At 73.1% G+C, this 50,097-nt stretch carries 45 protein-coding genes and 2 pseudogenes; 23 read left to right on the top strand and 24 right to left on the bottom strand.

From position 1 onward, the window contains the following. Window positions 1-143: 143 nt before the first annotated feature. Both ACFV1L_RS30970 and ACFV1L_RS30965 read left to right on the top strand, forming a co-directional pair. Entirely contained in the window at window positions 144-1,013 is an 870-nt protein-coding gene (locus ACFV1L_RS30970) for a nucleotidyltransferase domain-containing protein (protein ID WP_380372144.1), read from the top strand. A 1-nt stretch (window position 1,014) separates the two neighbouring features. Continuing rightward, window positions 1,015-1,566: a GNAT family N-acetyltransferase gene (locus ACFV1L_RS30965; protein ID WP_380372141.1), complete on the top strand. Its 552-nt coding sequence runs from the start codon at window positions 1,015-1,017 to the stop codon at window positions 1,564-1,566. On the opposite strand, the gene ACFV1L_RS30960 is transcribed toward ACFV1L_RS30965, so the two are convergent. After that, the gene (locus ACFV1L_RS30960; RefSeq protein ID WP_380372139.1) at window positions 1,556-2,062 is read right to left on the bottom strand and encodes an SRPBCC family protein; all 507 of its coding nucleotides are present in this window, start codon (window positions 2,060-2,062) and stop codon (window positions 1,556-1,558) included. The genes ACFV1L_RS30965 and ACFV1L_RS30960 overlap by 11 nt on opposite strands. Before the next feature lie 217 nt (window positions 2,063-2,279). Here ACFV1L_RS30960 and ACFV1L_RS30955 point away from each other — a divergent pair, with 217 nt between their 5' ends. Beyond that, window positions 2,280-3,134: an alpha/beta fold hydrolase gene (locus tag ACFV1L_RS30955; protein ID WP_380372138.1), complete on the top strand. Its 855-nt coding sequence runs from the start codon at window positions 2,280-2,282 to the stop codon at window positions 3,132-3,134. Between the two features lie 25 nt (window positions 3,135-3,159). Further along, window positions 3,160-3,771 (top strand): TetR/AcrR family transcriptional regulator, encoded by a 612-nt coding sequence (locus tag ACFV1L_RS30950; protein WP_380372135.1) that lies wholly within the window; start codon window positions 3,160-3,162, stop codon window positions 3,769-3,771. Window positions 3,772-3,927: 156 nt separating this feature from the next. Here the strand turns inward: ACFV1L_RS30950 and ACFV1L_RS30945 are convergent, their stop codons facing one another. Genes ACFV1L_RS30945 through ACFV1L_RS30935 form a run of 3 tightly spaced genes read right to left on the bottom strand, consistent with a single transcriptional unit; the run spans window position 3,928 to window position 6,098 of the window. Beyond that, on the bottom strand, window positions 3,928-4,260 hold the full coding sequence (locus tag ACFV1L_RS30945; protein WP_380372134.1) for a hypothetical protein: 333 nt from the start codon (window positions 4,258-4,260) through the stop codon (window positions 3,928-3,930). Between the two features lie 9 nt (window positions 4,261-4,269). After that, window positions 4,270-5,511 carry an FAD-dependent monooxygenase gene (locus ACFV1L_RS30940; RefSeq protein ID WP_380372131.1) on the bottom strand — a complete coding sequence of 414 codons (1,242 nt, stop codon included), beginning with the start codon at window positions 5,509-5,511 and terminating at the stop codon, window positions 4,270-4,272. Beyond that, the gene (locus ACFV1L_RS30935) at window positions 5,508-6,098 is read right to left on the bottom strand and encodes a hypothetical protein (RefSeq protein WP_380372130.1); all 591 of its coding nucleotides are present in this window, start codon (window positions 6,096-6,098) and stop codon (window positions 5,508-5,510) included. Before ACFV1L_RS30935 ends, ACFV1L_RS30940 begins: the two co-directional genes overlap by 4 nt. A 138-nt stretch (window positions 6,099-6,236) precedes the next feature. On the opposite strand from ACFV1L_RS30935, the gene ACFV1L_RS30930 reads away from it, so the two are divergent. Further along, a complete protein-coding gene (locus ACFV1L_RS30930) occupies window positions 6,237-6,881 on the top strand; it encodes a DUF2461 domain-containing protein (protein ID WP_380372127.1) in 645 nt (214 codons plus the stop codon). A 26-nt stretch (window positions 6,882-6,907) separates the two neighbouring features. Here ACFV1L_RS30930 and ACFV1L_RS30925 read toward each other — a convergent pair whose 3' ends face one another. Continuing rightward, window positions 6,908-7,849 carry a heme o synthase gene (locus ACFV1L_RS30925; protein ID WP_035873795.1) on the bottom strand — a complete coding sequence of 314 codons (942 nt, stop codon included), beginning with the start codon at window positions 7,847-7,849 and terminating at the stop codon, window positions 6,908-6,910. 402 nt (window positions 7,850-8,251) lie between these two features. On the opposite strand from ACFV1L_RS30925, the gene tkt reads away from it, so the two are divergent. The 5 genes from tkt (at window position 8,252) to pgl (ending at window position 14,980) form a co-directional block, all read left to right on the top strand. Then, window positions 8,252-10,348 (top strand): transketolase, encoded by a 2,097-nt coding sequence (gene tkt / locus ACFV1L_RS30920; protein WP_380372124.1) that lies wholly within the window; start codon window positions 8,252-8,254, stop codon window positions 10,346-10,348. 98 nt (window positions 10,349-10,446) lie between these two features. Continuing rightward, entirely contained in the window at window positions 10,447-11,580 is a 1,134-nt protein-coding gene (tal, locus tag ACFV1L_RS30915; protein ID WP_380372122.1) for a transaldolase, read from the top strand. 69 nt (window positions 11,581-11,649) lie between these two features. After that, a complete protein-coding gene (gene zwf / locus ACFV1L_RS30910; RefSeq protein ID WP_380372150.1) occupies window positions 11,650-13,209 on the top strand; it encodes a glucose-6-phosphate dehydrogenase in 1,560 nt (519 codons plus the stop codon). Further along, window positions 13,206-14,264, top strand: a complete 1,059-nt coding sequence (gene opcA, locus ACFV1L_RS30905) for a glucose-6-phosphate dehydrogenase assembly protein OpcA (RefSeq protein WP_380372120.1) — start codon at window positions 13,206-13,208, stop codon at window positions 14,262-14,264. The genes zwf and opcA overlap by 4 nt, the downstream gene beginning before the upstream one ends. After that, on the top strand, window positions 14,261-14,980 hold the full coding sequence (gene pgl, locus ACFV1L_RS30900) for a 6-phosphogluconolactonase (RefSeq protein ID WP_380372117.1): 720 nt from the start codon (window positions 14,261-14,263) through the stop codon (window positions 14,978-14,980). Before opcA ends, pgl begins: the two co-directional genes overlap by 4 nt. Before the next feature lie 182 nt (window positions 14,981-15,162). Here pgl and ACFV1L_RS30895 read toward each other — a convergent pair whose 3' ends face one another. The 11 genes from ACFV1L_RS30895 to uvrA all read right to left on the bottom strand — a co-directional run bounded on the left by ACFV1L_RS30895 (window position 15,163) and on the right by uvrA (window position 27,820). Continuing rightward, window positions 15,163-15,498 (bottom strand): RNA polymerase-binding protein RbpA, encoded by a 336-nt coding sequence (locus ACFV1L_RS30895; protein WP_073814874.1) that lies wholly within the window; start codon window positions 15,496-15,498, stop codon window positions 15,163-15,165. A gap of 129 nt (window positions 15,499-15,627) precedes the next feature. Beyond that, window positions 15,628-15,861, bottom strand: coding sequence for a preprotein translocase subunit SecG (gene secG, locus ACFV1L_RS30890; RefSeq protein ID WP_035867047.1), 234 nt, complete (start codon window positions 15,859-15,861; stop codon window positions 15,628-15,630). Window positions 15,862-15,949: 88 nt separating this feature from the next. Beyond that, window positions 15,950-16,735 carry a triose-phosphate isomerase gene (gene tpiA, locus ACFV1L_RS30885; RefSeq protein ID WP_380372113.1) on the bottom strand — a complete coding sequence of 262 codons (786 nt, stop codon included), beginning with the start codon at window positions 16,733-16,735 and terminating at the stop codon, window positions 15,950-15,952. A 6-nt stretch (window positions 16,736-16,741) separates the two neighbouring features. Continuing rightward, window positions 16,742-17,947, bottom strand: coding sequence for a phosphoglycerate kinase (locus tag ACFV1L_RS30880; RefSeq protein WP_380372111.1), 1,206 nt, complete (start codon window positions 17,945-17,947; stop codon window positions 16,742-16,744). 163 nt (window positions 17,948-18,110) lie between these two features. Then, window positions 18,111-19,118 carry a type I glyceraldehyde-3-phosphate dehydrogenase gene (gene gap, locus ACFV1L_RS30875; protein WP_380372108.1) on the bottom strand — a complete coding sequence of 336 codons (1,008 nt, stop codon included), beginning with the start codon at window positions 19,116-19,118 and terminating at the stop codon, window positions 18,111-18,113. A gap of 232 nt (window positions 19,119-19,350) precedes the next feature. Then, window positions 19,351-20,331: a DNA-binding protein WhiA gene (gene whiA / locus ACFV1L_RS30870; RefSeq protein WP_030910402.1), complete on the bottom strand. Its 981-nt coding sequence runs from the start codon at window positions 20,329-20,331 to the stop codon at window positions 19,351-19,353. Beyond that, window positions 20,322-21,365 (bottom strand): uridine diphosphate-N-acetylglucosamine-binding protein YvcK, encoded by a 1,044-nt coding sequence (gene yvcK / locus ACFV1L_RS30865; RefSeq protein ID WP_380372148.1) that lies wholly within the window; start codon window positions 21,363-21,365, stop codon window positions 20,322-20,324. Before yvcK ends, whiA begins: the two co-directional genes overlap by 10 nt. Window positions 21,366-21,438: 73 nt before the next feature. Then, window positions 21,439-22,323 (bottom strand): RNase adapter RapZ, encoded by an 885-nt coding sequence (gene rapZ, locus ACFV1L_RS30860; protein WP_380372105.1) that lies wholly within the window; start codon window positions 22,321-22,323, stop codon window positions 21,439-21,441. Then, entirely contained in the window at window positions 22,320-24,323 is a 2,004-nt protein-coding gene (uvrC, locus tag ACFV1L_RS30855) for an excinuclease ABC subunit UvrC (protein WP_380372103.1), read from the bottom strand. Before uvrC ends, rapZ begins: the two co-directional genes overlap by 4 nt. 98 nt (window positions 24,324-24,421) lie before the next feature. Next, on the bottom strand, window positions 24,422-24,838 hold the full coding sequence (locus tag ACFV1L_RS30850) for a Rieske (2Fe-2S) protein (protein WP_380372100.1): 417 nt from the start codon (window positions 24,836-24,838) through the stop codon (window positions 24,422-24,424). A 105-nt stretch (window positions 24,839-24,943) separates the two neighbouring features. Next, window positions 24,944-27,820: an excinuclease ABC subunit UvrA gene (uvrA, locus tag ACFV1L_RS30845; protein ID WP_380372098.1), complete on the bottom strand. Its 2,877-nt coding sequence runs from the start codon at window positions 27,818-27,820 to the stop codon at window positions 24,944-24,946. Window positions 27,821-28,058: 238 nt separating this feature from the next. Here uvrA and ACFV1L_RS30840 point away from each other — a divergent pair, with 238 nt between their 5' ends. Further along, window positions 28,059-28,811, top strand: a complete 753-nt coding sequence (locus ACFV1L_RS30840) for a maleylpyruvate isomerase family mycothiol-dependent enzyme (RefSeq protein WP_380372096.1) — start codon at window positions 28,059-28,061, stop codon at window positions 28,809-28,811. Between the two features lie 47 nt (window positions 28,812-28,858). Beyond that, on the top strand, window positions 28,859-29,512 hold the full coding sequence (locus ACFV1L_RS30835) for an MBL fold metallo-hydrolase (RefSeq protein ID WP_380372094.1): 654 nt from the start codon (window positions 28,859-28,861) through the stop codon (window positions 29,510-29,512). Window positions 29,513-29,567: 55 nt separating this feature from the next. Here the strand turns inward: ACFV1L_RS30835 and ACFV1L_RS30830 are convergent, their stop codons facing one another. From ACFV1L_RS30830 to uvrB, 3 genes are all read right to left on the bottom strand, one after another. Further along, window positions 29,568-30,554, bottom strand: coding sequence for a TerC family protein (locus ACFV1L_RS30830; protein WP_380372091.1), 987 nt, complete (start codon window positions 30,552-30,554; stop codon window positions 29,568-29,570). Between the two features lie 234 nt (window positions 30,555-30,788). Next, on the bottom strand, window positions 30,789-31,367 hold the full coding sequence (locus tag ACFV1L_RS30825; protein ID WP_380372088.1) for a TerD family protein: 579 nt from the start codon (window positions 31,365-31,367) through the stop codon (window positions 30,789-30,791). A 175-nt stretch (window positions 31,368-31,542) separates the two neighbouring features. Continuing rightward, complete coding sequence (uvrB, locus tag ACFV1L_RS30820) at window positions 31,543-33,633, bottom strand: excinuclease ABC subunit UvrB (RefSeq protein ID WP_380372086.1); 2,091 nt, start codon at window positions 33,631-33,633, stop codon at window positions 31,543-31,545. A 76-nt stretch (window positions 33,634-33,709) separates the two neighbouring features. Between uvrB and ACFV1L_RS30815 the strand changes: the two genes are divergently transcribed. Then, complete coding sequence (locus tag ACFV1L_RS30815; RefSeq protein WP_380372083.1) at window positions 33,710-34,273, top strand: hypothetical protein; 564 nt, start codon at window positions 33,710-33,712, stop codon at window positions 34,271-34,273. A gap of 10 nt (window positions 34,274-34,283) precedes the next feature. Here the strand turns inward: ACFV1L_RS30815 and zapE are convergent, their stop codons facing one another. Then, window positions 34,284-35,333, bottom strand: a complete 1,050-nt coding sequence (gene zapE / locus ACFV1L_RS30810; protein WP_380372081.1) for a cell division protein ZapE — start codon at window positions 35,331-35,333, stop codon at window positions 34,284-34,286. A gap of 171 nt (window positions 35,334-35,504) precedes the next feature. Here zapE and ACFV1L_RS30805 point away from each other — a divergent pair, with 171 nt between their 5' ends. From ACFV1L_RS30805 to ACFV1L_RS30785, 5 genes are all read left to right on the top strand, one after another. Further along, entirely contained in the window at window positions 35,505-36,281 is a 777-nt protein-coding gene (locus ACFV1L_RS30805; RefSeq protein ID WP_380372078.1) for a pyrimidine reductase family protein, read from the top strand. 133 nt (window positions 36,282-36,414) lie between these two features. After that, window positions 36,415-36,879, top strand: a complete 465-nt coding sequence (locus ACFV1L_RS30800) for an indole-3-glycerol phosphate synthase (RefSeq protein WP_380372075.1) — start codon at window positions 36,415-36,417, stop codon at window positions 36,877-36,879. Window positions 36,880-37,003: 124 nt separating this feature from the next. Further along, complete coding sequence (gene murC, locus ACFV1L_RS30795) at window positions 37,004-38,389, top strand: UDP-N-acetylmuramate--L-alanine ligase (protein WP_380372146.1); 1,386 nt, start codon at window positions 37,004-37,006, stop codon at window positions 38,387-38,389. Window positions 38,390-38,416: 27 nt separating this feature from the next. Beyond that, complete coding sequence (gene msrB / locus ACFV1L_RS30790; protein WP_380372073.1) at window positions 38,417-38,821, top strand: peptide-methionine (R)-S-oxide reductase MsrB; 405 nt, start codon at window positions 38,417-38,419, stop codon at window positions 38,819-38,821. A gap of 192 nt (window positions 38,822-39,013) precedes the next feature. Next, a complete protein-coding gene (locus ACFV1L_RS30785; protein ID WP_380372070.1) occupies window positions 39,014-40,993 on the top strand; it encodes a restriction endonuclease in 1,980 nt (659 codons plus the stop codon). Between the two features lie 4 nt (window positions 40,994-40,997). Here the strand turns inward: ACFV1L_RS30785 and ACFV1L_RS30780 are convergent, their stop codons facing one another. Continuing rightward, window positions 40,998-41,906, bottom strand: coding sequence for a GNAT family N-acetyltransferase (locus tag ACFV1L_RS30780; RefSeq protein WP_380372068.1), 909 nt, complete (start codon window positions 41,904-41,906; stop codon window positions 40,998-41,000). A gap of 198 nt (window positions 41,907-42,104) precedes the next feature. Here ACFV1L_RS30780 and ACFV1L_RS30775 point away from each other — a divergent pair. The 3 genes and pseudogenes from ACFV1L_RS30775 to ACFV1L_RS30765 all read left to right on the top strand — a co-directional run bounded on the left by ACFV1L_RS30775 (window position 42,105) and on the right by ACFV1L_RS30765 (window position 45,304). After that, window positions 42,105-43,383 (top strand): annotated as a pseudogene (locus ACFV1L_RS30775) (DUF692 domain-containing protein). 44 nt (window positions 43,384-43,427) lie between these two features. Next, the gene (locus ACFV1L_RS30770) at window positions 43,428-44,459 is read left to right on the top strand and encodes a TIGR04222 domain-containing membrane protein (protein WP_380372065.1); all 1,032 of its coding nucleotides are present in this window, start codon (window positions 43,428-43,430) and stop codon (window positions 44,457-44,459) included. Between the two features lie 80 nt (window positions 44,460-44,539). After that, the gene (locus ACFV1L_RS30765) at window positions 44,540-45,304 is read left to right on the top strand and encodes a TIGR04222 domain-containing membrane protein (protein ID WP_380372062.1); all 765 of its coding nucleotides are present in this window, start codon (window positions 44,540-44,542) and stop codon (window positions 45,302-45,304) included. A gap of 67 nt (window positions 45,305-45,371) precedes the next feature. Here ACFV1L_RS30765 and ACFV1L_RS30760 read toward each other — a convergent pair whose 3' ends face one another. Further along, window positions 45,372-46,763, bottom strand: a complete 1,392-nt coding sequence (locus ACFV1L_RS30760) for an IPT/TIG domain-containing protein (RefSeq protein WP_380372060.1) — start codon at window positions 46,761-46,763, stop codon at window positions 45,372-45,374. A gap of 311 nt (window positions 46,764-47,074) precedes the next feature. Here ACFV1L_RS30760 and ACFV1L_RS30755 point away from each other — a divergent pair, with 311 nt between their 5' ends. Continuing rightward, window positions 47,075-47,539: a hypothetical protein gene (locus ACFV1L_RS30755; RefSeq protein ID WP_380372058.1), complete on the top strand. Its 465-nt coding sequence runs from the start codon at window positions 47,075-47,077 to the stop codon at window positions 47,537-47,539. A 76-nt stretch (window positions 47,540-47,615) separates the two neighbouring features. On the opposite strand, the gene hemQ is transcribed toward ACFV1L_RS30755, so the two are convergent. Both hemQ and hemG read right to left on the bottom strand, forming a co-directional pair. After that, window positions 47,616-48,326: a hydrogen peroxide-dependent heme synthase gene (gene hemQ / locus ACFV1L_RS30750; protein WP_380372056.1), complete on the bottom strand. Its 711-nt coding sequence runs from the start codon at window positions 48,324-48,326 to the stop codon at window positions 47,616-47,618. Beyond that, window positions 48,323-49,726 (bottom strand): protoporphyrinogen oxidase, encoded by a 1,404-nt coding sequence (gene hemG, locus ACFV1L_RS30745; protein WP_380372053.1) that lies wholly within the window; start codon window positions 49,724-49,726, stop codon window positions 48,323-48,325. The genes hemQ and hemG overlap by 4 nt, the downstream gene beginning before the upstream one ends. Window positions 49,727-49,910: 184 nt before the next feature. Here hemG and ACFV1L_RS30740 point away from each other — a divergent pair. Further along, a pseudogene (locus tag ACFV1L_RS30740) lies at window positions 49,911-50,097 on the top strand (hypothetical protein); the annotation flags it as partial.

Below are 50,097 nucleotides of genomic sequence, written 5' to 3'. Positions count from 1 at the left end.
GTCCGCCGCACGCGGGGCCCGGCCCCCGGCGCGGCCGGCGGCCCCCCGGCGCGGGGGGGGTGGAGCGGCACCCCCGCCGCGCCCTCCCCGGTCCGGCGAAAACGCCTGGCGGCGGGCGGGCCCGTGCGGCATCGTGGCGGACGATGAACGAGAACAGCGGAAGCGACGCCGAGTCGAGCGACGCCGAGCTGAGCGACGCCGAACTCGGGCGGATGGCCCGGCGACTGGCGGGGGTCGGCGGCATCGTCGGCGTCTGCCTCGGCGGCAGCCGGGCCCGCGGTGCGCACGCGCCCGGCTCCGACTACGACCTCGGCCTGTACTACCGGGCCGGCGAACTGGACACCGCCGCGCTGCGCAGCCTCGCCGCCGAACTCTGCGGCCGCCCGGTCGACGTCACCGAACCCGGCGGCTGGGGCCCCTGGGTGGACGGCGGGGCCTGGCTCGACCTCGGGCCGGTCCGCGTCGACTGGATCTACCGGGACGTCGCCCGCGTCCGCGACCACGCCGCCGAGGCCCGGGCCGGCCGCTACCTCTTCGGCCAGCAGCCCGGCCACCCGTACGGCGTCCCCTCCTACGCGTACCCGGGGGAGCTGGCGCTCGGGCGGGTGCTCGCCGACGCGTCCGGCGAGTTGGCCGCGCTGCGGGCCGAAGTGCTGGAGTTCCCACCCGAGTTGGCGCGCCGACTGGAGGCGGACGCGGCGTGGGAGGTGCCGTTCACGCTGGCCAACGCGCGGAAGGGGGCGCGGCGGGGCGACGCCGGCTACGTGCAGGGCTGCCTGTTCCGGGCCGTCGGCCTGCTGGCGCACGCGCTGCACGCGCGGGCCGGCCGGTGGCTGGTCAACGAGAAGGGCGCGATCGCCGCGGCCGGTCGACTGGCCTGTGCGCCCCGGGACTTCTCGATCCGCGCGCAGCGGCTGTTCGCTCCGGGTTCGACCGACCCGGCGGCGCTCGGGGCGGTGCTGGACGCGGCGGAGGAACTGGCGGGCGAGGTCCTCGCCGGAGCGGAGGCCTGAGATGGGTGCTGCTGTCGAACTCACCACTCCCCGGCTGCTGTTGCGCCAGTGGGAGGACGGCGATCTGGACCGCTGGGCCGAACTCAACGCCGACCCGGAGGTCCGCCGGCACCTCGGCCCGGTGATGACCCGGGAGCAGTCCGCCGGCTCGCTCGCCGCCTTCCGCGAGGAGCTCGCCGACCGCGGCTGGGGCTGGTGGGCCGTCCGACTCCGCGCCGAGGGCACCTTCCTGGGCTTCGCCGGGCTGGACCCGGTGGACGAGGAGACCCCCTTCGACGGCGTCGAGGCGGGCTGGCGCCTGCACCCCGACTCCTGGGGCCGCGGCTACGCCACCGAGGCGGCCCGGGCCGTACTCCGGTACGGATTCGAGGAGTTGGCCCTCCCGGAGATCCTCGCCCTGATCGCCGCCGCCAACGCCCCGTCCCGCGCCGTCGCCGAACGCCTCGGCATGACCCGCGACCCGTCCCGGGACTTCGACGACCCGGCCCTTCCCCCGGGCCCGTCCCGCCGGACGGTGGTGTACCGCCTCGCCGCGGGGGCGCTCAGCGGGTGAGGGGGCCGGCCGGGGCTTCGACGGTGGAGCGGAGGCGGTCCAGGGTGGCGCGCATGCCGGTGCGGTTGAGGGCGGCGCGGTCGGTGGGGCGGGTGCCGGTGAAGACGCGGCCGAGGAGTTCGGTGACCCGGGAGCCGGGGCCGGTGCGGAGGTCCTCCCAGTACTCGGTGACGCGGACGGCGTCCGGGGTGTCGGCCGGTTCGACCAGGTAGCCCCAACGGGCCACGGGGAGGCCGAAGATGGCGACCCGGAAGGCGAACTCGTGCGGTTCGCGGGCGGTGGCGACCCGGCAGTCGGTGAACCACAGGAACGGGCCCTTGCGGTTGAAGCCGAGGAAGCGGGTGCCCTCGCCGACCGGTCCGCGGCCCAGCCGGCGTATCCCGATGCACTCGGGGCTCCAGCGGGCCAGGTTCCGCAGGTCGCGGAGCGCGGCGTACACCGACTCGGCGGAGGCGTGCACCGTCACGCTCTCCCGAAGGGTCCACTGGCGTTCCACGAGGTGCCTCTTTTCGACGGTCCGGGGTCTGGGCGTCCGGACTGTAGCCGGGGCGCGGAGCGCGGCGCAAGGGGGTTCGGGAGCGGCAAAAGTGCTTGTCAGAGCGGTACTTGACGGTCCGTGAGGACCCTCGCTAGCGTGGAACGAGACGACTCGTTCCGTCCTGCCGGGCTGCTGCCGGGCTGCGGCCGGCACGGCGACGGAACCGGAGGGGCGGATGGCGACCGAGGTGGAGAAGGTGCGGATCCCGGTGCCGGGGGCGGAGGCGTTGGCCGCGGTGGTGACGGCGCCGGACGGCGAGCCGGGGGCGGTCGTGGTGCTGTGGCCCGCTCTCGGCGTGCCGGCGGGCTACTACGCGCCGTTCTGCGGGGAGCTGGCGGCGCGCGGGGTGGCCGCGGTGGCGGTGGACCTGCGCGGCCAGGGGGAGAGCGGGCCGCGTTCGGGGCGGGGCTCGACGCACGGCTACCACGCGCTGGCGGCCCGGGACGTCCCGGCGGTGACGGCCGCGGTGCGGGAGCGGTTCGGGGCGGGAACGCCGCTGGTCCTGCTGGGGCACAGCATCGGCGGGCAGGCCGCGGTGCTGGCCGCCGCGCGGGAGCCGAAGGCGGTGGACGGGCTGGTGCTGGTCGCGTCCGGGTCGGTGGACTTCCGGGGCTTTCCCGGCGCGGCCCGCTGGCGGGTCCTGGCGAGCAGTCAACTCCTGGCGCTGGTCGCCACCGTGTGGGGCTACTGGCCCGGCCACCGGCTCGGCTTCGGCGGCCGCCAGCCGGCCCGGCTGATGCGCGACTGGGCCCGCCTCGGCCGGACCGGCCGCTTCGCGCCGGCCGGCGCCGACCTCGACTACGAGCAGGCCCTCGCCGCACTCGAACTCCCGGTCCTCGCCGTCTCGTTGCCCGGCGACCGGCTGGCCCCGCCCGGAGCCGTCGACCGCCTGGTGGCCAAACTCCCGGCCGCCGCGGTGGAACGCCGCCACCACACCCCGGCCGACGGCGAGTCCGCCGACCACGTCCGCTGGGCCCGCGCCGGCGGCGGGATCGCCGACCTGGTCGCCGGCTGGCTGCCGGGCCGCTGACACCCGCACACGGAGGAGGAACAGCATGGGGGAGAAGCGGACCCTGACCCCGGTCACGGCCGAACAGGGCGCCCCGGTACGAGACTTGGCGGCACGCGAGCGGATCCTCGGCACCACGCTGCGGGTGCTGGCCCGGGTCGGCTACGCGAAGGCGACGGTCGGCGGCATCGCGCAGGAGGCGGGCGTCGGCAAGGCCACCGTCTACCGGTCCTGGCCGCACAAGGCCGCGCTGACGCTGGACGCGGTGCGCACCCGGCTGCCGGACGTCCCGGTGGACGACCTCGGCGACAGCCCGCGCGAGATCCTGGCCGTCGCCCGGGCGCTGGCGGGCCTGTACGGCGCCCCGCAGGTGCGGGCGATCCTGCCCGCGCTGATCTCGGACGCCGCCACCGACCCCGAGCTCGCCCTCCGGCTGCGCACCGACCTGGTCGAGCCCCGCCGGGACCGCTCCGCGACCGTCCTGCGCCGGGCCGTCGCCCGCGGGGTCCTCCCGCCCGACACCGACGTCCTCACGCTGCTCGACACGTGGGCCGGCCTGATGCTGTTCCGCGGCGTGGTCCTGGCCGGCGACGTGGACGACACCACGGTCCGCGCCCTGGTGGCGGCCGCCCTGGACTCCCCGCCGCGCCTGCCCTGAAACGCCGTCGGGGGCCGCCCGCACCCCCCGGCCCGCCCCCCCCCCCCGCCCGCCCTTCGGGCGCGGCGGGGGGGGCGCCGCCCCCCGTAACGTAGCTACAGGTGGTCGGCGCGGGTAGCGCCGCCCCTCCTCTTCGCCGTGTCCGCCGGCGGGCGGTCAGATCTGGATGCCCGCCATGCGCTTCCACTCGTACGGGCCGGTCTTCACCTTCGCGCCCAGCTCGCCCTCGAAGTCGTCGTGCAGGGTGAGCCCGGCGAGTTCGGCGGCCCGGCGGCCGATCGCGTAGGTCGGGGCGACCTGGTCGCCCCAGGTGCCGTCGGCGCCGACCACGACGATCCGGGTGGCGGTGCGTCCGACGTACTCGACGACCCCGTCCGCGCTGCCGCCGTGCTGCGCGGCGAAGCTGGTGAGGTGCTTGGCAATGCGCTTGGCGCGGCGCTCGACGCGGGCGTCCGGCGCGGCGGTGGTGGCGGTCTCTGCGCTGGTCATGCCCGCATGCTACCGACCGGTAGCGCCGGTGGCGACGGCGGCGCCCTGTGCCGACGGCCACATGGCGGGCAGCGGCAGCTCACCGGCCCCGGCGTAGGCCAGCGCGAAGGCGGCGCCCTCCGGTCCGGGGGCGGCGATCCGCCGGATCCGCTCCAGGCGCAGCCGCAGGGCGAACTCCCGCTGCGCGGGCGGCAGCCCGGTGGGCAGGTGGAGCAGGTCGAGCAGCTGGTCGGAGAACTCCTGGGTCCGCCAGGCGGCGTCCAGCCGGCGCCGCTGGTAGCCGTCCAGGCCGGCGGGGTCGCCGTCCAGCAGTTCGGCGAGCAGGCCGGCCGCCAGGTCGGCGGCGTCGGCGACCGCCGAGTTGAGGCCCTTGGCACCGGACGGGGTGACGGTGTGCGCGGCGTCGCCGGCCAGCAGCAGCCGGCCGGCCCGCATCCGGCGGGCGACCCGGCCGCGCATCCGCAGCATGCCGGTCTCCAGCAGTGCGCCGAGCGCCGGGTCGTCGCCGCCGAGCTCCAGCCGGCGTTCGAGTTCGGCGCGGATCCGCCGCTCGTCCCAGCCGGCCGGGTCCTCGTCGGCGGGCACCTCCAGGTAGAACCGTCCGACGTCGGCGGTGCGCGGCATCATCCCGGCGAAGCCGTCGGCGTGCACCGCGTAGCGGATCTGCTCGACCGGCCGGGAGATCCGGGCCAGCACCGTCAGCCAGTCGTACGGGTAGCGCCGCCCGGGCCCGGCGCCGCCGTCGGGGAAAGCGGCGGCGACCACGCCGTGCGCGCCGTCGCAGCCGATCGCGTACTCGGCGCGCAGCGGGCCGTCGGCGGTGTCCAGCACGGGCCGGCCGTCGGCGTCCGCCGTGACGGACCGCACCGGCCGCTCGAAGGCGATCGCGCCGCCGTCCCGCTCGTACCCGGCGATCAGGTCGCGCAGCAGCAGCTGCTGCGGGTACACCCAGTGCCGGACGCCGCCGGACAGCGCGCCGTAGTCGACCAGCACGTTCTCGCCGAGGCAGGTGATCTCGCACCGGCCGTGCCGCTCGCCCTCGGCGGTCAGCCGGTCGGCCAGGCCGAGCGCCCGCAGGTACTCGACCACCCGGTGCTCCAGCACCCCGGCGCGGGCGGCGCTCTCGACGGCGGCCCGGGACTGCCGCTCGTGGACGGTGACGGCGACCCCGGCGCGGTGCAGCACGTGGGCGAGGACCAGACCGGCCGGCCCGGCGCCGACGATCGCGACGGTGGTGGTGCGGGCGGTCATCGGCGGCCTCCGGCGGCGAGGAGTGCGGCGGCGGGCGCGGCGGGCACCACGGCCGGGTCGAAGGTCTCGGTGACGGCGGCCAGCGGCTGCTGCCCGTGCCACATCAGGTAGGTCTTGTACGCGGCGTCCGCGCCGTCCCAGTCGCGCACGCCGGCGTCCAGCACGGTGCGCCGGTGGGCGGTGCCGGTGGCCTGCAGGGCGGCGCCGATCGGTGCGCCGGGGTCGGTCAGGCACTCCTCGGCGGCGGCGGACAGCCCGGCCCGGGCGACCACCACGTTGCGCGACAGTTCGCCGCCGTCGGGCCCGGCGAGCACCGAGCGGCGGACGATCAGCTCCTCGTCCGCGCCGGCCCGCAGCAGCGCGGCGGCCCCGGTGGGCGCCCCGGCGGCGGCCACCCGCCGGTGGTCGGCGCCCGCGACCCGCACCGGCCCGCCGGTCCAGGCGGACAGCAGGGTGGTGGTGAGCCCGTCCGAGGCGAGCAGGAGCCGGGTGGGCGCGGCGGCGAAGGCGCCGACCCGCCGGGCGAGCTCGGCGGGTTCCCGGGCCCGGAACAGGTGTCCGGACACGGCGACGGACGGCAGCGGCATCGGTTCCCCCGAAAAGATGACGACAGGATCGTGGCGGTGGCCGACCCTACTGGAGAACTGTTTCCGCTGACGAAACGTCACCCCATGCGCGGGCAAAGCCGCGCGGCGCACGCCCCCGCGGCGTGAATACTGACCCTCGTGAACGATTTCCGTGGCTGGCCGGCCGAGGCCCTGGAGTTCTACGAGCACCTGGAGGCCGACAACTCGAGGACCTTCTGGACGGCGCACCGCGCCCGGTACGAGGAGCAGGTGCGCGCCCCCATGGAGGCGCTGCTGGCCCGGCTGGAACCCGAGTTCGGGCCGGGGAAGATCTTCCGGCCCAACCGGGACGTCCGGTTCTCGGCCGACAAGTCCCCGTACAAGACGCACATCGGAGCTGTTCTGGAGTCCGGCGGCTACGTGCAGCTGTCCGCCGACGGACTGGCCTGCGGGCTGGGCTACTACCACCTGGCGAGCGACCAGCTGGCGGCCTACCGCACGGCCGTCGCCGAGGACGTGACGGGCGCCGAGCTGGAGCGGGTGGTGGCGGCCGTGCGCCGGGCCGGGCCCGAGGTGGTCGGCCGGGACAGCCTGAAGACCGCGCCGCGCGGCTACCCCAGGGACCACCCGCGGATCGAACTGCTGCGCCACAAGGGCCTGATCGCCTGGCAGCGGTGGGAGCCCGCCCCGTGGCTGGGCACCCCGAAGGCGTACGACCGCGTCACCCGGTTCCTGCACGCGGCCGCCCCGCTGCACGCCTGGCTGGAGAACCACGTCGGCCCCAGCGGGCTTGCGCCGCGCTGAGGCCGAGGGAGGGTCGAGGAGTCGGGTCAGCCGATGAACGGGTCGATCGCGACTTCGAGGAACAGCAGCGTCAGGTAGGTGATCGACCAGTGGAACAGCCGCATCTCCTTGAGCTTGGCGCCCACGATGCCGGCCTTGGCGCGCGACTGGAGCGCGTACGCCTCCTTCATCCACAGCGCGCCCAGCACGACCGCGGTGGCCGGGTACAGCCAGCTGGTGTGCGCGACCGGCCACAGCAGCAGCGAGGTCGCCACCATCACCCAGGAGTAGGCGACGACCTGCTTGGCCACGCCGATGTTGCCGCGGATCACCGGCAGCATCGGCACGCCGGCCCGGGTGTAGTCGTCGCGGACCTTCATCGACAGCACCCAGGTGTGCGGCGGCGTCCAGAAGAACACCACCAGGAACAGCAGCACCGCCGACCAGGACAGCGAGTTGGTGACGGACGCCCAGCCGACGAACACCGGCATGCAGCCGGCGATGCCGCCCCAGACGACGTTCTGCGCGGTGCGCCGCTTCAGGCCCAGCGTGTACACGAAGACGTAGAACAGCAGGGCGGCCAGCGCGAGCGCCGAGGACAGCCAGTTGACGAGGACGCCGAGCCAGACGGTGGAGACCACGGCCAGCGTGATGCCGAAGACCACCGCTTCGCGCGGGGAGACCATGCCGGTGACGATCGGGCGCCGCTCGGTGCGGGACATCACCGCGTCGATGTCGCGGTCGATGTACATGTTGAGCGCGTTGGCGCCGCCCGCCGACAGGTAGCCGCCGACCACCACCGCGAGGACCCGCCACAGGTTCGGCACGCCGTCCTGCGCCAGGAACATCACCGGCACCGTCGAGATCAGCAGCAGCTCGATGATCCGGGGTTTGGTGAGGGCGACGAAGGCCCCGACGCGGGCCCCGAGCGGCCGGGGCGCGGTCCTCGTCCCCACCACCCCGGCGGGGCGGGATTCGACGGCGGTCACGGACACCTCAACAGTCGATGAACTTCCACAGGCGTCCCGGAGACCCGCAGGGTGCCCACCGTCCGCGCTGCGCGTACCACGCAACCATAGACGTTCCATATCTCCCGATCCGCCCCGGGGTCCCCCGGCGAGCCGCACGTGCTCGCGTCTTGCCCCTCGGACGCGCGAACCCTCCCTGGACGGGTGAGGGTAGGACAGGGCAGTTGACGCCACGCCAGGGGAATGCGACGCCGCCGGTCCACGTTGCCCGGCACGCAGGGTGAGGGCCCCCGCAAACGGTAGGCTCGCACAGAGAAGCGGGATCAACCCTCCGTGATCGGCGCACCAACCCACAACGGCGTGGCCGACCGGTCCCCTTCACGGGGTCACACTTCACAAAATCGGAAGGAGCCCTGAGTCAGGGTGAGCACGACGCCGAACGTATTCGAGTGGAGCGAGTTGGACCAGCGGGCCGTGGACACGGCCAGGGTCCTGGCCATGGACGCCGTGCAGAAGGTGGGGAACGGGCACCCGGGCACCGCCATGTCGCTGGCCCCCGCCGCGTACCTCATCTTCCAGCGCTTCCTGCGCCACGACCCGACCGACCCGACCTGGGTCGGCCGCGACCGCTTCGTGCTCTCGCCGGGGCACACCTCTCTCACGCTGTACACCCAGCTGTTCCTGTCCGGTTACGGACTGTCGCTGGACGACCTGAAGGCCTTCCGGGTCGCGGGCAGCCGCACCCCCGGCCACCCGGAGCACGGCCACACCGCCGGCGTCGAGACCACCACCGGCCCGCTCGGCCAGGGTGTCGGCAACGCGATCGGCATGGCCATGGCGGCCCGCTACGAGCGCGGCCTGTTCGACCCGGACGCGCCGGCCGGCACCTCGCCGTTCGACCACACCATCTGGGCGATCGTCTCCGACGGCGACCTGCAGGAGGGCATCTCCGCCGAGGCGTCCTCGCTGGCCGGCCACCAGAAGCTCGGCAACCTGGTCGCGCTGTACGACGACAACCACATCTCCATCGAGGGCGACACCGCCACCGCGTTCTCCGAGGACGTGCTGGCCCGCTACGAGGCGTACGGCTGGCACGTCCAGCGGGTCGCCCCGAAGTCCGACGGCGACATCGACGTCCCGGCGCTGGCCGCCGCGCTCGCGGCCGCCAAGGCCGAGACCGGCAAGCCGTCGATCATCGCGATGCGCACCATCATCGCCTGGCCCGCGCCGAACGCCCAGGACACCGCCAAGGCCCACGGCTCCGCCCTCGGCGACGCCGAGATCGCCGCCACCAAGAAGGTGCTGGGCTTCGACCCGCAGAAGACCTTCGAGGTCACCGACGAGGTCGTCGCGCACGCCCGCGAGGTCGTGCAGCGCGGCCAGGCCGCCCGCACCGCCTGGGAGGAGCAGCTGCGCGACTGGCGCGCCGCCAACCCGCAGCGCGCCGCCGAGTACGACCGGATCCAGATCGGCGAGCTGCCCGACGGCTGGGAGAAGGCCCTGCCGGTCTTCCCGGCCGGCAAGGACGTCGCCACCCGCAAGGCCTCCGGCGACACGCTGAAGGCCGTCGGCAAGCTGATCCCCGAACTGTGGGGCGGCTCCGCGGACCTCGCCGAGTCCAACCTCACCACCATCGACGAGGAGTCCTCCTTCCTTCCGGAGGGCAACCCGCTCAAGAGCGCCTCGCCGTACGGCCGCACCATCCACTACGGCATCCGCGAGCACGCCATGGGCTCCGTGATGAACGGCATCGCCCTGCACGGCCGCACCCGCATCTACGGCGGCACCTTCCTGGTGTTCTCCGACTACATGCGCCCCGCGGTCCGGCTCGCCGCGCTGATGAAGCTGCCGGTCGTCTACGTGTGGACGCACGACTCGATCGGCCTCGGCGAGGACGGCCCGACCCACCAGCCGGTCGAGCACCTGGCCGCCCTGCGCGCCATCCCCGGCCTCGCCGTGGTCCGCCCGGCGGACGCCAACGAGACCGCCGTGGTGTGGCGCACCGTGCTGGAGCGGCAGACCAGCCACCCCGGCCCGGTCGGCCTGGTGCTGACCCGCCAGGGCGTGCCGACCTTCGACCGCGACGTGTTCGGTTCGGCCGAGGGCGCGGCCAAGGGCGGCTACGTGCTGGCCGAGGCCGAGGCCGGCGAGCCCAAGGTGATCCTGATCGGCACCGGCTCCGAGGTGCAGCTGGCGATGCAGGCCCGCGAGGCGCTGCAGGCCGAGGGCGTCCCCACCCGCGTGGTGTCGATGCCGTCGGTGGAGTGGTTCCACGAGCAGGACCAGGCGTACCGCGACAGCGTGCTGCCGCCGAACGTCCGGGCCCGGGTCTCGGTCGAGGCGGGCATCGCCCAGGGCTGGCGCGAGCTGGTCGGCGACGCCGGCCGGATCATCAGCCTGGAGCACTTCGGCGCCTCCGCCGACTACAAGGTGCTGTACCAGGAGTTCGGCATCACCGCCGATGCGGTCGCCAACGCCGCCCGCGCCTCGCTGCGCACGGTCGAGGCCGTCTCCCGCTGACGCGCTGACCCGCCCGGCCCGGGGTATCCGCACTGCCCCGGGCCGGGCCCCGGACTCCCCCGCAGACGTACGAAAAGAAGAAGAGGGACTGAAGCACCATGACCGACGCATTGAACCGCCTCAGCGAAGAAGGCGTGGCCATCTGGCTGGACGACCTCAGCCGGGAGCGCCTGAACTCCGGCAACCTGGCCGAGCTGGTGCAGGAGAAGCACGTCGTCGGCGTCACCACCAACCCGACCATCTTCCAGAAGGCCATCGCGGGCAACGGGGCGTACAACACCCAGCTCGAGGACCTCGCGGTGCGCAAGGTCACCACCGAAGAGGCCGTCCGCATGATCACCACCTCGGACGTCCGCGACGCCGCCGACGTGCTGCGCCCGGTGTACGACGCCTCCAACGGCCGCGACGGGCGGGTCTCCATCGAGGTCGACCCGCGGCTGGCCCACAACAGCGACGCGACCATCGCCGAGGCCAAGCAGCTGTGGTGGCTGGTCGACCGCCCGAACGTGCTGATCAAGATCCCCGCCACCATGGGCGGCCTGCCCGCGATCAGCGCGGTGCTCGCCAAGGGCATCAGCGTCAACGTCACGCTGATCTTCTCGCTGGAGCGCTACAAGGCCGTCATCGACGCCCACCTGACCGGCCTGGAGCAGGCCAAGGCCGCCGGCCTGGACCTCTCCCAGATCGAGTCGGTCGCGTCGTTCTTCGTCTCCCGCGTCGACACCGAGATCGACAAGCGCCTGGACGCCCTCGGCGGCGAGGCCAAGGAGCTGCGCTCCAAGGCCGCCGTCGCCAACGCCCGCCTCGCCTACCAGGCGTACGAGGAGGTCTACGGCTCGGTCGACGGCAGCAAGCCCGCCTCGGCCCGCTGGCAGGCCCTGGAGGCGGCCGGCGCCAAGCCGCAGCGCCCGCTGTGGGCGTCCACCGGCGTCAAGGACCCGAGCCTGCCGGACACCCTGTACGTGACCGAGCTGGTCGCCCCGGGCACCGTCAACACCATGCCCGAGGCCACCCTGGACGCCACCGACGACCACGGCGTCGTCACCGGCGACACCATCACCCCCAACTACGCGGACGCCAAGGCCGTGCTGGACGCGGTCGCCGCGGCCGGCGTGGACTACGACGACGTGGTGCGGGTGCTGGAGGAGGAGGGCGTGCAGAAGTTCGAGGCCTCCTGGTCCGAGCTGCTGGAGACCGTCACCGCCGCGCTCCAGTCGCACAGCGACAACTGATCCTGCTCACGAACTGACGCACGGAAAGCGGAGCACACCACAGTGAGCAACACCCAGCCGTACCCGGACGTGGAGGGAACGGAGCCGGCCGCGGGAGACACCCCGGTCCGGCCCGTCAACCCGCTGCGGGACCCCGCCGACCGCCGGCTCCCGAGGATCGCCGGCCCGTCCGGACTGGTGATCTTCGGCGTCACCGGCGACCTGTCGCGCAAGAAGCTGATGCCGGCGATCTACGACCTCGCCAACCGCGGCCTGCTGCCGCCGGGCTTCTCGCTGATCGGCTTCGCCCGGCGCGAGTGGGCCGACGAGGACTTCGCGCAGGTGGTGCACGACGCCGTCAAGGAGCACGCGCGCACCCCCTTCCGCGAGGAGGTCTGGCAGCAGCTCGCCAAGGGCATGCGGTTCGTCCAGGGCGACTTCGGCGACGACGAGGCGTTCGACACGCTGCGCCGCACCATCGAGGAGCTCGACCAGGCGCAGGGCACCAGCGGCAACTTCGCGTTCTACCTGTCGGTGCCGCCGAAGTTCTTCCCCACCGTGGTCCAGCAGCTCAAGAAGCACGGCCTGACCGACCCGCCGGCCGGGTCCTGGCGCCGCGCGGTCATCGAGAAGCCGTTCGGCCACGACCTGGAGAGCGCCCAGGAGCTGAACCGGATCGTCCACGAGGTCTTCCCCCGGGACGAGGTCTTCCGGATCGACCACTACCTGGGCAAGGAGACCGTCCAGAACATCCTGGCGCTGCGGTTCGCCAACCAGATGTTCGAGCCGATCTGGAACCGGTCGTACGTCGACCACGTGCAGATCACCATGGCCGAGGACATCGGCATCGGCGGCCGGGCCGGCTATTACGACGGCATCGGCTCGGCCCGGGACGTCATCCAGAACCACCTGCTCCAGCTGATGGCGCTGACCGCCATCGAGGAGCCCGCGTCCTTCCACCCGAAGGCGCTGGTCGCCGAGAAGCTGAAGGTGCTCAGCGCCGTCAAGCTCCCCGCCGACCTGGGCAAGCACACCGTGCGGGGCCAGTACACCTCCGGTTGGCAGGGCGGCGAGGAGGTGGTCGGCTACCTGGACGAGGACGGCATCAACCCCGAGTCCAAGACCGACACCTACGCGGCCATCAAGCTGGAGATCAACAACCGCCGCTGGGCGGGCGTGCCGTTCTACCTGCGCACCGGCAAGCGGCTGGGCCGCCGGGTCACCGAGATCGCGGTGGTCTTCCAGCGGGCCCCGTACCTGCCGTTCGACTCCTACGCCACCGAGGAGCTCGGCCAGAACGCCCTGGTGATCCGCGTCCAGCCGGACGAGGGCGTCACCGTGCGCTTCGGCTCGAAGGTCCCCGGCACCGCGCTGGAGGTCCGCGACGTCACCATGGACTTCGCCTACGGCGAGTCGTTCACCGAGTCCAGCCCCGAGGCGTACGAGCGCCTCATCCTGGACGTCCTGTTGGGCGACGCCAACCTCTTCCCGCGGCACCAGGAGGTCGAGCTGTCCTGGCAGATCCTCGACCCGATCGAGCAGTACTGGGACACCAACGGCAAACCCGCGCAGTACCCGGCCGGCACCTGGGGCCCGGTCGAGGCGGACGAGATGCTCGCACGAGACGGCAGGAGCTGGCGCCGGCCATGAAGATCGACCTGACGAACACCACGTCCAGCAAGATCAACGCTGCCCTGATGGACGCCCGGCGGGCCAGCGGCTCGACCGCCGCCGGCATGGTGCTGACCCTGGTCATCGTGACCGACGAGGGCAGCGCCTACGACGCCCTGAAGGCCGCCAACGACGCCTCCCGCGAGCACCCCTCGCGGACCCTGGCCGTCATCAAGCGGGCCGGCCGCTCGCCCCGCGCCCGGGCCGAGACCCGGCTGGACGCGGAGATCCTGGTCGGCAGCGACGCCGGCAGCGGCGAAACGGTCATCCTGCGCATGCACGGCGAACTCGCCGCGCACGCCCAGTCCGTGGTGCTGCCGCTGCTGCTGCCGGACGCCCCCGTGGTGGTCTGGTGGCCGGACAACGCGCCGCTCAACCCCGCTCAGGACCCGCTGGGGGCGCTCGCCCAGCGCCGGATCACCGACGCGGTCACCGCCGAGTCGCCGGTCGGCCAGCTCGCCCAGCGGGCCACCGGCTACACCCCCGGCGACACCGACCTGGCGTGGACCCGGATCACCGGCTGGCGCTCGATGCTGGCCGCCGCGCTCGACCAGCGCAACGTCACGATCACCGCCGCGGTGGTCGAGGGCGAGTCGTACAACCCCAGCGTCGAACTGCTCGGCCTGTGGCTGCACAACCGCCTGCGGGTCCCGGTCGAACGCGTCGTCACCGGCGGCCCCGGCATCACCTCCGTCACCCTGAGCACCAAGGACGGCGACATCGTCCTGGACCGCCCCGACGGCCTGCTCGGCACCCTGTCGATGCCCGGCGCGCCCGACCGCATGGTCGCGCTCAAGCGCCGCGACACCGCCGAGCTGATCGCCGAGGAACTGCGCCGCCTCGACCCCGACGACATCTACGCCACCGCCGTCCGGACCCCGGTGGACCGGCTGCGCGAGCGGATCGCCGGAGTCGAGCACGCGGGCCCCGGCGGCACCGTCGAGCAGGCGCACGTCGCGGAGCACGCGGTCGGCGACCGGGAGACGCCCGCCGCCGCCAAGAAGGCCGCCGCCCGCAAGAAGAGCGCCCAGTGAGCGCCGAACGCGTCCTGGTCCACCGCGACCCGGCGCTGATGGCCGAGGCGGCCGCCGCCCGGCTCGTCACCGCCGCCGTCGACGCCCAGGCCGCACGCGGCACCGCCCACCTGGTGCTCACCGGCGGGCGCAACGGCAACGCCCTGCTCGCTGCGCTCGCCGCCCACCCGGCGCGCGACGCGGTCGACTGGGCGCGGGTCGACCTGTGGTGGGGCGACGAGCGCTACCTGCCGGCCGGCGACCCGGACCGCAACGCCGTCCAGGCCGCCGCGTTCCTGGACGCCGTCCGGCCGCTCGGCGCCCGCATCCACGAGATGCCCGCCGACGACGGCGCCCCCGCCGAGGACGCCGCCGCCCGGTACGCCGCGGAACTCGCCGCGGCCGACCCGGTGTTCGACGTCCTGCTGCTGGGCGTCGGCCCGGACGCCCACGTCGCCTCGCTGTTCCCCGGCCACCCCGGGACCAGTGAGACCGGCAGCACGGTGATCGCGGTGCACGACTCCCCGAAGCCGCCGCCCACCCGCATCTCGCTGTCCCTGCCCACCCTCCGCACCGCCCGTCAGGTCTGGCTCCTCGCCGCCGGTGCGGACAAGGCCGACGCCGTCGCCCTCGCCCGCACCGCGCCCGGCGCCGCGACGGCCCCGGCCGGCGCGGTCAAGGGCACCGAGCAGACCCTGTGGCTCCTCGACGAGGCAGCCGCCGGCAAGCTCGCCTGACGCCCCGTCAGGTCCCTTCCGCCGAGCCGGCCACCCGTTCCCCGCGCCCCGCCAGGGGCGCGGGGAACTGCGCGACGGAGAAGGCCGCCCGCCCGGGAACCCGGTCGGACGGCTGCCTCACGCAGAAAGCCGCCCACCGGAGAATCACTCCCGGGTGGGCGGCTTTCGCGTTGCCGAACGGCTCAGATCTCGCCGCGCAGCTTGGCCAGCGCCTCGGCGAGGATCGCCTCGCCGTCCGCGTCCGTCCGCCGCTCGCGCACGTACGCGAGGTGGGTCTTGTAGGGCTCGTTGCGGGCGGGGGCGGGCGGGTTGTGCTCGTCCTGGCCGGCCGGGAACCCGCAGCGGGGGCAGTCCCAGGTGTCCGGGATGGCCGCCTCCGCGGCGAAACTGGGGCGCGTCTCATGCTTGTTGGCGCACCAGAAGGAGATCCGGTTGCGGGGGGCGGACTCGCCGCGCTCCGCCTCTCCCATCGGGCCGGCACCGACTCTGCTGCCTCGGATCGCGTTGCCACTTGCCACGGTCTGACTCCCCTGCGTGCTGGTGCCGTCCGGCCGCGGCTGGGCGGACGGTGGCGAAGTCGTCCTAGTGTAAGCGGCGGTTAAGGCTGTGCCACCACCGCCCGCCGACTTCGCGTCAGTTGTCGGGCGTCAGTTGCCCTTCAGCAGCAGCCCCAGCACGATGATGCAGGCGAACCAGGCCAGGCCGACGACGATGGTGATGCGGTCGAGGTTCCGCTCGGCGACCGCGGAGCCGCCGCCGGTGGACATCGCGCCGCCGCCGAACATGTCGGACAGGCCGCCGCCCTTGCCCTTGTGCAGCAGCACCAGCAGGATCATCAGCGCACTGAGGACGATCAGAGCAATCTCGAACCCGAGAACCACGACGGGACCAACTCTCTCGAATCTTCGGCGAAGGGGCCGGGCCCGCTCTTCGCGGTCCGGCCCCAAAGCCTACGTTGCTGCGGCGGCGTTAGCCTACTGCCTGGTCGCGGTAGCGCACGATCTTGACGAACTCGTCGGCGTCCAGCGAGGCGCCACCGATCAGCCCGCCGTCGATGTCGGGCTTGGCCATCAGGCCGGCCGCCGACGAGGACTTCACCGAACCGCCGTACAGGACGCGGACCTTGTCGGCCAGCTCGGGGGTGTACAGCTCGGCGAGCCGGGCCCGGATCGCGCCGCACACCTCCTGCGCGTCCTCGGGGGTGGCGACCTCGCCGGTGCCGATCGCCCAGACCGGCTCGTACGCGACCACGATGCTCTCCGCGTCGCTCGCCGGGACGCCGTCCAGCGCGCCGTCGAGCTGCCCGAGGGTGTACTCGACGTGGGTGCCGGCCTTGCGGACGTCCAGCGGCTCGCCGATGCACAGGATCGGGGTGATCCCGTTGCGGTAGGCGGCCTTCACCTTGGCGTTGACGATCTCCTCGTTCTCGCCGTGGTACTGGCGGCGCTCGGAGTGGCCGACCACCGCGTAGGCGCAGTTCAGCTTCGACAGCATCGGGCCGGACACCTCGCCGGTGTAGGCGCCGCCGTCGTGCTGGGAGATGTCCTGCGAGCCGTACTTGATCTTCAGCTTGTCGCCGTCGACCAGGGTCTGCACGGAGCGCAGGTCGGTGAACGGGACCAGGACGGCGACCTCGACGGCCGCGTAGTCCTTGTCGGCCAGCGTGAACGCCAGCTTCTGGGTGTGGCGGATGGCCTCGAGGTGGTCGAGGTTCATCTTCCAGTTGCCCGCCATCAGCGGGAGACGCTCAGTCATGTGTTCTCAGTCCTCCAGGGCGGCGAGACCGGGGAGGGTCTTGCCCTCCAGGTACTCGAGGCTCGCGCCACCGCCGGTCGAGATGTGTCCGAACTTCGCCTCGTCGAACCCCAGGGTGCGGACCGCCGCCGCCGAGTCGCCGCCGCCGACCACGGTGAACGCGTCGGAGTCGATCAGCGCCTGGGCCACGGCCCGGGTGCCGTCGGCGAACGCCGGGTGCTCGAACACGCCCATCGGGCCGTTCCAGAACACGGTCTTCGCGTCGGCGATCTTCTCCGCGAACAGCTTCGCGGTCTTCGGGCCGATGTCCAGGCCGAGCGCGCCGTCCGGGATGGCGTCCACGGGGACGACCGCGAAGTCGTCGACCGGGGCGCCGCCCTTGACGTCCGGGAACGAGCCGGACACCGCGGTGTCGACCGGGATCACGAACTCGACGCCCTGCTCGGCGCCGCGCTTCAGGTAGTCCTGGACGACCGGGATCTGGTCCTCCTGGAGCAGCGAGGCGCCGACGCCGTGGCCCTGCGCGGCGATGAAGGTGTACATCATGCCGCCGCCGATCAGGATCCGGTCGGCCTTGCCGAGCAGGTTCTCGATCACGCCGACCTTGTCGGACACCTTCGAGCCGCCGAGCACCACCACGTACGGGCGGGCCACGTCCTCGGTGAGGCGCTTGAGGACGCCCACCTCGGTGGCGATCAGGTCGCCGACGGCGTGCGGCAGGCGGGCCGGCAGGTCGTAGACGGAGGCGTGCTTGCGATGCACGGCGCCGAAGCCGTCGCCGACGTACAGGTCCGCCAGCGCGGCCAGCCGGTCGGCGAACGCGCCGCGCTCGGCGTCGTCCTTGGAGGTCTCGCCTGGGTTGAAGCGCAGGTTCTCCAGCAGCGTGACCTCGCCGTCGCCGAGGGCGGCGACGGTGGCCTTCGCGCTGTCCCCGACCGTGTCGGCGGCGAACGCCACCGGGCGGCCCAGGATCTCGCCGAGGCGGACCGCCACCGGCGCGAGGGAGAACTTCGGGTCCGGCTCGCCCTTCGGGCGGCCCAGGTGCGAGGCGACGACCACGCGGGCGCCGCGCTCGACGAGCTTGGCGATGGTCGGCGCGACGGCGCGGATCCGGCCGTCGTCGGTGATGGTCTCACCGGACAGCGGCACGTTGAGGTCCGCGCGGACGAACACCCGCTTGCCGGAGACCTCCAGGTCTTCGATCGTCTTCACGGTCTTGCTTGCTCCTCGATGGGTGGATCGGCAGACGGTGACACGGGGCAGCGAGTCACCAGGGAGGGTAGGACGGACGAGGATGGGCGCAGCGGCAGGGCCCGGTCGGCGGTGACAGCCGTCCGGGCCCTGCCCCTTACGTCACGTCAGCTACCGCTGGGAGTCAGAGCTGCTCGCCGACGATGGCGACCAGGTCGACGAGGCGGTTGGAGTAGCCGAACTCGTTGTCGTACCAGCCGAGCACCTTGACCTGGTTCCCCTGAACCATCGTCAGCTTCGAGTCGAAGATGCAGGAGTGCGGGTCGTTCACGATGTCCGAGGAGACGATCGGGTCTTCGGTGTACGCCAGGATGCCCTTCAGCGGGCCTTCCTGGGCGGCCTTCTGGAACGCGGCGTTGACCTCGTCCTTGGTGACCTCGCGCTCCAGGGTGACCACCAGGTCGGTGATGGAGCCGGTCGGCACCGGGACGCGCAGCGAGGTGCCGTCCAGCTTGCCCTTCAGCTGCGGGAGGACCAGGGCGGTGGCCTTGGCGGCACCCGTCGAGGTCGGGATGATGTTCTGCGAGGCGGCGCGGGCGCGACGCAGGTCCCGGTGCGGGAAGTCCAGGGTGACCTGGTCGTTGGTGAAGGCGTGCACGGTGGTCATCAGACCCTTGACGATGCCGAAGTTCTCGTCCAGCACCTTCGCCATCGGCGCCACGCAGTTGGTGGTGCAGGAGGCGTTCGAGATGACGTGGTGCGCGGCGGCGTCGTACTTGTCGTCGTTGACGCCCAGCACGATGGTGATGTCCTCGTCGGTGGCGGGCGCCGAGATGACGACCTTCTTCGCACCGGCGGTCAGGTGCTTCTTCGCGCCCTCCGCCTTGGTGAAGATGCCGGTGGACTCGACGACGATGTCGGCGCCCAGCTCGGCCCAGGGGAGGTTCGCGGGGTCACGCTCGGCGGTGACCTTGAAGGTGTGACCATCGACGGTGATGGTGTCCTCGGTGTGCGAGACCTCGCCGGGGAAGGTACCGAGAGTGGTGTCGTACTTGAGCAGGTGAGCCAGAGTCTTGGTGTCGGTCAGGTCGTTGACACCGACGATCTCGATGTCCGCGCCCTGGGCCTTGACCGCACGGAAGAAGTTGCGGCCGATGCGGCCGAACCCGTTGATGCCTACCCGGATCGTCACGAACCGATCTCCTAACAGGTACGCCGGGCCGGAGCCCGACGGGGGTGAAATTTTGGGTTTTCCCCGACCACTGCTGACCCTACCTCGCTCAAGTGTCGCAAGGCACATCGCCTCACCGGTAGGGCGCAAGGGCCCACATGGCCGAAAGGGGCGGGCGGGCTTGGCCGCGGCGGATGCCGCGTCATGCTCCGCACGCCCCTTCGGGGTTGCGTTTCACCAGGCTGACGGCCCGTCAGCTCAGGGCCATCTCCTCGGTCAGGTTGGCTTCGGTGTTGGGCAGGCCGAGCTCGGCAGCGCGCTTGTCGGCCATCGCCAGCAGGCGACGGATCCGGCCGGCCACCGCGTCCTTGGTCAGCGGCGGGTCGGCGAGCGCGCCGAGTTCCTCCAGCGAGGCCTGCTTGTGCTGCATGCGCAGGGCGCCGGCCGCGGCGAGGTGCTCGGGCACCTCCTCGCCGAGGATCTCCAGCGCCCGCTGGACCCGCGCGCCCGCGGCGACCGCGGCCCGGGCCGAGCGGCGCAGGTTCGCGTCGTCGAAGTTGGCCAGCCGGTTGGCGGTGGCCCGGACCTCGCGGCGCATCCGGCGCTCCTCCCAGGCCAGCACCGACTCGTGCGCGCCGAGCCGGGTGAGCAGCGCGCCGATCGCGTCGCCGTCGCGGATCACCACCCGGTCCACGCCGCGCACCTCGCGGGCCTTGGCCGGGATGCCGAGCCGGCGAGCCGCGCCGACCAGGGCGAGCGCCGCCTCCGAGCCGGGGCAGGTGATCTCCAGCGAGGAGGAGCGGCCCGGCTCGGTGAGCGAGCCGTGCGCCAGGAACGCGCCGCGCCAGGCGGCCTCCGCGTCGCAGGTCGCGCCGGACACCACCGCCGGGGGCAGGCCCCGGATCGGCCGTCCGCGTCCGTCCACCAGCCCGGTCTGCCGGGCCAGCAGCTCGCCGTCCTTCACCACCCGCACCACGTACCGGCTGCCGCGTCGCAGCCCGCCGGGGGCCATCACCACCAGATCCGAGGAGTGTCCGAAGATCTCCAGGAGGTCCTTGCGCAGCCGCCGTGCCGCAATGCCGGTGTCCAGCTCCGCCTCGATCACGATGCGGCCGCTCACAATGTGCAGTCCGCCCGCAAAACGCAGGATCGCCGAGACCTCCGCCTTGCGGCAGCAGGCACGGGTGACGGGAAGCCGGGAGATCTCGTCTTTCACCGCTGCCGTCATCGCCATGGGCCGATCCTTCCATGAGTCCGGAAAATCCGGTCGTACGCCGCGGCCAAGAGCTCCGCGTCGTGTCGCGGGGTGCCGTCGGCGCGGGCCACCGAGTCGAGCACCAGGGCGGCGCCCATCCGCTTCGCGGCCTGCTCCAGGCCGGTCAGGTCGGCGAGCCCGAAAGCGCCTCCGCTGACCGCCCGCTCATCCACCAGGATCGCATCCACCGCCAGCTCGGGGGCGTGGTCGGCGATCACCTCCAGGTGGCGCTGCGGGGTGAAGCCCTCGGTCTCACCGGGCTGCGGGGCCAGGTTGAGGGTCAGCAGCCGGCGGGCCCGGGTCTCGGTGAGGGCCTTGGCCAGCTCCGGCACCAGCAGGTGCGGCAGCACGCTGGTGAACCAGGAGCCGGGGCCGAGCACCACCCAGTCCGCCTCCAGGACGGCCTGCACGGCCTCCGGGACGGCCGGCGGCTCGTCCGGGAGCAGCCGGATCGACTGCACGGTGCCCGGGGTGACCGCGACCGAGGCCTGGCCGCGCACCGCCGTCACCTCGCCGGGCCGCAGCGGGTCGTGGCCGCGGACCTGCGCCTCGATGTCCAGCGGCACCGCGGACATCGGCAGCACCCGGCCCTGCACGTTCAGCAGCCGGCCGACCCAGTTCAGCGCCTCGACCGGGTCGCCGAGCTTCTCCCACAGCGCGACGATCAGCAGGTTGCCGACCGCGTGGCCGCCGAGCTCGCCGGTCCCGGTGAAGCGCTGCTGGATCACCTCGGACCAGGTGCGGCCCCAGTCGTCGTCGCCGCACAGCGCGGCCAGCGCCTTGCGCAGGTCGCCGGGCGGGAGCACGCCGAGTTCGGCGCGCAGCCGCCCGCTGGAGCCGCCGTCGTCGGCGACGGTGACCACGGCCGTCAGCTCGGTGGTGAGCCGGCGCAGGGCGGACAGCGACGCGGACAGCCCCTGGCCGCCGCCCAGCGCGGCGATCTTCGGCGCGCCGGGGCGCGGCGCGGCGGACCGCTCGGCAGGTCTGGTCCGGAGCTGCTGCCGCGCTGGCACGTATCCCGTCACGCCGACCCCATGTTCCTGTCTCGTGCTCGGCCGGGGCGGCGGTACGGGGGGTTCCCGGCCGCTACTCCCGGCCCATGTCCCGGTGGACCAGCACCGTCTCGACCCCGTCCGCGATCAGACGCTTCGTCAGCTGCTCGGACATCGCGACGCTGCGGTGCTTGCCTCCGGTGCAGCCTACGGCAAGCGTCATGTAGCGCTTCCCCTCGCGCCGGTAGCCCTCGGTGATGATCCGCAGCAGCTCGGTGTAGCCGTCCAGGAACGGCTGCGCGCCGGGCTGCTGGAACACGTACTCTGCCACGTCCGGGTCGGTTCCGGTACGGGCGCGCAGCTCGGGCACCCAGTGCGGGTTGGGCAGGAACCGGCAGTCCACCACCAGGTCGGCGTCGACCGGCAGGCCGTACTTGAATCCGAAGGACATCACGGTGGCGCGCAGCTCCGGCTCGTCCTGGCCGGCGAACTGGGCGTCCATCTTGGCGCGCAGCTGGTGCACGTTGAGGTTCGAGGTGTCGACCACCAGGTCGGCCTCGCCGCGCAGTTCGCGCAGCAGCTCGCGCTCCTGGGCGATGCCGTCGACGATCCGGCCGTCGCCCTGCAGCGGGTGCGGGCGGCGGACGTTCTCGAAACGGCGCACCAGGGCGTCGTCGGAGGAGTCCAGGAACACCACCCGCAGCCGGACGCCGCGCTTCTCCAACTCCTCCAGCGAGGTCAGCAGGTCGTCGAAGAAGGTGCGGCCGCGCACGTCGACGACCACGCCGATCCGCGGCACCGCGCCCTGCGAGCGGGCCCCCAGGTCGACCATGGTGGGAATCAGCGCCGGCGGCAGGTTGTCGACCACGAACCAGCCGAGGTCCTCCAGGCACTTGGCCGCGGTGGACCGGCCCGCCCCGGACATGCCGGAGATGATCACCAGCTCGGGGGTGCTCTCTCCCCCGTTGGACACAGTCACGTCTCTTCCCCGCTTCTCGGTACTGCTGTGGCGGTGCTGTCTTCGATGATCTCGCCGGTCGCGGTGTTGACCGCGAATGCGGCGGGTGTACGGGAGGCCAAGGCTGCGGCAACAGTCTCGGCGGTCCGGCGCCCGATACCCGGGACCTCGCACAGCTCGTCGACGGTGGCCGCCCGCAGCTTCTTCAGCGAACCGAAGTGCTTCAGCAGGGCCCGGCGGCGAGTCTCTCCGAGGCCGGGGACGGAGTCCAGTTCCCCCGCCGTGAGCCGTTTGGCCCGCTTGGAACGCTGATAGGTGATGGCGAACCGGTGCGCCTCGTCGCGGACCCGCTGCAGCAGGTACAGGCCCTCGCTGGAGCGCGGCAGCACCACCGGGTCGTCCTGCCCGGGCAGCCACACCTCCTCCAGTCGCTTCGCCAGGCCGCACACCGCCACGTCGTCGATGCCCAGTTCGGCCAGCGCCCGCTGCGCCGCCGCGACCTGCGGCTGCCCGCCGTCGACCACCAGCAGCTGCGGCGGGTAGGCGAAGCGCTTGGGGCGGCCGCTCTCGTCGGTCAACGCCTCGTCGCCGTCCGGCACTTCCTCCGGGACGGCCCACTCGCCGGTCTGCTCGCGCTCCTGCAGGTAGCGGCGGAACCGGCGGCTGATCACCTCGTGCATCGAGCGGACGTCGTCCTGGCCCTCGAAGCCCTTGATCTGGAACCGGCGGTACTCGCTCTTGCGGGCCAGGCCGTCCTCGAACACCACCATGGACGCCACCACGTCCTCGCCCTGCAGGTGCGAGATGTCGAAGCACTCGATCCGCAGCGGCACCGAGTCCAACTCCAGTGCGTCGGCGATCTCCTGGAGCGCCCGGCTGCGGGTGGTCAGGTCCGAGGCGCGCTTGGTCTTGTGCAGCGCCAGCGCCTGCTGGGCGTTGCGCTGGACCGTCTCCATCAGGTCCTTCTTGTCGCCGCGCTGCGGCACCCGCAGGTCGACCTGGGACCCGCGCAGCGTGCACAGCCACTCCCGGACGGCCTCGCCCGGCACCGCCGGGACCAGCACCTCGCGCGGCACCGGCTCGGTGCCCGCGCCGTACAGCTGCTGCAGTGCGTGCTCGACCAGGCCGGCCGTGTCCACGTCCTCGACCTTGTCGGTCACCCAGCCGCGCTGGCCGCGCACCCGGCCGCCGCGGACGTGGAAGATCTGCACCGCCGCCTCGAGTTCGTCCTCGGCGAGGGCCAGCAGGTCGGCGTCGGTGCCGTCGGCCAGCACCACCGCGTTCTTCTCCATCGCGCGGCGCAGCGCCCCCAGGTCGTCGCGCAGCCGGGCCGCCTTCTCGTACTCCATCTCGGCGGCGGCCTCCTGCATCTGCACCTCCAGGCGGCGCAGGTAGTTGCCCGTCCGGCCGGCCATGAAGTCGCAGAACTCCTCGGCGAGTTCACGGTGCTCGGCGGCGCCCACCCGGCCGACGCAGGGCGCCGCGCACTTGCCGATGTAGCCCAACAGGCAGGGGCGGCCGACCTGTTGGGCGCGCTTGAACACGCCGTTCGAGCACGTCCGCACCGGGAACACCCGCAGCAGCAGGTCGACCGTCTCGCGGATCGCCCACGCGTGCCCGTACGGGCCGAAGTAGCGCACGCCCTTCTTGTGCGCGCCGCGCATCACCTGGACCCGCGGGAACTCCTCGTTCAGGGTGACCGCGAGCTCCGGGTAGCTCTTGTCGTCCCGGTACTTGACGTTGAACCGCGGGTCGAACTCCTTGATCCAGGAGTACTCCAGCTGCAGCGCCTCGACCTCGGTGGACACCACCGTCCACTCCACCGACGCCGCGGTGGTCACCATCGTCGCGGTGCGCGGGTGCAGGTTCGCGACGTCCTGGAAGTACGAGGACAGGCGCTGGCGCAGGCTCTTCGCCTTGCCGACGTAGATGACCCGCCCGTGCGCGTCACGGAACTTGTACACCCCGGGCGAGAGCGGGATCGCCCCCGGAGCCGGTCGGTAGGTGGACGGGTCAGCCATGCCCCTACCGTACCGACTGCGGGTGACAGCGCGGTGCGCGCGCCGTCAGTCGGACACCTCCGACCGGGCAGGCCCTGCGGCCCGCCGCCGGCCGGTCGTCAGACCTTGGTGACCTGGAGGTTCCCGTTCTGCACGGCGACCTGGTACTCGGGCAGCGGCTTCGGCGCCGGGCCGTCCTGGACCGCGCCGTCGGAGATCCCGAACCGGCTGCCGTGGCACAGGCACTGGATCTGCTCCTTGACCACGCCGTTCACCAGGCAGCCGGCGTGCGTGCACTTCGCGCTGAACGCCTTGTACTGGCCGGCGGCCGGCTGCGTCACCACCACGGCCTGCTCGCGGTACACCTTGCCGCCGCCGACCGGGACGTCCGCGGCGCTGCCGAGGTCGATCGGGCCGGCGGACTTGGCCTGCTCCTTGCCGCCGCCCGACGAGGAGCAGCCGGCCGCGGTGGCGCCGGCCAGCGCGACCGCCGCGCAGCAGAGGACGGTACGGCGGGACGCGACGGGCTCGGACATCGGGAACTCCTCGGTGCGGGGAAGGGCGCCAGCAACGTAGCACGCACCACGCGGACCGCCCGGGGAGCCTGGCGACTCCCCGGGCGGATCCGGCCAACCCTTCGGCTACTTCTTCCGGCGCTTCACCGGCGTCGCGTCCGAGACGCCCGGCAGGATGTCCCGCAGGAACTTGCCGGTGTGGCTGGCGGTGGAGGCGGCGACCTCCTCCGGGGTGCCCTCGATGACGACGGTGCCGCCGCCGGCGCCTCCCTCGGGGCCCATGTCGACGAGCCAGTCGGCGGTCTTGATGACGTCGAGGTTGTGCTCGATGACGATGACCGTGTTGCCCTTCTCGACCAGGCCCTCCAGCACCTTGATCAGCTTGCTGATGTCCTCGAAGTGCAGGCCGGTGGTGGGCTCGTCGAGGACGTAGACCGTCCGCCCGGTGGAGCGCTTCTGGAGCTCGGCGGAGAGCTTGACGCGCTGCGCCTCGCCGCCCGACAGGGTGGTCGCGGGCTGGCCGAGCCGGACGTAGCCGAGGCCGACCTCCTTGAGGGTGCGCAGGTGGCGGGCGATCGCGGGGACGGCCTCGAAGAAGTCGAGGGCCTCCTCGATCGGCATGTCCAGCACCTCGGCGATCGACTTGCCCTTGTAGTGGACCTCCAGCGTCTCCCGGTTGTAGCGGGCGCCGTGGCAGACCTCGCAGGGGACGTAGACGTCCGGCAGGAAGTTCATCTCGATCTTGATGGTGCCGTCGCCGGAGCAGTTCTCGCAGCGGCCGCCCTTGACGTTGAACGAGAACCGGCCGGGCAGGTAGCCGCGGACCTTGGCCTCCTGGGTCTCCGCGAACAGCCGCCGCACGTGGTCGAAGACGCCGGTGTAGGTGGCCGGGTTGGAGCGCGGCGTCCGGCCGATCGGCGACTGGTCGACGTGCACCACCTTGTCGACCAGGTCGGTGCCTGTGATCCGGGTGTGCCGGCCGGGAACGCTGCGGGCGCCGTTCAGCTCGCGGGCCAGGTGCGAGTACAGGATGTCGTTGACCAGCGTGGACTTGCCGGAGCCGGAGACGCCGGTGACGGCCGTGAAGGTGCCCAGCGGGAAGCCGACCGTGACGTCCTTCAGGTTGTGCTCGCGGGCGCCGTGCACCACGATCTGGCGCTTCTTGTCGCGCGGCCGGCGGGCGGCCGGGATCGGGATGGCCCGCTTGCCGGCCAGGTACTGGCCGGTCAGCGACTCCTCGTTCTTCAGCAGTTCCTTGAGCGACCCGGAGTGCACCACCTTGCCGCCGTGCTCGCCGGCGCCCGGGCCGATGTCGACGATCCAGTCGGCGGTCTTGATGGTGTCCTCGTCGTGCTCGACGACGATCAGGGTGTTGCCGATGTCCCGCAGCCGGACCAGGGTCTCGATCAGCCGGTGGTTGTCGCGCTGGTGCAGGCCGATGGACGGCTCGTCCAGCACGTAGAGCACGCCGACCAGGCCGGAGCCGATCTGGGTGGCCAGCCGGATGCGCTGGGCCTCGCCGCCGGACAGGGTGCCCGCGGCGCGGTTCAGCGACAGGTAGTCGAGGCCGACGTCGACCAGGAAGCGCAGCCGCTCCAGGACCTCCTTGAGGACCCGCTCGGCGATCTTCTTGTCGCGGGCGTCGAGGCGCAGCGCGCCGAGGAAGTCCGCGCAGTCGCTGATCGACATGGCGGAGACCTCGGCGATGGACCTGTCCATCACGGTGACCGCGAGGACCACCGGCTTGAGCCGGGTGCCCTTGCAGGTCGGGCAGGGCACCTCGCGCATGTAGCCCTCGAAGCGCTCGCGGCTGGAGTCGCTCTCGGACTCGGAGTGCCGCCGCGTCACGAACGGGACGGCGCCCTCGAACGCGGTGGTGTAGGAGCGCTCGCGGCCGTACCGGTTGCGGTAGCGCACCTCGACCTGGGTCTTGTGGCCGTACAGCAGGGCCTTGCGGGCGCGGGCGGGGAGCCCCGCCCACGGGATGTCGGTGCGGAAGCCGAGTTCGCCGGCCAGCGCGTCGACCAGCCGCTGGAAGTACTCCTTGGTGGCGCCCTGCGACCACGGGTGGATGGCGCCCTCGTCGAGCGACTTCTCCTCGTCGGGGACGAGCAGTTCGGGGTCGACCTCCATCCGGTTGCCCAGGCCCGAGCAGTCGGGGCAGGCGCCGAACGGGGAGTTGAAGGAGAAGGAGCGCGGCTCCAGCTCTTCGAAGGAGACGTCGTCGTACGGGCAGTAGAGGTGCTCCGAGAACATCTTCTCGCGCTCGGGGTCGTCGTCCGGCAGGTCGACGAAGTCGAGCACCACCATGCCGCCGGCCAGCTTGAGCGCGGTCTCCACCGAGTCGGTGAGCCGGCGCTTGGCGCTGGACTTCACGGTGAGGCGGTCGATGACCACCTCGACGGTGTGCTTCTCCTGCTTCTTCAGCGTGGGCGGCTCGGTCAGCTGAACGGTCCGGCCGTCGACCCGGGCGCGGGCGTAGCCCTTGGACTGCAGGTCGGCGAAGAGGTCGACGAACTCGCCCTTGCGCTCCCGGACGACCGGGCTGAGCACCTGGAACCGGGTGCCCTCGGGCAGCTCCAGCACCTTGTCGACGATGGCCTGCGGCGACTGCCGGGCGATCGGGCGCCCGCAGTGCGGGCAGTGCGGCTTGCCGATCCGGGCGAACAGCAGGCGCAGGTAGTCGTACACCTCGGTGATGGTGCCGACGGTGGACCGCGGGTTGCGGCTGGTGGACTTCTGGTCGATCGAGACGGCCGGGGAGAGACCCTCGATGAAGTCGACGTCCGGCTTGTCCATCTGCCCGAGGAACTGGCGGGCGTACGAGGACAGCGACTCGACGTAGCGCCGCTGGCCCTCGGCGAAGATCGTGTCGAAGGCGAGCGAGGACTTGCCGGACCCGGAGAGGCCCGTGAAGACGATGAGGGAATCCCGGGGCAGGTCGAGCGAGACGTTCTTGAGGTTGTGCTCGCGTGCACCGCGGACGACGAGGCGGTCTGCCACAGTAACTGGCGCCTTTCTCCGGGTCGAAATGTGAGGTCTGCTTCTTCCAGGATGCGCCCGCCAGCGTACTAGCTCACCAGTTCGAATATCGAACCTGTCCAGCGGGGTCCACCCGGACGAGTGAACGGCACCCGCGCCCGACGGTAGCGTCAACGACTGACAACCGGTCCGGGCAACGGCCCGGGCCCGTCGAGAACCGCCTTGAACCGCTCCACCGACCGTCGAAAGGCACCACCCGATGAGCGACGCGACCACCGCGGCCGAGCAGCTGCAGGCCACTGTCGAGAGCACCGCCGAACTGCTGCACACCCTGACCGAGCTGAAGCCCGAGGATCTGTTCGAACCGTCCGGCCTGCCCGGCTGGACCCGCGGCCACGTGCTGACGCACATCGCCCGCAACGCGGACTCCCTGGTCGTCCTGCTGTCCAACGCCCGCACCGGCCAGAACCTTCCCCAGTACTCCAGCCCGGCCGCCCGGGACGCCGACATCGAGGCCGGCTCCGGCCGGCCGCTGGACGTGCAGCTGGCCGACGTCCGCGACAGCCAGCAGCGGTTCGTGGACGCTGCCCGGGAGCTCGCCCCCGAGCACTGGCAGGCCGTCCTGACCCACCGCTCCGGCTACACCTTCCCGGCCTGGCAGCTGCCCGGGAAGCGGCTGGCCGAGCTGGAGTACCACCACGTCGACCTGAACGCCGGCTACACCCCGGCGCACTGGCCCGAGCCGTTCGCGATCGCCGAGTTCCGCCGGCTGGGCGCGCACTTCGGCGCGCTCGACGGCCTGCCGGCGGTCCGGCTGATCGCCGAGGACGCCGGCCTGGAGGCCCGGCTCGGCGGCGACGGCGACCCGCAGCTGGTGGTGGAGGGCCCGGTCCGGGCGCTCACCGGCTGGCTGTCCGGGCGTTCGGACGGCGACGGCCTGCAGGTGCACCGCGGCGACGAGGGCCTGGTCGACGCGCGCACCTCCCTGCCCGAGCTCCCCCCGATGGGATGATGGTGCCGGTTGACGGGACACCCCCAGCGACAGCGAGGAGCGGCGTGATGACGTACCACGGAGCGGTCAAGGTCGGCGGCGCGCCCGACGTCCGGGAGCTGGCCCACCTGATCATCACGAAGGTGGCGGTCGGGCCGTACGACAACAACGCCTACCTGCTGCGCTGCCGGGCCACCGACGAGCAGCTGCTGATCGACGCGGCGGCGGACGCCCCGGTGCTGCTGGAGACCGTGGGCAGCCGGCTGGCCATGGTGGTCACCACCCACCGGCACCGCGACCACTGGGCCGCGCTGGCCGAGGTGGTCGCCGCGACCGGGGCGCGCACCGCGGCCGGCCGGATCGACGCGGAGGGCATCGACGTGCCCACCGACGTCGCGCTGGAGGACGGCTCGGTGCTCCGGGTCGGGCAGATCGAGCTGACGGTCCGCCACCTGGTGGGCCACACCCCGGGCGCGATCGTGCTGGTCTACGACGACCCGCAGGGCCACCCGCACCTGTTCACCGGCGACTGCCTGTTCCCGGGCGGGGTCGGCAACACCTGGGGCGACGCGGCCGCGTTCGACTCGCTGTTCCGGGACGTCAACGAGAAGATCTTCGACGTCCTCCCGGACGAGACCTGGGTCTACCCGGGCCACGGCAGCGACACCACGCTGGGCGCCGAGCGCCCGCACCTGCCGGAGTGGCGCGAACGCGGCTGGTGAGCACGCGCGAGGGCCCCCGCCGAGGCTTCGGCGGGGGCCCTCGCGCACGCCCGGGTCAGGCGTCGATCTCCGCCGACCGGTCGGCGTCGTCGGCGTTCTGCCGGTGCGAGGCGATCAGGCTGGTGACGGTGGTGACCGCCAGGGTGGCCAGGATGAAGCCCAGCGAGACCGGGATGCTGATCTCCGGCACGTGCACGCCGCTCTCGTGCAGCGCGTGCAGCACCAGCTTCACGCCGATGAAGCCCAGGATCACCGACAGCCCGTAGGACAGGTGGACCAGCTTCTTCAGCAGGCCGCCGATCAGGAAGTACAGCTGCCGCAGGCCCATCAGCGCGAAGGCGTTGGCGGTGAAGACGATGTACGGGTCCTGGGTGAGGCCGAAGATGGCGGGGATCGAGTCCAGGGCGAACAGCACGTCGGTGGTGCCGATCGCGATCATCACGATCAGCATCGGGGTCATCAGCCGGCGGCCGTTCTCCCGCACGAACAGCCTGGTGCCGTGGTAGGTCTCGGTGGACGGGACGCGCTTCTGGATGGACTTGAGCAGGCGGTTCTCCTCGAAGTCCTCCTCGCCCTCCTCCTCCGCCCGGGCCTCCTTGATCAGCTTCCAGGCGGTCCACACCAGGAACGCGCCGAACAGGTAGAAGACCCAGGAGAAGCTGGAGACCAGCGCCGCACCACCGGCGATGAACACCGCGCGGAGCACCAGCGCGATGATCACGCCGAACATCAGCACGCGCTGCTGGTAGATCCTCGGCACCGCGAACTTGCCCATGATCAGGATGAACACGAACAGGTTGTCGACGCTGAGCGACTTCTCCGTGATGTAGCCGGCGAAGAACTCCCCGGCCGGCTTCCCGCCGCCGTACCAGGCCAGGAAGCCGCCGAACAGCAGGGCCAGCACGACCCAGACCGCCGTCCAGATGCCGGCCTCCTTGATGGAGACCTCGTGCGGCTTGCGGCCGCCGATGAAGAAATCGGCCACGATCAACAGGGCCAGCACCGCGATGGTGCCGGCCCACAGGCCTGCGGAAACGTCCATGACTGCTCCTCCGGCAGCTAGGCGAACATCGTCACTGCCGGAGGTCTCTTCCGCCGCGCGGCGCGCCCGCAGGCCGGTGCCGCGCGGCCAGCGCCCCGGGATGCCGCGACGGGCACCCGTGATGACGGGGTCACTGAACGGGGAATACTCCCCTCCGCTCCCGTCGAGAGTAACAGGAGGACCAAGGAAGGGTAAAGAAGGTAAAGAGATGCCCCGAGGGGCGGAGGACGCGGCCTACAGGAACGGCTCGATGAACGGCAGCATGTCGCGGAAGGTGCGGCCGCTGGCGGGGGCGCCGATCGCGGTCATCTTCCAGCCCGCGCCGTCCCGCTCCACCTTGGCCATGATCTGCCCGGTGTGGGTGCCGCCGCCGGTGAGCTCGTAGCGGGCCAGCTCCTTGCCGGTGCTCTCGTCGACCAGCCGGCAGTGCGCGTTCTGCACCTCCAGGAAGTTCTGGCCGCTGTACGAGCTGACGGTGAACACGATCTGGGTCACCCGGCGCGGCACCTTGGTCAGGTCCACCAGGATGCTCTCGTCGTCCTCGCCGCCGGCGCCGCCGACCAGGTTGTCGCCGGTGTGCTGCACCGAGCCGTCGTTGCTGACCAGGTGCGAGAAGAACACCACGTCGCTCATCGCCTTGCCGTCGTAGAGCAGGGCGGACGCGTCCAGGTCGATCTCCTTCGGGCGGCGGCTGAAGAAGCCGCGCTTGCCCGGAGCGGACTTCCAGCCGAGGCCCATCCGGACCACGCTCAGCTCCCCGCCGCTGGACTTCAACAGGCTGACGCTCTGACCCTTGGCCAGGTTCACCGACACGTCGACCACCCCTTCCGCCGGGTCGCCCCGGCTCTCGCACGCGGCCGGACGTGCCAGGAGCGCCCTGGCACCGGGCCGGCCGCGCACCACCCTACGCCGCCGCCCCGCCGCCCCGGTCCGGGACGGCGAGACTGTGGCAGAACCACGACACGGCGGGCCGTTCCGGACCGCCCGATCAGGCCATCCCGGCCTCGCGCATCTGGCGCAGCTCCCGCTTGAGCTCCTTCACCTCGTCGCGCAGCCGGGCCGCCGCCTCGAACTGCAGCTCGGCGGCGGCGGTGTGCATCCGGTCCGTCATGTCCTGGATCAGCTCGGCGAGCTCGGCCGCGGGCAGGCTCCTGGCCGGCTTGCGGTCGAGGCCCAGCGACGGCACCGGGGCCTTGCCCTTGCCCTGCTGGCGGTAGCCGGTGGCGAGCAGCTCCTCGGTGTCGACGTCCTCGCCGGCCATGGTGGACAGCAGGTCGCCGATCTTCTTCCGCAGCGGCTGCGGGTCGATCCCGTGCTCCTCGTTGTACGCCTGCTGGACGGCGCGCCGGCGGTTGGTCTCGGAGATCGCCAGGTCCATCGCCGGGGTGATCTTGTCGGCGTACATGTGCACCTGGCCGGAGACGTTCCGGGCGGCGCGGCCGATGGTCTGGATCAGCGAGGTGCCGGAGCGCAGGAAGCCCTCCTTGTCGGCGTCCAGGATCGCCACCAGCGACACCTCGGGCAGGTCCAGGCCCTCGCGCAGCAGGTTGATGCCGACCAGCACGTCGTACTCGCCGGCCCGCAGTTCGCGCAGCAGCTCGATCCGGCGCAGGGTGTCGACGTCGCTGTGCAGGTAACGGACCCGGATGTCCAGGCCGAGGAAGTAGTCGGTGAGGTCCTCGGCCATCTTCTTGGTGAGCGTGGTGACCAGGACGCGTTCGTCCTTCTCCACCCGCTGCCGGATCTCGTGCACCAGGTCGTCGATCTGGCCCTCGGTCGGCTTGACGATCACCTCGGGGTCGATCAGGCCGGTCGGGCGGATGATCTGCTCCACCTGCCCGTCGCCGCGCGCCAGTTCGTACTTGCCCGGGGTCGCCGACAGGTAGACGGTCTGGCCGATCCGCTCCTGGAACTCCTCCCACTTCAGCGGCCGGTTGTCCATCGCCGAGGGCAGCCGGAACCCGTGCTCGACCAGCGTGCGCTTGCGCGAGGCGTCGCCCTCGTACATCGCGCCGATCTGCGGGACCGTCACGTGCGACTCGTCGATGACCAGCAGGAAGTCCTCGGGGAAGTAGTCGAGCAGGGTGTTCGGCGGCGAGCCGGGCTCGCGGCCGTCGAAGTGCATCGAGTAGTTCTCCACGCCCGAGCAGGTGCCGATCTGGCGGAGCATCTCGATGTCGTAGGTGGTGCGCATCCGCAGCCGCTGGGCCTCCAGCAGCTTGCCCTGCTTCTCCATCCGGGCGAGGGTCTGCTCCAGCTCCTTCTCGATGTCGTTGACCGCCCGCTCCATCCGCTCCGGGCCGGCCACGTAGTGCGAGGCGGGGAAGACGTACACCGAGTCGTCCTGGCTGATCACCTCGCCGGTCAGCGGGTGCAGCGTGTACAGCGCCTCGATCTCGTCGCCGAACATCTCGATCCGGACGGCGAGCTCCTCGTACACCGGGAAGATCTCGATGGTGTCGCCGCGCACCCGGAACGTGCCGCGGCTGAACGCCAGGTCGTTGCGGGTGTACTGGATGTCCACGAAGCGGCGCAGCAGCGCGTCCCGGTCGACCTCCTCGCCGACCTTGAGCCGGACCATCCGGTCCACGTACTCCTGCGGCGTGCCGAGGCCGTAGATGCAGGACACCGACGCCACCACCACGACGTCCCGCCGGGTGAGCAGGCTGTTGGTGGCGGAGTGGCGCAGCCGCTCGACCTCCTCGTTGATCGAGGAGTCCTTCTCGATGTACGTGTCCGTCTGCGGGACGTACGCCTCGGGCTGGTAGTAGTCGTAGTACGAGACGAAGTACTCGACGGCGTTGTTCGGCAGCAGCTCGCGGAACTCGTTCGCCAGCTGCGCGGCCAGCGTCTTGTTCGGCGCCATCACCAGGGTGGGGCGCTGGAGCTTCTCGATCATCCACGCGGTGGTGGCCGACTTGCCGGTACCGGTCGCACCGAGCAGGACGACGTCCTTCTCCCCCGCGCGGATCCGGCGCTCCAGCTCGGCGATGGCCGCCGGCTGGTCACCATTGGGCTGGTAGGGGCTGACGACCTCGAAGGGCGCCACGGACCGCTCAATACTCGTGATGGGACGCACGCCTCCACGGTACGACCGCCCGCCGACACTCCGGGTCCGGTCCGGGCTGTCGGCGGTGGTCGTTAGCGTGTCCGGCATGACCGAACTGGCAGAACTTGTGCTCACCGCCGACGAGCGGGCCCGCGGGACCGGCGTCGACCGGGTGCTCCTCACCCTGGACTGGAGCGGCGAGGAGGAGCCCGGCCGGCTGGCGGAGTTCGTCGCCGCCCGGGTGCGGGCCCTCGGCGCCGACCCGGCGGACGTCGACGACACCGCCGTCCGCCGCGCCGCCGAGGCCGATCCGGCGCTGCGGCGCGGCGACCTGCCGGTCCGCCAGCTCGACCACCTGTCCGGGGTGCTGGCGGGTCTCGGCTGCGCCCTCCTGCAGGTGCACCACGGGGACGACGCCTACGCGCTGCTGGTCGCCCGGACCGGCGGCAGCACGCCGGACGGCCTCACCGGCCTCACCCACGACCACTGCCCGGTGCTGCCCTGGGGCACCCGGCCGACCCTGGTCTGCCTGGACTGCCCCGGCTGCGCGCAGCAGCTGGTCTGGGAGCTGCCGCCCGGCGAGACCCTGGCCGGCGAGCGCTGCGACTGCGGGACGGCCCTGTTCGACGCCGACGGCCGGCCGCTGCCGGACGTCACCCTGTACCCCTGAGCCGGGCGCGCTACTTCGCGGAGTCGCGGGCCAGCGCCACCAGGCGGGAGACCGCCCGCAGGTACTTCTTGCGGTAGCCGCCGCGGAGCATCTCCTCGGTGAACACCTGGTCGAACGGCACGCCGGAGGCCGTGATCGGCAGCTCCCGGTCGTACATCCGGTCGGCCAGCACCACCAGCCGCAGCGCGGTCGACTGGTCGTCGACCTGCCGCACGCCGCGCAGGAACACCGCGCCGACGTCGTCCAGCAGCGCGCCGTAGCGGCTGGGGTGCACCTCCTTGAGGTGCTCCAGCAGGGTGTCGAAGTCGTCCAGCGAGGCGTTCGGGGTCGTCTCGGCCCGGGCGGTCACCTCGGCGTCCGAGTACGGCGGGGGCGCGTCCGGCAGGCCGCGGTGGCGGTAGTCCTGGCCGTCGATCCGCACGGGGCGGAAGTGCGCGGACAGGCCCTGGATCTCCCGCATGAAGTCCGCGGCGGCGAACCGGCCCTCGCCGAGCTTCTCCGGCAGCGTGTTCGACGTCGCGCAGAGCTTGACCCCGTTCTCGACCAGCCGGCTCAGCAGGGTCGACACCAGGACGGTGTCGCCCGGGTCGTCGAGCTCGAACTCGTCGATGCACAGCAGCCGGTGGGAGCTCAGGGTCTTCACCGCGCCCTGGAACGTCAGCGCGCCGACCAGGTTGGTCAGCTCCACGAACGTGCCGAACGCCTTGGGGCCCGGGACGGCGTGCCAGAGCGACGCCAGCAGATGCGTTTTTCCTACGCCGTACCCGCCGTCCAGGTAGATCCCCGCCGGCCCGCTCGGCGCCGGCGCGGACCGCCGGAACCAGCCGCGCCTGACCGGCTCCGCGCCCGCGTTCAGGCCCGCCGCGAACGACTCCAGGATCTGCACGGCCTCGTACTGGCTGGGCTGCGAGGAGTCCGGCAGGTAGCTGCCGAAGCTCACGCCGGCGAACCGCGGCGGCGGCACCATCTCGGCCACCAGCCGCTCGGCCGGAACCACCGGCCGCCGGGCGGCGAGGGCTGTCACGGTACGGATCTCGGACTCCGAGGCAGGTGCAGACACGAGAAACCAGCCTACAGGTGGGCGCGAAACGCCGGGGATGCACCTCCGGAGGCGCGCGGGGTCCTCCCGCGGGCACGTCGTCGTCCCGCGTCGCGACCGTGCTGGTGGGCGCCTTCCGACGCGCGGTTCCCCGCGCCCCCGTCCTCGCGCCCACCTGCCAGACTCGGTCCCATGGAGCAACTTCTCGGCAACACCCCCGGCACGCCCGGCAGTCTGGAGTGGCTGGCGGAGGCGTACGCGTACCCGTCGGACGGCCCGTGGCTGCGGGCGAACATGGTGGCGTCGCTGGACGGCGCGGCCCGGCTGGACGGCCTCTCGGACGGGCTGTCCAGCGAGGCGGACAAGCGGATCTTCGGGGTGCTGCGGGCGCTGTGCGACGTGGTGCTGGTGGGTGCGGAGACGGTGCGGGCGGAGGGGTACCGGCCGGGTCGGGCGCGGGCGGAGTTCGCCGAGCGGCGGCGGGCCGCGGGCCAGCTCCCGGCGCCGGTGATCGCGGTGGTGACGCGGAGCCTGGACCTGGACCTCTCGGCACCGCTGTTCACCTCCCCGCTGGTGCCGACGGTGGTGATCACCACCGAGGACGCGCCGTCCGGGAAGCTCGCCCGGACCGCCGCGGCAGCCGATGTGATCACCGCAGGAACGGGGTCGGTGGACCTCCCCCGGGCGGTGGCGGCGCTCACGGAGCGTGGTTGGCACCGCCAGCTCTCGGAGGGCGGTCCCCGCTTGCTCGGCCAGCTCGCGGCGGACGGTCTGCTGGACGAGTTGTGCCTCTCGCTGGCCCCGTTGGTGACAGCGGGTGATTCACCGAGGATCGTGAACGGGCCGCAAATCGCGGACGTCCGGCGGATGCGGCTGGTGTCATTGATCGAGGAGAAAGGTTTCCTCTTCACCCGCTATCTGCGGTCGACCGATCCGGACCGCTCCCCGAGCGACCCCGCCCGCACCTGAGCCACTTCCTGACCGATGTGGATCATGTGTTCCGTGTGGCGCGTGTGCAGCGTGAGGAATCCTTCCTCCGGGCACTATGAAGGAGGGGCTGAGGAAACCGGACCCGGGGGCCCGTACCAGCGAAGGGACTCACGTGTTCAAGACCGTACTGATGATCGAAAAGGCACTGTCCGACGCCGACGTGGAACTGGTCACCACGCTCCACGGCGAGGAGCAGGTGTCCTTCGTCGTCCTGATGCAACCGCGCGGCAAGCAGGACGAACTGCTGCGCGCCCTGGACGACGTGGCCCTCGGCCATCTCGACCAGGCGGTGCACGAGCGCGAGGAGCCGTCCGAAGCGGCCCCGACGCTGGCCGGGGAGTCCCTCGAACACAGCCTGCGGCACCTGCGGCGGGCGGGGGCGGAGGCGGTCGGCGAGGTGGTCGAGGAGCATCCGCTGGTGCGGCTGCGCGAGGTGGTGGAGGAGAACCGGGCCGACGAGGTGCTGGTGCTGACCTCGCCGCACTTCGTCGAGGAGTTCTTCCACCGCGACTGGGCCTCCCGGGCCCGGCACGAGGTCGGCGTCCCGGTGCTCAAGCTGTTCGCCAGCGAATCCTGACCGCCCTGCCGATTAGGGCAGAATCGTCCCGTGAACCGCGCAGCCGCACGGTTCACGGGACGCCCTCTCTTCCGCCTCCTCTACTGCCAGTACGGAGCCAGCCTTGAACGACGCCGCGCACGACCTGCACGCCCCGCACTTCATCGGCATCGGCGGCGCCGGCATGTCCGGCCTGGCGAAGATCCTCGCGGTGCGCGGCGCCGCCGTGTCGGGCAGCGACGCCAAGGAGTCGGACACCGTGCGGGCGCTGCGCGAGCTGGGTGCCACGGTGTTCGTCGGGCACGCCGCCGAGCACCTGCCGGCCGGCACCAGCAGCGTGGTGGTGTCCAGTGCGATCCGCGCCGACAACCCGGAGCTGGTCGCCGCCCGGGAGCGCGGCATCCCGGTGGTGCACCGCTCGGACGCGCTGGCGGCGCTGATGGGCGGCCGGCGGGCGCTCGCGGTGGCGGGCACCCACGGCAAGACCACCACCACCTCGATGCTGGCGGTCAGCCTCGGCGAGCTCGGCCTGGAGCCCTCGTACGCGATCGGCGGCGACCTCGACCTGCCCGGCTCGAACGCGCACCACGGGGCGGGCGAGATCTTCGTCGCCGAGGCCGACGAGAGCGACCGCAGCTTCCACAAGTACGCGCCCGAGGTGGCGATCGTGCTGAACGTCGAGCTGGACCACCACGCCAACTACGCGTCGATGGAGGAGATCTACGAGTCCTTCGAGACCTTCGTCGGCCGGATCGTCCCCGGCGGCACCCTGGTGGTCTCCGCCGACCACGAGGGCGCCCGCGAGCTGACCCGCCGGGTCGCCGGCCGGGACGGCCTGAACGTGGTGACGGTCGGCGCCGCCGAGGACGCCGACGTGCGGGTGCTGTCGGTGGCCGCCCGCGGCATGACCAGCGAGGTGACGGTCGAACTCGGCGGCGAGCGGCTGACGTTCACCGTCTCGGTGCCGGGCCGGCACTACGCGCACAACGCGGTGGCCGCGCTGGCCGCGGGCGTCGCGCTGGGCGTCCCCGCGGAGGGGCTGGCGAAGGCCCTCGGCGCGTACACCGGCGTCCGGCGGCGGCTGCAGCTGAAGGGCGAGGCCCGCGGCGTGCAGGTGATCGACTCCTACGCGCACCACCCGACCGAGATGGCCGCCGACCTGGAGGCGATCCGCGAGGCCGCGGGCGCCGGCCGGGTGCTGGTGGTGTTCCAGCCGCACCTGTTCTCCCGCACCCAGCAGCTCGCCGAGGAGATGGGGCAGGCGCTGGCGCTGGCCGACGCCTCGGTGGTGCTGGACATCTACCCGGCCCGCGAGGACCCGATCCCCGGCGTCACCGCCGAGCTGATCATCGACGCGGCCCGCCGGGCCGGCGCGGACGTCCGGGCCGAGCACGAGTTCGCCGCCGCCCCCGCCGTGCTGGCCGGACTGGCCCGCCCCGGCGACCTGGTGCTGACCATGGGCGCGGGCGACGTCACCAACCTGGGCCCGGAAATTCTGGCCGCCCTGGCGGACGTTGCACCTGCTGTCTGAGTCCGACGGCGAGCCCTGGAGAGCACCGTGAGCTACGAGGTCCAGAAGTCCGACGCCGAGTGGCGGGCCGAACTGTCCCCCGAGGAGTACCACGTGCTCCGCGAGGCCGGCACCGAGCGCCCGTTCGTCGGCGAGTACACCGACACCAAGACCGTCGGCGTGTACAGCTGTCGGGCGTGCGGCGCCGAACTGTTCAGCAGCGAGACGAAGTTCGACTCGCACTGCGGTTGGCCGTCGTACTACGCGCCGCTCGCCGGCGACTCCGTGGAGTACCTGGAGGACACCACGCTCGGCATGCGCCGGGTCGAGGTCCGCTGCAAGAAGTGCGGCAGCCACCTCGGGCACGTCTTCGAGGGCGAGGGCTACGACACGCCGACGGACCAGCGGTACTGCATCAACTCGATCTCGCTGCGCCTGAAGCCCGCCGAGTAGGGCGCGGCCGCGCCCGCCCCCGTGGAAGACTGAACGCTCTGGTTCGGTCTGGACGTGGGTGGGGCGGGCGTGGCACGGCGGCGGTCTTCCGGGGTGTGGTCGGTACTGGCGGAGGCGCAGCGCGAGCAGCACCGCCGCGCGGAGGCACGACCGGGGTCGTCCGGTCCGTCGCGTGAGCGGTCCCGGCAGGAGGTGCGGCGCGCGCCGGCCCGGTCCGGGTCGGTGCGGTCCTACGAGCAGGAGCGGTCTGCCGACGCGGCCCGCCGGACGGCCGAACTGGACGATCGTGTCGCGGAGTTGCGTCAGGTACTGGCCACCGGCCTGACCGGTCCGGGGTTCTCGCTGGCGGCTGTCGCCTCGGCCGGACAGCAGCCGCTCCCGCCGTTCGACCCGGGTCCGCTGGGCACGCCGATCCCGATGCCCGATCAAAACAACTACCTGCTCCCTCCCCTGACGGGCCCTCAGGCCCATCAGGATGCCGCCCGCCGCCAGTGGAACGCCCGCGCGGCGGAGGCCCGGGCCAGGTTCGAGCACGACTGGCACGCGACCTGGGCAGCCGAGCAGCAGCGCCAGCGCCAACTCGCCGACTACCGCGCCCAGTACGACGCGTGGGCAGTCGAGCGGCGTCGGCAGCTGGCCTGGCAGTCCGCGCAGGCCGCGGAGTTGTCCGCGCAGGTGCGGGCGGGCGAGAGCGAGGCCGTGCTGGGCCTGTTCGAGACGGTACTGGGTTGGCGCGAGGACTGGCCGGACGGCTTTCCGTCCGTCGGCGGGGTCTCCTGGGACGGGTCCGCGGGCCGGCTGGTGATCCGCTGGGAGTTTCCGCCGTTCGACGTGGTGCCGGCCGTCGGGAAGTACCGCTACGTGCGGTCCGCCGACCGGGAGGACGAGGTCGCCCGGCCGGTCGCGCAGCGCAAGGAGCTCTATCGCGAGGTCCTCGCGCAGACCGCGCTGCGGGTGCTCGCCGAGGTGTTCCGGGCGGACACCGCCGGATTGCTGACCTCGGTCGGTCTGAACGGCGTGGTGGTCGCTCCGGATCCGGCGACCGGCCGGGAGGGCGACCGCTGCGTCCTGGCGGTCGAGGTCGACCGCAGCACCTTCCGCCGCCTCGCCCTGGACCGGGTCGAGCCGATGGACTGCCTGCTCGACGCGCTCGGGGGACGCATTTCCGCCCGCCCCGAGAAGGCGGACCCGGTCGCCGCGATCCCGGCCGCCGCGTCCTTCGCCCCGGAGGCCGCCGACCCCGACCTGTTCGCCATGGACCCGATCGAGTTCGAGAAGCTGATCGCCGAGCTGTTCCGCCGCCGCGGCCTCCGGACCAGCACCACCGCCCGCAGCGGCGACGAGGGCGTCGACGTGCTCGCCGAGGACCCCGACCCGATCACCGGCGGGAAGATCGTCATCCAGGCCAAGCGCTACCGGCACACCGTCTCCCCCAGCGCCGTCCGCGACCTGGAGTCGACGATGCGCCACCAGGGCGCCAACCGGGGCATCCTGGTCACCACTTCGCGTTTCGGTCCGGGGTCGCGCAAGCACGTGGAGAACAAGCCGCTCACCCTGGTCGACGGGACGATGCTGCTCACCCTGCTCCACGAGCACGGCCTGCCGGGTCGCCTCGGTCCGGCTCCGGAGCCGGTCGGGATGCCCCGCCAACGCGGAGCCGAACCCCCGTTCCTCGGTGTGGAGTTGCAGCCCGGTCAGAACACCGCGCTGCCCGACGGCGAGGTGCGGGTGCGGTTCCGGGCCGGCGGCGCGGACGCCGATCTGACCCTGCTGCTGCTCGACGCCGGCGGGAAGGTGCGCACCGACGAGGACTTCGTCTTCTACCACCAGCCGACCGCCGCGAACGGCGCCGTCACCCTGGAGCCCGGCGACGGCAGCGCCGTGGTGCGCACCGGTCGGCTCCCCGCCGCCGTCCACCGGGTCGCGGTGTCGGTGAACCTCGACACGGACTCCGACGCCACCTGCGCGGACCTCGTCGACCCGGCCGTGGAGCTCGCCGCCGGCGGCGGCCGGTGGGTGTTCCGGCCGCCGGCCGATCCGGCGGTCTCGGCGATGGTGGTCGCGGAGATCTACCGGCACCCGGCCGACGGCTGGAAGCTGCGTGCCGTCGGCCAGGGCTGGTCGGAGGGCCTGGCGGGGCTGGCCCGCGCGCACGGCGTCGACGTGGAGTAGGGGGTCACAGCGTCCGGCTGTGCTTCCACTCCTCCGCGCAGACCCGGTACCCGAACCACTCGTTGATGGCGAGCATCGGCGCGTTGTCGGCGTCGTTGTTGGTGTACGCGGCGACGAGTCCGCGGGCCTGCGCGCGGTGCAGCGAGTGGGCCTTGGCGAGCTTGGCGAGGCCGCGGCCGCGGTGCGTGGAGCGGGTGGCCGTGAAGGCCGACCAGTAGGTGCGGCCGTCGGTCTGCGCGGCGGAGAAGGCGACGGCCTCGCCGCCGTCGAGGGCGACCACGGTGAGGGTGTGGTCCTGGTCGGGGCGGTTCCAGATCTCGGCGAGCCAGCTCTCGTAGGACTGGTCCTCCAGGGCCAGGTCTCCGGGTTCGGAGCGGGTGCCGTCGATGTCGACCAGGTACACGGGGTACGGGTCGTCCAGGAAGTCGGCGGCGGGGCGCAGTTCGATGCCGGGCGGGGTGGCCGGCAGGGGCGGCAGCGGGGTGGTGAGGTCGCGGCCGGCGAACTGCGCGCGGCGGCCCTTGCGGTAGCCGCGGGCGGCGGCGAAGGCGAGTGCTTCCGGGGTGCCGTCCGCCCAGCCGTGGACCTCGCGGGTGCCGAGGGCGGCGAGTTCGCGTTCGGCGGCGGTGACCAGGGCGGTGCCGATGCCGGCGCCGCGGTGCGCGGGAAGCACGCTGACGTTCAGGAAGCCCTGGTGCGGGGTGGTGCTCTCGGTGACCGGGCCGAACCTCGCGGAGCCGACCACCTGTCCGGCGCGTTCGGCGACCAGCAGGTGGTAGTGCGGCAGGCCGACGAGCCAGCTGGTCACTTCGGGCGTGATGACCAGGTGCGGCCGGCCGGCCCGGTAGGCCTCGGTGGCCCCGGCGGCGTCCTCGGGGGTGAACGGGCGGATGTGGTACGGCGTCGCAGTCATAGGCATGTCACGTTAGCCAGTCGTTCGCCTGCGCGCCGCTGAATTTCCCCCCACCTGCGGGCCGGTTCGTTCAGTGCGCCGGAAACCTCAAGTTCAGCTCTGAGTTTCCGGTGTCCCGCTTGGCATCGGCTCCGCCCGGATACACCCTCGGCAGGGGGAGCCGGGGCCGTCGAATGGCCCGGCGGAAAGGGGTGGAATATGTCGTCGTCCGCAATTCCGCGGCTGGGCACGGGGCTCGGCTGGCGCCCCGAGATCGACACCGTCGTGGAGCGGCTGCCCGGCCTGGACTGGGTGGAGGTGGTCGCGGAGAACGTCTGCGCCGACCATCTGCCGCCGTCGCTGGCCGAGTTGAGGAGCCGGGGGGTCACGGTCGTCCCGCACGGCGTCTCGCTCGGCCTGGGCGGCGCCGCCGCGCCCGATCCGGCCCGGCTGGCCCGGCTGGCCGCGGTGGCGGAGGCGCTCGGGGCGCCGCTGGTCAGCGAGCACCTGGCGTTCGTCCGGGCGGGCGGCCTGGAGGCGGGGCACCTGCTGCCGGTGCCGCGGACCAGGGAGGCGCTGCGGGTGGTGGCCGCCAACGTGCGGATCGCCCAGCGGGAGCTGCCGGCGCCGCTGGCGCTGGAGAACATCGCCGCCCAGCTGGCCTGGCCGGGCGAGGAGTTGACGGAGGCCCAGTTCCTCGCCGAGCTGGTCGAACGGACCGGCGTGCGCCTGCTGGTGGACGTCGCCAACCTGCACACCAACCGGGTCAACCTGGGCGTCGACCCGGCCGCCGAACTCGACCGGCTGCCGCTGGACGCGCTCGCCTACGTGCACGTCGCGGGCGGGGTGGAGCGCGACGGCGTCTGGCACGACACGCACACCCATCCCGTCACCGCCCCCGTGCTGGAGGTGCTCGCCGCGCTGTGCGAGCGCACCGACCCGCCGGGGGTGCTGCTGGAGCGCGACGGCGCGTACCCGCCGCCCGCCGAACTGTCCGCCGAACTCGACGCGATCCGCCGGGTCCACCGCACGGCCCGCGTCCACCGGGAGGAGAACGCCCGTGTCCGAGCTTGACGAATACCTGATCCGCGACCGCGCCGACGCCGAACTCGCCCTGGCCCGCCGCCACCTGGCCGCCCGTCAGGAAGAGCTGCTGACCGCCCTGGTGGCCGGCGGCCCCGCCCCGGCCGGCTTCGACCCGGCGCAGTTGCGCACCCAGTCCGAGGGCCTGCTCGCCAAGCGGCGGGAGACCGTCGGGCACCTGATGCCGGAACTGCCCGAGCTGCTCGGCGCGGACTTCGCCCCGCTGTTCCGCCGCTACGCCACCGGCCGGCCGCTCACCGGCGGCTACCGGGCCGACGCCCGCGCCTTCGCCGACTGGGCGCTGGACGCCGCACCCGGGGCGCCCTGGCACCCGGCGCTGCGGCGGCTGCTGCACCCGGCCGCGAGCCGCTGGGGCCGCCTGCTGCCGCGCCGCACCGCCCGGGCCCACCCGTAACCACCGCACCGCCGAACGAAAGGACGCACGGGGGAATGTGGAACATGCAGTTCGTCGTCGCACTGGTCCTGGTCGCGCTGGCCATGACCGTCGCCACCGTCTTCGACCGGCGCTGCCGCCGGGTCACCGATCCGCAGGGCCTGCCGGGGCGCGGCATGCCGCTGCTGGACGCCGCGTTCCTGGCCGGCGGGCCGGACCGGGCGGTGGGCACCGCGCTGCTGCGGATGGAGCGCGAGGGCCGGGTGGTGGTCTCCCGCGCCCGGCGGGTGACGGTCACCGACCCGGCGCCGCGCGACCCGGTCGAGACGGTGCTGATCACCGCCGTCGGCGGCCGCACCGGCCGGGACCTGTCGGTGCTGCGGGACTCCGTGCTGGGCGCCCCGGAGGTGCGGCGGATCGGTGACGCGCTGGCCGCCCGCGGCCTGCTGCGCCGGCCCGCCGCGCTCAGGGCGGCGTGGCGGGCCCGCCGGCTGGTGGTGCTCGCGCTGCTGGTGACGCTGGTGCTCGGAACGGTCGCCACCGTCCGGTGGCTGTCCGGGCCGGAGCGGGACGCCAGCACGCCCCCGTTCTTCGCGTTCGGGGCGCTGGCGGTGATCGCCGCGGTGCACCTCGCGGTCGGCCGGCCGCCGAAGTCCCGGATCACGCCGGCCGGTGAGCGCCAGCTGCAGCTGCTGCGCGGCAGCAGCCCGTGGCAGCCGCACGGCGTCGACCGCCAGTACGCCGCCCTGGTCGGCGCGTACGCCCTGGGCGGGCCGGCCTCGCTGAGCACGTCCGAGGACATGCCGCTGCGCGCGGCGTTCGGGGGCGCCGTGGCGGCACCGCCGCCGGCGGGGGCGGCGAAGTCGGGACGGTCGTCGCGGTCCTCGCGCTCGGGCAGCGGCTCGCACTCCGGGACGGCCGCGGGCGGGGCGTCGTGCGGGAGCACCGCCTCCTCGTGCGGTTCGTCCAGCTCCTCGGGAGGCTCCGGCGGGCACGGCGGCGGCCACTCGGGCGGGCACTCCTGCGGGTCGTCGCACTCGTGCGGTTCGTCCAGTTCGTGCGGGTCGAGCTGCGGCGGCGGCGGGTGCGGTTCCTGAGAAACAGCTTTGTCACAGTTCGGTATCGCGGCCGGGGGATCCGTTCCGTTCGCCGCGGGCACGGGACTAGAACAAGCAGCATGTGGGTGTTGCTGCTGATCCCGACCTGTGCCGCCGCGGTGCTGTCCTGTCTCCGCCTGGTACGGGTCGCCGCGATCGCCGACGCTCTCGCCGACCACCTGCCGGCCGACGCCCGGCCGTCGGGGATCGGCCTGTACGAGACGGCGTACCTGGCGGGCGGCCCGGCCCGGGTGGTCGATCTGGCGCTGGTCCGGATGGCCGGGCTGGGCCGGCTGCACCTCGCGCACACGGGGTGGACCACGGTGGTCGATCCGCAGGGGCGGGGCCGGCTGGAGCGGGCGCTGATCTCCGCGATCGGCCCCGAGGGCCAGTGCCGCACCGCCCAGTTGAAGGCCGCGCTGGCCGCCCACCCCACCGTCCGGGACATCGGCGACCGGCTGGCGCTGGCCGGGCTGGCCACCCCGGCGGTGGTCCGGGACCGGGCGCTGCGGGCGATCCGGCACGTCCGGTACGCGCTGCTGTGGGCGGCCGCGATGCTGCTGCTGACGGTGGTGCTGAACGCCGACGGGGCGTCCGCCCGGACGGTCCTCGCCTGGTACGCGCTGCCGCTGGTGCTGACCGGCGGCACCCTGCTGATGGCCCGGGTGGACGTGCACGCCTACACCGCCTGGGCGGCCCCGGCCGGCCAGCGGCTGCTGGGCACCATGCGGTGGCCGCACGTCTGCCTGACCGGCACCGCCGACGACCTGCTGACCGCGGTCGCGATCCGCGGCCCCGAGGCCGTCCAGGACCCGCGACTGCGGGCGGCACTCGGCCAGCGCTAGGCCCGATCCGACGGAGGCCGCCACCGGGATCCCGGTGGCGGCCTCCGCGCCGTGCGGGGTGCGGGTGTCAGCCGCGGCGGCCCCGGCGGCGGGCGAGGGCGACGGTGAGGACGCCGAGGGCGAGCAGGGCGGCGCCCGTCGCGGCGGTGCCGAGCGTCTCGGCGCCGGTGCTGGCCAGCACGGACGAGGACGCGGTCGGGGATGCCGTGGCGGCCGGGGTCCGGCTGTCGGGCGAGGCCGCCGGGGCGGCGGGGGTCTGCCCGCCGTCGGTCGGCGTCACCGTCGGCTCGGGCGTCGGGGTCGGCGTGGGCGTGGGCGTCGGGGTGCTCGGGGCCGGGACGGTGTGGTCGGCGGTGCAGCTCTTCGTGCTGTCGCAGGCGCCCCGCCGCTCGTCGGGGGTGCCGACGGTGCTGTGCAGGCGGCGGTCGCCGTCGCCGTTGACGGTCACCGAGTAGGTGATCGTCGCGCTGCCGCCGACCGGCAGGTCGCCGGTCCAGGTCAGCTTGCCGTCCTTGACGGTGGCGGTGCCGGTGCTCGCCGCCACGTCGCCCGGGTAGGCGGCGTCGTCGAGCAGCTGGGACAGGTCGCCCGTGACGGTCGCGCCCGCGGCCGGGTCCGCGCCCTGCTGGGCGACGGTCACGGTGTAGGTGACCTCGGTGCCGGTCTTCACCGTCGAGCCGGACGCCGGGTCGGCGCTCTGCCAGAACACGTAGCCGCCGGTGGTCGCAGGGTCCTGGTAGGTGTACGTCCCGGCGGCGGCGGTGCCGCCGGGGGTGGTGACGGTGACGTCGGCCGTCCCGGGGGCGGTCCCGGCCGGGACGGTGGCGGTGATCTGCGTGTCGCTGTCCACGGTGAACGCGGTGGCGGGCACGGCGCCGAAGGAGACCGCCGTCGCCCCGGTCAGGTGGCTGCCGGTGAGGACCGTCCTGGTGCCGCCGGCCAGCGGGCCGTGGTCGGGGGCGAGGCCGGTCACCGCCGGCGCCGGGGCCTGGACCTGCGTGGTCAGCGAGTCGGCCCCGACGGGCTGGTTCCGGTCGCGGGCGTCCGCCGAGACGGTGACGCTCCCGCCCGCCGTCGGCAGGACGGTCAGGGTGATCGAGGTGGCGGAGGGCAGGCCGGCGAGGTTCCAGCACGCGCCGGACGATCCCGCCGTGAAGTCGCAGTCCCAGTCCCAGGCCGACGACTTGGCGGACGTCACGGTCGCGGCGGCCCCCGCCAGCGCGATGTTCACGTAGGGCGAGTTCTTCCCCGGGCCGGCGTTGTTCGGCACGTCGAGGGTGACGGTGTACGGGGCGTTCGCCGGCACGGGCCCGGCCGGGCCGGCGAGTTGCACGACGGCGTCGGCACGGGCGGGGTCGGCGCCGGCGAGTATGCCTAACGCGGTGGTCGTCGCGGCGAGCAGGACCGCCCGGCCGCGCACGCGGCGGGGCCGGGCCGCCGCGGAGGTGGAGAGGGACATGGACATCCTTCGGTGGGGACGGGATGGGCGGGCAGGGGTGCGGCCGCCCCGGGAGGGGCAGCGGTCGGCACTCCGGGCGCGGTTCAACCGGACGTACGGGACACGCCGCCGGGTGCGATCATCGCACAGTATCCACAAACGGATTGAGTATTTCCGCATTCCGGCGACCCGATCCGATCCGCCGTCAGCTCCCAGCGCCGGACCGGGAGTTCGCCCCCACGCGGGCCTCCCCGCAGCCGATCGGGCCAGTTCCGGCACCGCACCAGCGCGTCGTACACGAAGGACACCCGGCGGCCCGCAGACTCGGCGGCATGACTCGTCTCCGCACCGCCGCCGCGGCGGTCCTCGCCCTGTCCCTGGCCGGTCTGCTGGCCCCCGCCCCGGCGGTCGCCCTGGAACGGCCCCGGCAGCACCAGCGGTCCGCGCCGGACCAGCGCCTCACCCCCGCCGAACGCCAGGTCAACGCGTTCTTCGCGCAGTACCGCGAGGACGTCCTGAGCGGGGACCTCGACGGGGCCCGCCAGGTCCGCGCGCAGTACCTGACCGACGACCTGAACGCCCGGCTCGACCAGTGGGCGGCCGAGAACGACGCCGACCCGGTGTTCCGGGCGCAGAACGTGCCGGCCGGCTGGAGCGTCGCCCAGGGCGACAGCGGCGCCGGGCACACCACCGTCCTGCTCACCGAGCAGTGGGACGACGGCTCCACCACCCTGGTCGACTACCAGCTGCGCCTGCCCGACCTGGTCATCGACGACCTGGAGAACGCGCCGGCCTGACCGGGGCCGGAACGGCCGACAGCCGCCACCGTGGGCACGGTGGCGGCTGTCGGGGCGGACCGGAGCGGCCCGGCGGTCAGAACAGTCCGGCGACCAGGTCGCCGACCGACTTGCGGCGGCCGGTGAAGAACGGCACCTCCTCGCGCACGTGCAGCCGGGCGCGGGACGGGCGCAGGTCGCGCATCAGGTCGACGATCCGGTGCAGCTCGTCGGCCTCGAAGGCCAGCAGCCACTCGTAGTCGCCGAGCGCGAACGACGCCACCGTGTTGGCGCGCACGTCCGGGTAGCCGCGGGCCATCTGCCCGTGCTCGGACAGCATCGCCCGGCGCTCCTCGTCGGGGAGCAGGTACCACTCGTAGGAGCGGACGAACGGGTAGACGCAGACGTACTCGCGGGGCCGCTCGTCGGCGAGGAACGCCGGGATGTGCGACTTGTTGAACTCGGCGGGGCGGTGCAGCGCCATGTTCGACCAGACCGGCTCCATGCGGCGGCCCAGCCCGGTGCGGCGGAAGCGGTTGTACGCCTCCTGCAGGTCGTCCGAGGACTCGGCGTGCCACCAGATCAGCAGGTCGGCGTCGGCGCGCAGACCGGACACGTCGTAGGTGCCGCGGATCACCACGTCCTTGGCGTTGAGCTGCTCGAAGAGGGCGTCCACCTCGGCGACGAGAGCGGTGCGGTCCTCGGGGAGGCCGTCCTTGAGCTTGAACACCGACCACATGGTGTAGCGGATGACCTGGTTGAGGTCGCGGGCCTTCTTCTTCACGGGCTGCTCAGTGCTATCGGTCATGAGCCCATTGTCCCTTCTGTGCGGGTGGTTCCGGCGACGGGGTGGACGGCGTCGGCGGCCCGGCGGGCGCTCGCGACCACGGCGGGGATCCCGACGCCGTCGTACGCCGCGCCGCAGGCGGCGATCGCGCCGAGGCCGTCGAGCCGGGTGCGGATCCGGGCGACCCGGTCGAGGTGGCCGACCGGGTACTGCGGGAGGCCGTCGGTCCAGCGGGTGACGGCGTGGTCGTACGGGGTGGCGCCCAGGCCGACGGCGGCGCCCAGGTCGGCGAGCGAGCGGGCGACGAGTTCGGCGTCGTCCAACTGGAGCGCGGCGTCCTCGCGGTGCCGGCCGAGCGAGGTGCGCAGCAGGAAGGCGTCGGGGGCGGAGCGCTCCAGCCAGCCCCACTTGTTGCTGGAGAAGGTGGACGCCTTGATGTGCCGCCGGTCCACCGGGGGCACCAGGAAGCCGCTGCCGGTGAGCGGGCTGTCCGCCAGGTCGGCGCGCCGGAACGCCAGCGTGACCAGCGCCATCGACGCGTACTCGATCTCCCGCAGCTCGGCCGCGGCGGCCGGCGCGTCGGCGGCCAGCAGTGCGGCGGCGTGCGGCGCGGGGACGGCCAGCACCACGGCGTCGGCGTGCAGGCGCCGCCCGGCGGTGGTGACCTGCCAGCCGTCGGGGGTGCGGCGCAGCGCCTCCACGGGGTGGCCGGTGAGCAGTTCGGCGCCGTGCGCGCGGTCGTACGCGGCGATCGCCCCGGGGAGGGTGCCGAGTCCGCCGCGCAGGCCCTGGAAGACCGGTCCGGTGGCGGTCGCGGCGGCGGTCCGCTCGTGGACGGCCTCGACCAGCGAGCCGCCGCGCTGGGCGAGCGCCAGCAGCTGCGGGACGGCGGCGCGGATCGAGATCTCGTCGGCGTGGCCGGCGTACACGCCGCCGAGCAGCGGCTCGACCAGCCGGTCGACGACCTCGCGGCCGAGCCGGGCCGCGACGTAGGAGCCGATCGCGGCGTCGTCGCCGATCTCGGCGGGCTGCTCGTTCGCGGCCCGCTCCAGGCCCTCCGGGGTGAGCACGCCGGAGGCCTTGAGGGCGTCCAGGTCGCCGGGGACGCCCATCAGCTGGCCGGCGGGCATCGGGCGCAGGCCCTCGCGGGTCCAGATCGACGCCTTGGCGGTGGTGGGCGGCTCCAACTGCTCGCCCAGGCCGACCTTCCGGGCCAGGTCGACGGCCTCGGGACGCCGGGCGAGCATCGACTCCGCGCCGAGGTCGACCGGGACGCCGCCGACTTCGCCGCCGAGCAGTTTGCCGCCGAAGCGGTCGGACGCCTCCAGCACGGTGACCCGCACCGGCCGGTCACTGAGGAAGGCGGCCGCGGCCAGGCCCGCGATGCCGCCACCGATCACCACGACGTGAGGTTTCGCCATGTCCCGAAGTCTCGCAGCCCTTATCCCGGATCCCGAAATGCCCCGCACCGCCGGCCGAGACCGGTGCGAGGCCGAGGCGTGATCGTTCCGGTACCGCCGGGGCGGGTCCGGTTCACGGGTCCGCGCGTCACAGTGCCGAGGGGCGGGCGAGCGGCCCGCCGTCGACCACGGGGAGGGGACGGGCATGGGAGTACGGGTGCGCAGAGCGGGGGTGGCCGGCGCGGTGGCGGCGGTGCTGCTGCTGGCCGGGTGCAGCGCGAGCGGCAGCAGCGCGTCCGCGGGCAGGGCGGACAACGCGGCGGCGCCGGCGGTCGCGCCCGCGGCCGGCGGCGCGAAGGCGGCGGGCACCCCCGGTGCGGGCGGCGCGGGGT

Source organism: Kitasatospora sp. NPDC059646 (assembly GCF_042734615.1).
GTDB lineage: Bacteria > Actinomycetota > Actinomycetes > Streptomycetales > Streptomycetaceae > Kitasatospora.
This window is presented reverse-complemented; position numbering and strand designations above follow the sequence as displayed.

Excerpts from the sequence above, each read along its gene's own strand:
- ACFV1L_RS30805 (WP_380372078.1), top strand. The coding sequence starts at position 35,505 with ATGGAGCAACTTCTCGGCAACACCCCCGGCACGCCCGGCAGTCTGGAG.
- whiA (WP_030910402.1), bottom strand. The coding sequence starts at position 20,331 with ATGGCGATGACGGCAGCGGTGAAAGACGAGATCTCCCGGCTTCCCGTC.
- tpiA (WP_380372113.1), bottom strand. The coding sequence starts at position 16,735 with ATGACTGAGCGTCTCCCGCTGATGGCGGGCAACTGGAAGATGAACCTC.
- ACFV1L_RS30780 (WP_380372068.1), bottom strand. The coding sequence starts at position 41,906 with ATGACTGCGACGCCGTACCACATCCGCCCGTTCACCCCCGAGGACGCC.
- uvrC (WP_380372103.1), bottom strand. The coding sequence starts at position 24,323 with ATGGCTGACCCGTCCACCTACCGACCGGCTCCGGGGGCGATCCCGCTC.
- ACFV1L_RS30935 (WP_380372130.1), bottom strand. The coding sequence starts at position 6,098 with ATGCCGCTGCCGTCCGTCGCCGTGTCCGGACACCTGTTCCGGGCCCGG.
- hemG (WP_380372053.1), bottom strand. The coding sequence starts at position 49,726 with ATGGCGAAACCTCACGTCGTGGTGATCGGTGGCGGCATCGCGGGCCTG.
- ACFV1L_RS30965 (WP_380372141.1), top strand. The coding sequence starts at position 1,015 with ATGGGTGCTGCTGTCGAACTCACCACTCCCCGGCTGCTGTTGCGCCAG.
- ACFV1L_RS30755 (WP_380372058.1), top strand. The coding sequence starts at position 47,075 with ATGACTCGTCTCCGCACCGCCGCCGCGGCGGTCCTCGCCCTGTCCCTG.
- ACFV1L_RS30835 (WP_380372094.1), top strand. The coding sequence starts at position 28,859 with ATGACGTACCACGGAGCGGTCAAGGTCGGCGGCGCGCCCGACGTCCGG.
- tal (WP_380372122.1), top strand. The coding sequence starts at position 10,447 with ATGACCGACGCATTGAACCGCCTCAGCGAAGAAGGCGTGGCCATCTGG.
- ACFV1L_RS30815 (WP_380372083.1), top strand. The coding sequence starts at position 33,710 with ATGACCGAACTGGCAGAACTTGTGCTCACCGCCGACGAGCGGGCCCGC.
- ACFV1L_RS30955 (WP_380372138.1), top strand. The coding sequence starts at position 2,280 with ATGGCGACCGAGGTGGAGAAGGTGCGGATCCCGGTGCCGGGGGCGGAG.
- ACFV1L_RS30850 (WP_380372100.1), bottom strand. The coding sequence starts at position 24,838 with ATGTCCGAGCCCGTCGCGTCCCGCCGTACCGTCCTCTGCTGCGCGGCG.
- opcA (WP_380372120.1), top strand. The coding sequence starts at position 13,206 with ATGAAGATCGACCTGACGAACACCACGTCCAGCAAGATCAACGCTGCC.
- ACFV1L_RS30950 (WP_380372135.1), top strand. The coding sequence starts at position 3,160 with ATGGGGGAGAAGCGGACCCTGACCCCGGTCACGGCCGAACAGGGCGCC.
- ACFV1L_RS30940 (WP_380372131.1), bottom strand. The coding sequence starts at position 5,511 with ATGACCGCCCGCACCACCACCGTCGCGATCGTCGGCGCCGGGCCGGCC.
- ACFV1L_RS30770 (WP_380372065.1), top strand. The coding sequence starts at position 43,428 with ATGCAGTTCGTCGTCGCACTGGTCCTGGTCGCGCTGGCCATGACCGTC.
- ACFV1L_RS30760 (WP_380372060.1), bottom strand. The coding sequence starts at position 46,763 with ATGTCCCTCTCCACCTCCGCGGCGGCCCGGCCCCGCCGCGTGCGCGGC.
- ACFV1L_RS30945 (WP_380372134.1), bottom strand. The coding sequence starts at position 4,260 with ATGACCAGCGCAGAGACCGCCACCACCGCCGCGCCGGACGCCCGCGTC.
- hemQ (WP_380372056.1), bottom strand. The coding sequence starts at position 48,326 with ATGACCGATAGCACTGAGCAGCCCGTGAAGAAGAAGGCCCGCGACCTC.
- ACFV1L_RS30830 (WP_380372091.1), bottom strand. The coding sequence starts at position 30,554 with ATGGACGTTTCCGCAGGCCTGTGGGCCGGCACCATCGCGGTGCTGGCC.
- ACFV1L_RS30840 (WP_380372096.1), top strand. The coding sequence starts at position 28,059 with ATGAGCGACGCGACCACCGCGGCCGAGCAGCTGCAGGCCACTGTCGAG.
- ACFV1L_RS30765 (WP_380372062.1), top strand. The coding sequence starts at position 44,540 with ATGTGGGTGTTGCTGCTGATCCCGACCTGTGCCGCCGCGGTGCTGTCC.
- ACFV1L_RS30970 (WP_380372144.1), top strand. The coding sequence starts at position 144 with ATGAACGAGAACAGCGGAAGCGACGCCGAGTCGAGCGACGCCGAGCTG.